37 protein-coding genes and 4 pseudogenes (2 of these 41 running past the window's edge) are annotated in these 57,671 nt (G+C 57.8%); 22 read left to right on the top strand and 19 right to left on the bottom strand.

From position 1 onward, the window contains the following. From BM074_RS16915 to BM074_RS16900, 4 genes and pseudogenes are all read right to left on the bottom strand, one after another. Positions 1–606, bottom strand: partial view of an epoxide hydrolase family protein gene (locus BM074_RS16915; RefSeq protein WP_091923539.1) — the 5' end (the start) only. The gene continues 708 nt to the left of window position 1, outside the view; 606 of the gene's 1,314 nt are visible here — the first part of the coding sequence; the start codon lies at positions 604–606; its stop codon lies beyond the left edge, outside the window. Then, positions 603–1,046, bottom strand: a pseudogene (locus BM074_RS16910) (isochorismatase family cysteine hydrolase); the annotation flags it as partial. The pseudogene BM074_RS16910 and the gene BM074_RS16915, both read right to left, overlap by 4 nt. A gap of 88 nt (positions 1,047–1,134) precedes the next feature. Then, positions 1,135–1,914 (bottom strand): sulfite exporter TauE/SafE family protein, encoded by a 780-nt coding sequence (locus BM074_RS16905; protein ID WP_091923538.1) that lies wholly within the window; start codon positions 1,912–1,914, stop codon positions 1,135–1,137. After that, complete coding sequence (locus BM074_RS16900; RefSeq protein ID WP_091923536.1) at positions 1,914–2,150, bottom strand: DUF1127 domain-containing protein; 237 nt, start codon at positions 2,148–2,150, stop codon at positions 1,914–1,916. The genes BM074_RS16905 and BM074_RS16900 overlap by 1 nt, the downstream gene beginning before the upstream one ends. A 179-nt stretch (positions 2,151–2,329) precedes the next feature. Between BM074_RS16900 and BM074_RS16895 the strand changes: the two genes are divergently transcribed. Further along, the gene (locus BM074_RS16895; RefSeq protein WP_091923534.1) at positions 2,330–3,667 is read left to right on the top strand and encodes an aminotransferase-like domain-containing protein; all 1,338 of its coding nucleotides are present in this window, start codon (positions 2,330–2,332) and stop codon (positions 3,665–3,667) included. Between the two features lie 272 nt (positions 3,668–3,939). Beyond that, complete coding sequence (locus tag BM074_RS16890; protein ID WP_207719716.1) at positions 3,940–4,137, top strand: SDR family NAD(P)-dependent oxidoreductase; 198 nt, start codon at positions 3,940–3,942, stop codon at positions 4,135–4,137. A 230-nt stretch (positions 4,138–4,367) separates the two neighbouring features. On the opposite strand, the gene BM074_RS16885 is transcribed toward BM074_RS16890, so the two are convergent. Next, the gene (locus tag BM074_RS16885; RefSeq protein ID WP_091923532.1) at positions 4,368–5,345 is read right to left on the bottom strand and encodes a L,D-transpeptidase family protein; all 978 of its coding nucleotides are present in this window, start codon (positions 5,343–5,345) and stop codon (positions 4,368–4,370) included. Between the two features lie 351 nt (positions 5,346–5,696). Beyond that, positions 5,697–5,861 (bottom strand): annotated as a pseudogene (locus BM074_RS23360) (3-keto-5-aminohexanoate cleavage protein); the annotation flags it as partial. 322 nt (positions 5,862–6,183) lie between these two features. Between BM074_RS23360 and BM074_RS16875 the strand changes: the two are divergent. Beyond that, a pseudogene (locus BM074_RS16875) lies at positions 6,184–6,333 on the top strand (integrase); the annotation flags it as partial. 315 nt (positions 6,334–6,648) lie between these two features. Here the strand turns inward: BM074_RS16875 and BM074_RS16870 are convergent. The 6 genes from BM074_RS16870 to BM074_RS16845 are packed head-to-tail and all read right to left on the bottom strand — an operon-like array spanning position 6,649 to position 14,046. After that, positions 6,649–8,313, bottom strand: a complete 1,665-nt coding sequence (locus BM074_RS16870; RefSeq protein WP_091923529.1) for a Na/Pi cotransporter family protein — start codon at positions 8,311–8,313, stop codon at positions 6,649–6,651. Between the two features lie 55 nt (positions 8,314–8,368). Next, complete coding sequence (locus tag BM074_RS16865; RefSeq protein ID WP_027232323.1) at positions 8,369–9,112, bottom strand: 5'/3'-nucleotidase SurE; 744 nt, start codon at positions 9,110–9,112, stop codon at positions 8,369–8,371. 26 nt (positions 9,113–9,138) lie between these two features. Then, positions 9,139–10,293, bottom strand: coding sequence for an MBL fold metallo-hydrolase (locus BM074_RS16860; RefSeq protein ID WP_348271668.1), 1,155 nt, complete (start codon positions 10,291–10,293; stop codon positions 9,139–9,141). After that, positions 10,290–11,360 (bottom strand): ABC transporter ATP-binding protein, encoded by a 1,071-nt coding sequence (locus BM074_RS16855; RefSeq protein WP_027232321.1) that lies wholly within the window; start codon positions 11,358–11,360, stop codon positions 10,290–10,292. The genes BM074_RS16860 and BM074_RS16855 overlap by 4 nt, the downstream gene beginning before the upstream one ends. Further along, positions 11,348–13,051: an ABC transporter permease gene (locus BM074_RS16850; RefSeq protein WP_027232320.1), complete on the bottom strand. Its 1,704-nt coding sequence runs from the start codon at positions 13,049–13,051 to the stop codon at positions 11,348–11,350. The genes BM074_RS16855 and BM074_RS16850 overlap by 13 nt, the downstream gene beginning before the upstream one ends. Positions 13,052–13,059: 8 nt before the next feature. Continuing rightward, entirely contained in the window at positions 13,060–14,046 is a 987-nt protein-coding gene (locus BM074_RS16845) for an ABC transporter substrate-binding protein (RefSeq protein ID WP_051615081.1), read from the bottom strand. Positions 14,047–14,232: 186 nt separating this feature from the next. On the opposite strand from BM074_RS16845, the gene BM074_RS16840 reads away from it, so the two are divergent. Continuing rightward, positions 14,233–15,180 (top strand): sugar-binding transcriptional regulator, encoded by a 948-nt coding sequence (locus tag BM074_RS16840; protein ID WP_091923527.1) that lies wholly within the window; start codon positions 14,233–14,235, stop codon positions 15,178–15,180. Here the strand turns inward: BM074_RS16840 and BM074_RS16835 are convergent. Both BM074_RS16835 and BM074_RS16825 read right to left on the bottom strand, forming a co-directional pair. Beyond that, the gene (locus tag BM074_RS16835; RefSeq protein WP_091923525.1) at positions 15,177–15,542 is read right to left on the bottom strand and encodes a hypothetical protein; all 366 of its coding nucleotides are present in this window, start codon (positions 15,540–15,542) and stop codon (positions 15,177–15,179) included. The two genes, BM074_RS16840 and BM074_RS16835, sit on opposite strands and share 4 nt — an antisense overlap. A 537-nt stretch (positions 15,543–16,079) precedes the next feature. Further along, on the bottom strand, positions 16,080–17,015 hold the full coding sequence (locus tag BM074_RS16825) for a LysR family transcriptional regulator (protein WP_091923523.1): 936 nt from the start codon (positions 17,013–17,015) through the stop codon (positions 16,080–16,082). A gap of 135 nt (positions 17,016–17,150) precedes the next feature. On the opposite strand from BM074_RS16825, the gene ugpC reads away from it, so the two are divergent. The 10 genes and pseudogenes from ugpC to BM074_RS16775 form a co-directional block, all read left to right on the top strand. Beyond that, positions 17,151–18,218: an ABC transporter ATP-binding protein gene (ugpC, locus tag BM074_RS16820; RefSeq protein WP_027232315.1), complete on the top strand. Its 1,068-nt coding sequence runs from the start codon at positions 17,151–17,153 to the stop codon at positions 18,216–18,218. A 57-nt stretch (positions 18,219–18,275) separates the two neighbouring features. Then, positions 18,276–19,688 carry an ABC transporter substrate-binding protein gene (locus tag BM074_RS16815; protein WP_091923522.1) on the top strand — a complete coding sequence of 471 codons (1,413 nt, stop codon included), beginning with the start codon at positions 18,276–18,278 and terminating at the stop codon, positions 19,686–19,688. Between the two features lie 85 nt (positions 19,689–19,773). Further along, positions 19,774–21,507, top strand: a complete 1,734-nt coding sequence (locus BM074_RS16810) for a hypothetical protein (protein ID WP_091923520.1) — start codon at positions 19,774–19,776, stop codon at positions 21,505–21,507. 60 nt (positions 21,508–21,567) lie between these two features. Further along, positions 21,568–23,304, top strand: coding sequence for a hypothetical protein (locus BM074_RS16805; protein ID WP_091923519.1), 1,737 nt, complete (start codon positions 21,568–21,570; stop codon positions 23,302–23,304). After that, positions 23,301–24,170 carry a carbohydrate ABC transporter permease gene (locus tag BM074_RS16800; protein WP_091923517.1) on the top strand — a complete coding sequence of 290 codons (870 nt, stop codon included), beginning with the start codon at positions 23,301–23,303 and terminating at the stop codon, positions 24,168–24,170. The genes BM074_RS16805 and BM074_RS16800 overlap by 4 nt, the downstream gene beginning before the upstream one ends. A 10-nt stretch (positions 24,171–24,180) precedes the next feature. After that, positions 24,181–25,017 carry a carbohydrate ABC transporter permease gene (locus BM074_RS16795; RefSeq protein ID WP_091923516.1) on the top strand — a complete coding sequence of 279 codons (837 nt, stop codon included), beginning with the start codon at positions 24,181–24,183 and terminating at the stop codon, positions 25,015–25,017. 12 nt (positions 25,018–25,029) lie between these two features. Beyond that, entirely contained in the window at positions 25,030–26,649 is a 1,620-nt protein-coding gene (locus tag BM074_RS16790) for a hypothetical protein (RefSeq protein WP_091923514.1), read from the top strand. A 58-nt stretch (positions 26,650–26,707) separates the two neighbouring features. After that, positions 26,708–27,736, top strand: a complete 1,029-nt coding sequence (locus BM074_RS16785; RefSeq protein ID WP_091923512.1) for a phosphoglycerate dehydrogenase — start codon at positions 26,708–26,710, stop codon at positions 27,734–27,736. Then, complete coding sequence (locus BM074_RS16780; RefSeq protein ID WP_244532909.1) at positions 27,736–28,923, top strand: pyridoxal-phosphate-dependent aminotransferase family protein; 1,188 nt, start codon at positions 27,736–27,738, stop codon at positions 28,921–28,923. The genes BM074_RS16785 and BM074_RS16780 overlap by 1 nt, the downstream gene beginning before the upstream one ends. Before the next feature lie 250 nt (positions 28,924–29,173). After that, positions 29,174–29,502 (top strand): annotated as a pseudogene (locus tag BM074_RS16775) (efflux RND transporter permease subunit); the annotation flags it as partial. Positions 29,503–30,042: 540 nt separating this feature from the next. Here BM074_RS16775 and BM074_RS16765 read toward each other — a convergent pair. The 5 genes from BM074_RS16765 to BM074_RS23350 form a co-directional block, all read right to left on the bottom strand. Then, positions 30,043–30,771, bottom strand: coding sequence for a response regulator (locus BM074_RS16765; RefSeq protein WP_091923508.1), 729 nt, complete (start codon positions 30,769–30,771; stop codon positions 30,043–30,045). A gap of 342 nt (positions 30,772–31,113) precedes the next feature. Next, positions 31,114–32,451: an HlyD family type I secretion periplasmic adaptor subunit gene (locus BM074_RS16760; RefSeq protein WP_027232307.1), complete on the bottom strand. Its 1,338-nt coding sequence runs from the start codon at positions 32,449–32,451 to the stop codon at positions 31,114–31,116. Positions 32,452–32,488: 37 nt separating this feature from the next. Further along, positions 32,489–35,119 (bottom strand): cadherin-like domain-containing protein, encoded by a 2,631-nt coding sequence (locus BM074_RS16755; RefSeq protein ID WP_091923506.1) that lies wholly within the window; start codon positions 35,117–35,119, stop codon positions 32,489–32,491. Then, positions 35,116–36,882: a type I secretion system permease/ATPase gene (locus BM074_RS16750; protein ID WP_027232306.1), complete on the bottom strand. Its 1,767-nt coding sequence runs from the start codon at positions 36,880–36,882 to the stop codon at positions 35,116–35,118. Before BM074_RS16750 ends, BM074_RS16755 begins: the two co-directional genes overlap by 4 nt. 455 nt (positions 36,883–37,337) lie before the next feature. Continuing rightward, positions 37,338–46,265, bottom strand: a complete 8,928-nt coding sequence (locus BM074_RS23350; protein ID WP_091923504.1) for a peroxidase family protein — start codon at positions 46,263–46,265, stop codon at positions 37,338–37,340. 2,408 nt (positions 46,266–48,673) lie between these two features. Here BM074_RS23350 and BM074_RS16735 point away from each other — a divergent pair. From BM074_RS16735 to metH, 8 genes are all read left to right on the top strand, one after another. After that, entirely contained in the window at positions 48,674–49,690 is a 1,017-nt protein-coding gene (locus tag BM074_RS16735; RefSeq protein WP_091923501.1) for a LacI family DNA-binding transcriptional regulator, read from the top strand. A 26-nt stretch (positions 49,691–49,716) separates the two neighbouring features. After that, positions 49,717–50,772 carry a sugar phosphate isomerase/epimerase family protein gene (locus BM074_RS16730; RefSeq protein WP_091923499.1) on the top strand — a complete coding sequence of 352 codons (1,056 nt, stop codon included), beginning with the start codon at positions 49,717–49,719 and terminating at the stop codon, positions 50,770–50,772. Between the two features lie 10 nt (positions 50,773–50,782). Next, positions 50,783–51,955: a Gfo/Idh/MocA family protein gene (locus BM074_RS16725; RefSeq protein ID WP_027232302.1), complete on the top strand. Its 1,173-nt coding sequence runs from the start codon at positions 50,783–50,785 to the stop codon at positions 51,953–51,955. A gap of 34 nt (positions 51,956–51,989) precedes the next feature. Further along, complete coding sequence (locus BM074_RS16720; protein ID WP_027232301.1) at positions 51,990–53,543, top strand: sugar ABC transporter ATP-binding protein; 1,554 nt, start codon at positions 51,990–51,992, stop codon at positions 53,541–53,543. Beyond that, complete coding sequence (locus BM074_RS16715) at positions 53,540–54,553, top strand: ABC transporter permease (RefSeq protein ID WP_027232300.1); 1,014 nt, start codon at positions 53,540–53,542, stop codon at positions 54,551–54,553. The genes BM074_RS16720 and BM074_RS16715 overlap by 4 nt, the downstream gene beginning before the upstream one ends. Positions 54,554–54,664: 111 nt before the next feature. Further along, complete coding sequence (locus tag BM074_RS16710) at positions 54,665–55,609, top strand: substrate-binding domain-containing protein (protein ID WP_027232299.1); 945 nt, start codon at positions 54,665–54,667, stop codon at positions 55,607–55,609. A 194-nt stretch (positions 55,610–55,803) separates the two neighbouring features. After that, entirely contained in the window at positions 55,804–56,013 is a 210-nt protein-coding gene (locus BM074_RS16705; protein ID WP_027232298.1) for a hemin uptake protein HemP, read from the top strand. Positions 56,014–56,183: 170 nt separating this feature from the next. After that, positions 56,184–57,671: the start of a methionine synthase gene (gene metH / locus BM074_RS16700; RefSeq protein WP_091923497.1), read on the top strand. It continues 2,301 nt past the right edge of the window; 1,488 of the gene's 3,789 nt are visible here — the first part of the coding sequence; its start codon is at positions 56,184–56,186; its stop codon lies off the right edge, out of view.

The raw sequence follows: 57,671 nt of genomic DNA, 5'->3' as shown, positions 1-57,671 counted from the left end.
AGCCCAGATTCGCGCGGTGTGGTCAGGACCCCAGCCCGTGCCGGTCGGCTTGCCGGAAAAGCCAAAGCCCGGCATCGACGGAATGATCAAATCGAATGCGTCGTCGGCGGTGCCGCCGTGAGCGGTCGGGTTGGTAAGCGGATCGATGATCTTCAGTTCCTCGAACACCGATCCCGGCCAGCCATGAGTGATGATCACTGGCAGCGCGTTGGGGTGCTTGGAGCGGACATGGATGAAGTGGATGTCGACGCCATCGATTGTGGTGACGAATTGCGGCAGGGCATTCAGTTTCGCCTCCGCCTTGCGCCAGTCGTAGCCGGTGCCCCAATACTCGACGAGCGGCTTGAGTTTCGCAAGCTGGATGCCCTGGGACTGGTCTTCTACCGTCTCTTTATCGGGCCAGCGCGTTTCCTGGATCCGGCGCCGCAGCTGATTAAGGGCCTCGTCCGGAACGTGAACGCTGAATGGCCGGATCGATGCGTCTTCCGTGGCCTTGGATGCGGGGGCAGTTGTTGCCTTTGGCGCAATCGCAGTCTGGGGGAATGCACCCGAGACGACGACGGTGACGGCCGTGATAGCAGCAGCGGCCGTGATGAGCCTGGTCATGGCCTCGTCTCCTTCGGATGTGATGCTGACAAAGCTACGATCAGTTCCGCGGGCCCCATGATTGCGTGGGCGCAGGTAGGACCACTCAGTTCGTGCGCGGTGTGCATCATATCATGCCAGAGCGCTGCCGTCGCGTCGCGGACCAAGGTCAGATGATAGCCAAGCTCTGGGGCATAATGCGCAGTGGTTTCGATACGAGTATTGGCCAGCAACCCGACCACGATAACATGGGTGGTCCCCTTCTGCCAGCCACAAGTCGAGGTCGGTATTGGCAAAGCCGCTAGCTCTCCAATGTTCCTTGGCGACTATGTATCCTGCTTTCGGGGCGAAATCTGGGTGCCACTCGCCACCCCACTCGCCGCGCGCGAAATGAGGGCCTCTCACGATGTTTCGTTGGGAGGGGCTGGGATGGTCCACTGCCCGTAGTCTCCGGGCTCCCAGCTAGACGCCGTTTGCTCTTACTGACGACTCGGCAGTTTCGCGTGCGCTCTCAAAGTTCCGGAGGTAGCGCTACGCCGGCCTTTCAGCTCACGGGAGATATCCGGAAATGCCATCCCACATCAGTTTCAACGCCGTTAGAACCAACAATCCGTAGCAGGCGCGATAAATCTGGCGTTGGTCCAGCCTTCCGTTCAGCCGCCACCCAAGCCAGACGCCGCTGGGGATGGCCAACAGTCCAATCGCCATTATTGCCCAGACACCCGCGGTCGGCCTCACCAGCAGCAGCCACGGCACCGCCTTGGTCGCGTTGCCCACTGTGAAAAATATACTCGTTGTTCCCGCGTAGATTTCCTTGCTGAGGCCGAGGGGCAACAGATACATCGCAAGCGGCGGTCCGCCCGAATGTGCAACCATCGTGGTCACTCCTGAGGCAAGACCCGCAGTGATCGCCTTTGTTGTCGAACGCGGACGTCTCGTCACCTGTCCGCCCCTGACAAACCAGAGACCGACAAAGATCAGGGTGATCTCCGCCATCACGATCGCGATGGCCCGGTGGTCGAGGAAGCGGAAAAGCCCATAGCCGAACCCGATGCCGATCACCAGCCCCGGCAGAAGCAGCACAAGGTCCGGCCTCGACCATGTCGAGGACTTCCAGTAGCGCAGCGCGAACAGATCCATCGCGATGAACAGGGGCGCAAGCAGACCGCCGGCGGTGACCGGATCCATCACCAACGACAGCAGCGGAATACCCACGATGGCAAACCCGCCTCCGAAAGCTCCTCTCATGAAGCTGATCAGGAATACACCGGCAAACACGACCAGGATCGTGGCAGCGGTCAGCTCCGGTGCAACCGGGGTGGCCATCATCACCTCCTCGCCCCGTTGGGGTTGGTCACGAAGCCGTAGGCCGCCCCTTTGATCTGGGAGCGGGCGATGCCAATATCCCGAAGTGCTTCGTCGTCGAGCTCGCAAAGGCTCGCAATGGCGGCGCGATGGACGAAATAGCGAGCGATCCGCTGCCAACAGGCGTTGAATGCCCGAAGAAATGAGCCGTGCGTCTTTGTTCCCGCCCGCCTACCGATGGTGGAAAGGGCTGTAGACATTTTGACCTCCAGCTATTGCTGTGCGGCAATCCTGCTTCGCCGCCATCAGCGCTTGTTAAGCGCCGTCGCGTTCTCATTACCGCAGACCTTGGCAATTCCCGGTGCAATCCGGTTTGACTTAGCCATTATGTTCCGATAGGTTGCTCGGAGCAATTAAAACATTGTGCTCGGAGCAATAGATGTCGGAATATCTGAAGCTCGCTGACATCATCGCCGGAGAAATAGCTGATGGCACTCTCAAGCCCGGGGAGCGCCTGCCTCCGCAGCGCCGTTTTGCCTATGATCGCAAGATCGCCGTCTCGACCGCGAGCCGCGTCTATACCGAGTTATTGCGCAGGGGCCTTGTCGTCGGCGAAGTTGGGAGGGGCACCTTCATCTCCGGCGATGCCCGGCGCGGGGCGGCAGCATTAACTGAGCCGCGCGGGATCCGAATTGACCTTGAGTTCAACTACCCGATGCTCTCCAATCAGACCGCGATCATCGGAAGAAGCCTGGCTGGCCTGGAGAAACCTGCGGCGCTCGACCCCGCCTTGAGACAGGCGACCAGCGTCGGAACTCCAGCGGTCCGAACCATTGGAGCCGCATACCTGTCGCAGGGCAGGTGGTCCCCGACTCCCGAACAACTCGTATTCACCGGCAACGGACGACAGAGTATCGCCGCAGCGCTCGCCGCAATTGTTCCTACGGGCGGCCGTTGCGGTGTGGAGGCCCTGACATACCCGTTTATCAAGGGCATTGCCGCCCGGCTGGGAATTACACTGGTGCCACTGGCGATGGACGAAGGCGGTGTCCGGCCTGACGCTGTGCAAAAGGCGCACCGTGACGCCCATCTCTCGGCAATCTACGTTCAGCCGGCGATCCAGAATCCATTAGGCATGACGATGACCGCGGCGCGCCGGGCCGACCTCCTGCGCGTTGTCGAAAGCTTTGGCCTCCCGATCATCGAGGACAATGTCTACGGTTTCCTTGACGATGAGCCGCCGCTTGCCGCACTCGCGCCGGACACCTGCATTGTCATCGACAGTCTCTCCAAGAAGGTCGCCCCGGGCCTGACGCTGGGCTTTATCGTGTCGCCGCCACGATTGCGTGAAAGCGTCACGGCATCCGTGCGTTCGGGCGGATGGACTGCATCAGGATTTGCGTTTGCGGCCGCTGAGCGGATGATGGGCGACGGTACCATTGCCGAGCTTGCAAGATTGAAGCGACTCGACGCGTGCGCCCGCCAAAAACTGGCAGTCGATCGTCTTTCGGGTTTCGAAATCCAGACCAACGGAAAATGCTATCATCTATGGCTGGTGCTGCCCCCGCACTGGCGTTCGCAGGCTTTCGTCGCTGCGGCAGCCAGGCGCGACATTGCGTTGACGCCTTCCACAACCTTCGCCGTCACCCCCGGCCATGCGCCGAACGCTGTCAGACTGGCACTAGGTGCGCCGACAATGGATCAGCTGGATGTCGGCCTGCACACACTGGTTTCCATCCTGAATGCCCGGGAGGATGATTTCGATTCAACGGAATGAACGAGAAGTGGGGGCCGGAAATCGCGATGCTTGCTCTGCGTCCAAAGGCCGTTGGACAGGGCCGCGCCCGAAGCGGACTGGCGGGCGATGCGACAAGAGCTGGCCGAACTGGTATGCGGCTTACATGACGGCGGAGCAGGCGAGGAAGGCCGTCGCAGTAGAATAGCGTGAACGCGCGGCAGCATGCCGGCGCTTGTTCGTCAGGTCCCTGCGTCGATCGATATGGAGTACATGCACGTACTGGCGAATTGAAAGCTGTTATCGGAGGAGGCATGAGCACTACAACCATCCCCGCGCAACGCGAACCCGAACTGCTTGGCCAGACTGTCGTCGTCATCGGCGGCAGCGCCGGTATCGGGCTGGAAACTGCCCGGCGAGCGCGCGCCGAAGGTGCCAGCATCATCATAACCGGACGCAATCGCGAACGAACGCAGTTGCGGCAAAAGACGTGTAACGGTATGAAATTATGAAAATTGAAACGTTCTGTTCGAAGCTAGGGGAGCCCTTCTACCGTTTCGGTTCCATGGACAGCCGAAGGGAGGCACCTCTACGGCAAGCGAATCTTCAGCCGAACGCGTTGTTCGATAGATTTCATCAAGTTTGTTCTGGAGGGTAGCGTGCGTCACAGACCTAAAGCGCGTACCAACAACGTCATACAGAAAACGCTAACTCGCTAAAGGGCCGATCTGAATATCAACACTTAGTTGACGAACCGTACAACAACGCCAGGCTTCACCATTCCAGCGAGCTCCTCGGCGTCCCAGTTGGTCAGACGAATGCAGCCATGCGACCCGACTTTGTCGATAAGTTCGGGATCAGGCGTTCCATGAATGCCGTATGTTGGCTCGGTTAGATCGATCCAGATAGTTCCGACCGGTCCATTGGGGCCTTTGGGGATCGTGAGTATCTTATTGTTCTTCCCTTGCTTAAAGTTGACCTTTGGATTGTATCTGAACACCGGCATCCGCGCGACGCCCTTCACCTTGTGCGTACCCTTTGGAGAAGGATTATCCTCGCTGCCAACTGTCGCGGGATATGCCGCTAGTATGACGTCGCGCCTGTCGTAAGCCGTGACCTGCCCAGCGGTCTTGTCGGCTTCGATGCGGACCACCTTTCCATGGCGCGGGGGACCGGGCATCGCCACCTGGACCGTATCCCCGGAAGCGAAATCAGAACCTGGATTGAGCGTAGTCAACAGGTCGATATGCATGTGAAAACGCTCTGCCAGTTTTTCGGCGACGCTGGTGTATCCCAAGCTGGGCATCTTCGCCTTTTCGCCGTAGTCCACGGGAATATGGTCCACGAGACCTTTCAAGTCATCGTCCGTCACCGTGTAGGTGCTAATTATCGGGCCCCCTGTCTCCAGCCTGCTGACGACATCGGGGTCGATCGCACCGTCCGGAGGTATCCCCATCATATTTTCGAAACTTATCACCGCCTTGGTGACGTTTGTTCCATCAAGGCCGTCGATCACCCCCGGCGACACACCTGCGCGGTCTAGGAGAACCTGCAGACGGACGATCGCTGGATCGGGATCAGCTATTGATTTGGAAGCGGGCCCCGCAGTGATTGTGGAAAGTGAAGCAGAATTGATCGCGTCGGGTGTTACCTCTGCAGCTTCACCGACGATGACGGAAACGATCAGAAAGAATGTGGACATTCCAACAATTGTTTTCATGTCGTTCAAATGGCATTTGTAATGAAGATGTTCCAAAAATAAGTTTCTTGTGAAGTTACAACATCTTCATAAAGTTTCGTGGTTCGAAAGTCGCGTCATCGCTCAGCAGGAACCGTACGTTCCGCAGACAGGTCCGATTCTGCTCCTGGAAAGGGCCGCTCGTACGCCGACGTCACGCCGACCAACTGGCCGGGCCCGAACACCTGCACCATTTTGAATGTTCGATAATCTTCATACACGGCCGCAATGTAGGGGCGGCGTTTCCGGATTCCGAATCATTAAATCGCACTTTATTTTTTTGCGGTCCGGCGTGGCCCGATCCGCCATTACGCATTTACATGGGCGGGTCGGGCGCACGTGGCAATGGACGATCGTCGCACCTGCCTCAAAGGATCCGTGGGTCGACTCGACCTGCTCTGCGATCGTTATCGGCACCGCAGGATTGTTAGATTTTTGCGGCAGCGAGCCGGTGATCGCGACGCAGATTATGCAGGGTTCGAAAGGCCCACTGAGCATCGAGACAGTGCAACACGTCAAGGAGATCGATGAGGCGATAAGCCAACTCATCGGTTACCTCCGACTCGAGTAGTCCAGATAGGACAAAACGGCGCTAACCCTGGGCCTCTCAATAATCTGGTGGAAATTCCGGCAGCGATCGATGCCTTATGGCGCGCCAAGGAACATGAGATGTCGTTGTAGAAGCCGTCACGCCTCCAACGTACAGCCCACCGAGCGGCATTATCAGCTAAGTAGCCCATTGGAAACGCATACATCTTTCACCATATTCTAACCATGGCAGCGCAGGGCTCCATTGGTTGATAGGCCAACATCAGCCGGCCGCACCAAGGCGGCAATGATCTACAAGGCGCCAGGCAATCTTCGCGCTATTCAAATCCTGTTGGGGCACACCAAGATCGAAAACACGGTCAGGTACCTTGGTGTGGACATCGAGGATGCACTGGAGCTAGCGGAGCATACTGAGATCTGAGCGCGTGCGGCCCCGCTCACTGTGGGGCTGCACGTATCAATGGAATGTTTCCAATTTGAACGTTTGCAATTGAGCGGCTAGGCGCCTCCATAATGGTCATCGAGCCACCGGTCGCTATCGCTGCAAAGCGGACAACACACAGTGACAACGCGGGTCGAAGTTGCGCCAACAGCGGTCGTTGTTCACGATTGGTCATCAGCAACCTTTACACGGCAGACGTCGTGGAAATCGAGCGCAATACTTCGCAGATGTCAAAGTATTTTCTGGGGCTAAGTTCAGGTCGCAACTTAGGTTTAGATACGGTGTGTTTCGACCTTACAGCGCTCGCAGACGTGTCGTATTCAACAGCCCCTGCTCCTCGAGCACGGGGTAAGCCATCGAAGCGAGCAGCGAGTTGATCTGCTTTAAGTCGCGGATCGTGTCGAGGTGAATGGAGCTCGTCTCCAGGCTGCGCGGCGTGCCTTCGCGCAGGCGGCTGAAATGCCGGTCACTGGTTTGCTTTTCCACATCCCGCAGATGATCTTTTTCAAGCACGAGCTGATGTGCTGTTTCGCGATCGCGCGAAATAAGGACGTTGAACGCCATCCGCGCATTGGTCAGTACCCTTGCATGGAAATCGCTGAGTTCGCGCCAGCCCTCATCGGTAAACTGCAGCTTGCGGTCCATCTTCTTTTGCACGAGCGCCAGCATGTTGCGCACGATGATGTCGCCGACCTGTTCGAGTTTGACGCAGGCGCCGAGTAGTTCGCGCGCCCGGCCCACCTCATAATCCGACAGTTTCCGCGTCGTCAGTTTGGCGAGATAGAGCTTGATGGCGGCGTGCTTGCGGTCGACCTTGTCATCGAGCGCCGAGAGTTCGTCGATGCGTGCCTGGTCGGGATTTTCATAAAGGTCGATAATGCCGCGCAGCATGATCTCGACCGTTTCGCAGACGGCAACCGCCTCGCGTGTCGCATTCGCAAGGGCAAGGCTCGGCGTGTCGAGCACGCTCTCGTCGAGGGCACTGAGCTCGGCATGATCGAGCGACCGAGGCGATTCGGTTGGAACGTTAATGGCGACGACAGCCTTCGTGGCCTTGAGAACGAGATGGGAGAGGGGAAGTCCGGCAATGAGGATGATGATGTTGAAGAGAATATGGCCATTGATCACCTGATCGGCCGGCGCGGCGCCCAGGAACGCAATCGATGGCTTAAAGCTCAGATAGAGGATCAGGATCACGACCGAACCGAGCCCGCGCATCAAAAGGTTGCCCATAGGAACGATGCGAACTTGCGGCGCCGCATTTCGGGTTAGAATGGGGGCGATGAATGACGAGCCAAGGTTGACGCCGCAGATCATGATGATGCCGAGTTCCGGCTGGATCAGGCCGCGGGAAGCGAATGTGACGACGAGCAATACCGCGGCGATGCTCGAGTGGAACAGCCAGGTCATGACCGCCGCCAGAAGGAAAGCGGTTACGGGATCGGTGTCGAGGTAACCGACGATCACTGGCAAGAGGTCGCTGTTGCGCAAGGGCTCGGTTGCCTGCCCGGTCATCTGGAGCGACAGCACCAGCAAACCGATACCGACAAGTATACGGCCCATCTGCCGCCAGTTGCTGCGCTCGGTCGACATGAAGATGGCTGTGCCGGCCACAAGGCAAAGCGGAACCAGCAGGGTCAGATCGAACGAGAGGATTTTGACCACGAGGGCCGAGCCGACCTCGGCGCCGCGTACCGCCATCAACCCGGCAATGCCGCTGACGATGCCGGAGCCGACGAAGGAGCCGACGAGCAGGCTCACCGCCGTCGAACTTTGCAGGGCGATGGAGAGCATCAGGCCCCAAAGGGCGGCAAGCATAGGGTTGTGCAGGACACCGCGCAGGCTTTGTCGCATGCGTTCACCATACGCCCGCTCCACACCGGTGCGGACCATGCGCGTTGCCCAAAGTAGCAGCGCCACCGCTCCCGCAAGGTGCAACAAAACCGAAGAGCCGTTCACCTCATGTTTTCCTTCAGTGCATAGACCGCAGAGCAACGGCGCGTGCACGTACAAATCAATTTGCCAGGCTCCCAACGAAGCCTTGATCCAGCTTACTCTCGCCGAACCAGTTAAGGCGGTTTACGCATACATGACCCAAATCAATGAGATCGTTCTCATCCCCCTTGGAGGAGCTGTGATCGCGGCCACGTGGCACGATCAGCGTGGTGACGCCATTTTCTTCATTGAGGACGTCAGCGCTCCGCCCAATCTTGTCACGTCCGATACGGGGTTGTCTGATCGACGCCGGCAAGTCTGCCGGCAAATTGACGCTGAGCCAATGTCCAGCCTCGGCCCACTTGCTTCGCTCTTCCCATGCCCGCCTGATAAAGCCGGTTAGCCAGTGGATATCGGCGGGCGTTTGACGTGGCTCCTTGACTCTTGAAAAGCCAATCGCAGGAATCCCCCAGAAAGTCGCCTCGCGGGCGATGCCCAGTGTACCGGAGTAGGCAAGATCTTCAGCGACATTGCGACCGTCATTAACGCCTGCAAGAACCAGATCAGGCTTGGGCTGGTCATTGAACAACCAACTCATTGCGGTAACGACGCAGTCGGCTGGCGTGCCTGAGCAGGAATAGCGCCTTTCGCCAGCTTGCCGCATCGTCAATGGGCGAGCAATGGTGATCGACGAGCTTGCGGCTGTACGTTTTCCATCCGGAGCGACGATCCATACGTCATCGGTCACCAGTCGCGCAGCTTCCCACAACTTTCCGAGCCCCGGCGCGTCGATACCATCGTCGTTACAAACAAGAATTCTCATAAAGTGCTCCAGGTCAACATCGGGCTTCACACAATACGCCGCTGTCCCGACTTGGCGGTGACATCCAGTTTCGGCAAATAAGTTTTCAGTTCCTTAAGCGTCTCCACGACGCAAGAATGCCCCAGAACCGGCGGACGGCCGGCACTTTCCCAAATCGCCACGCTTCCGTCTCTGGTCGGATGCGTAGGCAGTCGTATCCATTCGGCACGTTTCTCCGAGAAGAGCCTACTCGCCGGCGTATTGGGAGGTATGTGACCGGTCAGCAGAATGGGCAAATTCTGCTCCGCCGCCCGACAGATCGCTCCCACCGAGGGACCAGCACTTCCCATGCCGTCATATGTGAGGAGAGGACAATCCGGAAATGGGGCTTCTTCGCGCCAATCGAGCGCCCTATTGAGGCACGCTTGCAGCACCGGAGCGATACCGGGCAAGAATGCGTCACTTGCGGCGATCTGAGCAGCGATTGGCTCGCGCATCGAAGCATGTATGGCGAACCGTCCCTGCAATATTGCCATTAGCTCGAGGGGTTTGCCCGACAGAGGGATCGGGAGTAAGCAACCCGCTTGCCGGTTGCCGATCCAGTCGCGAATAGCCTGGCTGCGTTCATTTCCGGAAATCGGATCCGCACCGTAGGATGCATCGAGAACCAGGAGATCACATCTGGAGATCGCATCCATCGCAAGGACGTTGCTCTCGGGGACAACATCGGCAGTATAGACGACGTTCGACCCACCTGCTTCGGCACCAAACCAGACGCCGCCCGGAACGTGGCCCGAACGGCCGGTCGCGATGCGAATATCGCCGACATCTATTTCATCGCCCGCGAAAAACGTCCTGATTCCTTGCAGATTGACAGGAAATGAGCGACCACTCCCATTGCCGGCATACTGTTCCAGCATGGCCGGCGCCTCCGACAGCGTTTCGGCCGTCATATAAACTTGACCACGGAAGCCCCGGGATTGAAGCCAACTCAGGCCGCCAATGTGATCCTCATGCGCGTGCGATATGAAGAGTGCATCGACCCGGGAAATTTGATCATCGTCGATAGCCGGGTAATACTCCCTGCCCACAGCGCCAACCTTGATACCAACATCGCACACTATGCTCGTGGTTTGCGTTGCTATGCCAACGCTGGTACGGCCTTTTTCGCCAAATCCGCCAAACAGATCGACGCGGATCACGATACGTACTCCTGCGGAATGACCCAACCTGATATGACGCGAATTTGTATTCGATCACCAGCTTTGAGTCGTTTCGGTTCAGGAAGATCGAAATGGAGTTCCAGATCAGACCCGTCCAACGGTCTCGCCTCGATACGGGCACCGCCGCCGCGATAGATGCATCGTTGGATTTCAATGGGAATGCCACCGGTTTCGACCAATTCAATGTCTGCCGACCGTATGCAGGCATTGGCCGGAGCAATGACCTTTTGATCCGAACTGCATCGAAGCTGGACGTCGTGTCCGAGCATCCGCGCTCTGCACTTGCCATTTTGCGCAGATAGAATCTCAATCGGGAAGACCATGCCCTGCGCGATGAACGATGCCACCATCTCGGTAGCGGGTTGTTCGTAAAGTTCGCGCGGGGTTGCAAATTGGACGAGAACTCCCTTGTCCATCACGGCAATCCGATCTGCGAGCGCCATAGCCTCGGCCTGATCATGGGTAATATAAACGATCGTAGTGCCAGTCCGTTTATGGAATGATGCGAATTCGTCCTCCATCGAGGCGCGAAGATGAACGTCCAAATTGGCGAGTGGCTCATCGAACAGGACAAGGGATGGCGCAGAAACAAGGCAGCGCGCCAACGCCACACGTTGTCTTTGACCTCCGGAAAGGTTGGAAGGGCGGCGATCGCCAAAACCCTTTAGATCGACGAGAGCAAGCGCTTCCTCAATACGCCGGTGTCTTTCGGTCTTGTGGACCTTGGCGACCTTGAGGCTGTAGCCCACATTTTCCGAAACGGTCATATGAGGCCACAAAGCGTAGTTCTGGAAGACAATTCCAACTCTGCGCGATTCCGGCGGTATGTTGATAGACGGGCTCGACATCAGATTGCCGTCGACGGTAACAGTGCCTTCTGTGACCTTCTCGAAGCCAGCGATCAAGCGCAATAACGTCGTCTTGCCGCAACCTGAAGGGCCAAGGATCGCGACAAATTCACCGTCGCGCACGTCCAACGATACGTTCGTTAGCGCGTTGAACCCGGCGAAACTTTTCGACACATTGTTGATTTTTAATCCCGCCATGGGAGCACTCCAGCTGGAAGATGCCGCGCAAAAAGACTGGTGAACAGCATGAGAATGAAGGTTAAAGCGACGGTGAGGACTGATATGGCCGCCGCGTAATTCGAATCACCGCCCTGTTCGAACGAAAATATCACGACGCCGATCGTCTCGGAGCCTGACGCCCAGAGCAATGCCGACACGGTCAACTCGCTGAACGCGGTCATGAAGATCAATATTCCGCCCGCAAGTGTCGCTGGGGCGACGAGCGGAAAGATGATCGAGCGCATGCGATAGAGCAGCTTTGCACCCGCAACCTGCGCTGCTTCCTCAAGTGAACGGTCAATTTGGTGCAAGCCGCTGATCGTCGGACGGACCGCCAGCACTAGAAATCGCGCCAGATATGCATAGAAGATGATCCAGATCGTATTGTAAATCTGCACCCCAAGAATCGGCAATGGCTTCAAAAACAGAAGAAGTGAGGCGATGGCAAGCACCACTCCAGGCAAGGCATAGGGCAATTCCACGGAAAGATTCAGGAAATTTGTCCACCACCGTACACGCCAGGTGACGAGGTAAGCGAGTGGAACGGCAAGCACCACCGCGAAGAGAGCCGCAGCTATCGAGAGACCAAAGCTGTTAAGAAAGGCACGGCTTGCTGCAGTGTGGTCGAACATGACGAAGGCATAGTTAGCCAACGTTACCGTCTTCGCATTCAGCGGTATGCCGTAAGCCGAAACAAGCGACGTGAGGAACAGGCCGAGAATAGGCAAAATAAGAACGACCACGATCAGTGACCACATCAAAATTTCGAAACAGATGCGCCAACCCCCAAGCTCGAACGGAGCAGCGGGCAATGAAGTTGACGCTATCCGATAATCTCGGCGGCGTGACGTGTAGTCCTGTGCCAGGATACCGGCGATGGCGATCAGTCCTATCAGGAACGAAAGCACAGCAACTTCCGACAAGACGGCGGGACCGCCGCCGGCCAACCGCTGATAGATAAGTGTTGGCAGGACCAGATAGTTTGCAGGAATTCCCAGGAAAGCAGGAATACCGAAATTTCCGACACACGATACAAAAGCAAGCGCCGTCGCGCCGATTATCGATGGCGTCATGAGCGGTAGGATAATCGTGCGTAAGACCGTAAGGCGGCCTGCACCCGAACTAAGTGCGGCCTCTACCAACTCGCGGGGAAGCTTTCGCAATCCCGCACGCACCATCAGAAACACCAGCGGACCATATTGGACACCAAGCAAGACGATAATGCCGGTTGTCGAATAAAGGGGATTCCGGCTACCCAGTGCTGGTGCTAAGCCAACGAGCTTGAGGAAGGGGCTGGCCGGTCCAAACAATTGCAGCCAGGCCAGTGCCGTTACCTGCGGTGCAATAAGCAGCGGAACAACGTAGAATAAGACGAACGGGCTCTTGGCGCGTACGTCTGTCAGGCTGACCAGCAAAGCGACGCTGGTCCCCAGCACGACTGAGAGTAACGTGCCTCCGACACCAACTTGCAGGGAATGCCACGTTGCCGTCCAGGTAGTCGAACTGCCCATCGCCGTCTGGATCGGGCGAAGCGAGAAGCTACCCTGAGGCATTACCAGCTCGAACACCAACCGTCCCATGGGGAGGATGGATAGTGTCGCGACGACAAGCGTCACCCCTGCGATCAGGGCCATGTCAATGCCCTGACGCTGTTTGGTCTGCGTTAACATGCTGTTCCTTAGCCGCCGAACATTTGCGAGAATTTTTGCTTGTCGACGTCCGTCGTTTCGAGAACCTTTTGAGTTTCGATAGGCATGACCGTGACTTTGATTCCTTCCGGCAGCCAGGCAGGGCGACCAACCGAGGGCTTGGCCGGCAGATACCCTTGGCTTAGAGCGAGTTTCTGGCCGTCATCAGAAAGGATGAAATCGACGAACTTTTCTGCTGCAGGGACGTTTTTTGCCGTGGACATGATTGCCACTGGCTCAGTCACAGCCGGCACGCCTTCAGACGGGAATACAAACTCGATGGGTGAACCTTTTGCCTTTGCGTTGAGTGCCATAAAATCCACGAGAATGCCGTATGGCTTTTCGCCGCTTGCCACCGATTTCAATACAGCGCCGTTACCACGTACGCTCACGACTTCGTTTGCCTTGAGCTTTTCGAAGTAGTCCCAGCCGAGTTCGGGTTTTGCGGCAAAACCACTGAGCATGTAGGCGGCTGCTCCCGAATAAAGGGGGCTGGGCATGACAATCATGCCTTTGTATTCCGGCTTGGCGAGATCTGCCCAATGTTCTGGTTTGGCGGTGGCCGCAGAGTTATAGGCGATGCCGGTGGTGATGAGCTTGCTGCCGAAATAGGTCTTCTCCGGATCATAAGAATCCGTAGAAAATCCATCAACGTTAGCTTTCTCGTAGGCCTTCAGCTTACCTTGCTTCTTCAAGCCTTCCATGCTCACCGCATCGGCAATGAGGAGTACATCGGCTTGGGGCGCGCCGGCCGAGAACTCCGCTGCAAGCTTGCTCATGATGTCGCTCGTACCCGAACGATAGACCTGCACGTCGATATCAGGATTGACTTTTTTGAAAGCTTCCACCGTCTTGGCCGCATCGGTATCCGGTTGCGAGGTATATAGCATCAGCGATTCAGCCTGCGCCGAGGCCCAAAACATCGAGGCGGCCAACAAGGCCGGCACGCCTATGGCAATGCGCATCAACTTGTTCATGTTAATTTCCTCCCGGGTTCTCTTGCGACAAGCGCAAACGCATTGTCAGTTAATCCTCCATGCAAAGGCGCCGTAACCCATGAACACCCTTGCTTGAACATATAATCAATGTTCATTTGTTTCATGTCAATGACAATTGAACAGTTTTGATGTAAAACGAAACGGCGAACACAAAGAAAGCGGCCCATGGAAGCTGAAGCCCTCCCGATCGTTTCCTCCGACATAAAGGTGAAGACAGCCTGGCTGTACTATGTTGAAGGCATGACCCAAGAGCAGATTGCCGACAAGCTCAAGGTCAGCCGTGTCAAGGTCATGCGAACGCTTGCTGCCTGCACTGCCGAGGGGTTGGTCATAACAACGATCAATACTGCCACGGCAGAGCAGATCGCTCTGGAACGAAGACTCGAGGCTCAATGGAGCCTCGCCTCGGCAATTGTTATTCCGACCCCGAGTTCGGATGAGCACCTGGAAACCGCATTGGGGCATGCCGTTGCACAATATCTGGGCGAACAAATGCAGGATGGCATGACACTCGCGATCGGCGGCGGCGCAACACTTTTTGCAAGTCTCCGATTTATTGAGCGTCGAAAGCTATCGAATGCGGCTGTGGTTGCGCTCGTTGGGAGCCTCGCCCATTCGCGTTGGATCAACCCGTCCATTGTTGCAGCAAAAGTGGCCGAGGCTTTCGACATCGACAGCTATCAGATCACAGCGCCGGTCATCGTAGACGATGAGCTATTGCGCGAGGCCCTCTGGCATCAGCCTACCCTCGAGGAGGTGCGCCAACGGGCCGCTCGAGCAGATATCGCGCTTCTGACCGTGGGTGACATTTCGCGGCAATCAACGATCTTCCGGCACGGCATCGTGCCGAACGAACTGGTTGATCCCCTGAAGGCCCAAGGCGCAGTTGCCAACATTCTTTGCTATTTCATCGACAGGGAAGGCAAGCTGGTAGACCATATGATAAATCGTCAGGTGATGGCCATTGACCTCGATATTGTCGCTCGGATACCAAATGTGGTCATTGCAGCGGGGGGGAGTTCCAAAGTCGAAGCCATTAAGGCGGCGCTGAAAGTCATGCCCGCACGGGTCCTCATAACCGATAGCCAAACGGCTACTGCCCTGATAGGTTAAACTATGCCCCGGCTGCGCAGAAAATCTTTAAGCCCGACATGGGTGATGGCTTCAAACTCCTCGACAGCCTCGGCAAAGCGCTTGCGCTGGCTCATAAGGTAGGCAAATACCTGTTTCATCTCGATGGACACGCCGAAACGCTCCCAGCGTTCGGCTACGTGCGCTGGCATGCCTAATTCAGCGCAGAATTCCACGACAGTGCGATAGCCGAGCAATTCCAACGCAGATCGTAACTCTTCTCCCGACATACGTTCTTCGAGCGCATGATCATGCAGTCGCTGGGCGACGAGCCGCAAATCAGCGGGCGACGAACCCATTACTCGGTTAAGAATGGAACGGACCTCGGCAGGAAACGGCGGCATCAGAAACTCCAGATTCGAAATGAGTAACTTAGCTTAGACCGAAGCATCCCTGTTCGCCAGCGCATTTGTTTATAAGGACAGCGTCGCGCTTGAACAAACTCGCCTCCGCGCTGTCGATCGAAATACTTCCATATAATCGCGAATTTCAATTGGTGCTGATTAATCACCATACCCGCCTAAACGCATCGCGGAATAAAGCCATTCTCAACTCGGCGCGAGTTTTTCACCCACGCGAGGACCCCACCGCCTCTTCGCCCACACCAATGCTTACCCTTTGATGCGCGCACCTGCGACGGCGGGAAAATGTCCGCTTTGGCCAATCCCAAACCCCGGCGGCAGAGCTCTGATGTCCGCTTTTCGTGTGGGGTGTCCTAGCAGCGGACGGTCGGCCGTCGGCCCCGACAGTGTTCTCATGAGTTGTTCTTGCGGCCAATGTTGGTCGAAGGAGAACGAAAATGGGTATTGCACAATATGATCCTAACACACTAGGACCTCCGGCATGGAACCCTGGCCAAAAGGTTGGCGTCAAGAAGCCGCTTAAACAGCGCCAGATTTGGGCGATCCGCTTCTTCCCCTGAGTCGCAGGTCATCGTGCTCCAATGCAATTCCTCCTCTCAATTCCTCGACGAACACCTGAGCGGTGCGGGACATCGGCCGGGCAGCCGACCATACGACGCGGGCGCTCGTCTCAATCCGCGGCACGAAATCTCTCTGGACGAGATCGGGAAAGACATCGACAGGCATCCACGGATCGACCAGCGCGACCGTTGTCGTCGTATCGAGGAGAAGGCAGGTAGTAACATGATGGTTCACAGCAATGGCAACGTTAAGGTCGACCTTGCAACTGCGAAATGTCGCCTGTACCGCATCGTATATCGAATGATGTGTGTTGGTTATCAGCGAATACCGTTTGAGGTCCTGCGGGCGGATCACTGACTGGCGCGCCAGCGGATGATCCTTGTGTACCAGGATGCGCAACTCGGAAACCGTTAGGTCTTCCGCGGTTAATTCCGGCGCATTGAAGGGACTGGCAATGACACCAATATCGATCTGCGAAGTATTGGCGAGTTCGACGACACGGCGGGAATTGGTGATATTCATGACGACACGAACGTTCGGGTGCTGCTCGCGAAACCGTTTCACCGCGGGCGCGAGATAGGAGTAACTCAGGGACGGCGTCGACGCCATGCTCAAAAGCCCAGACTGGGCTTCGCGCAGATCCTCGGCGTACCTGCGGATGGATTCGAACTTCTGGAAAAGCGTTTCCACTTCCGGCAGCAGGCTCAACGCCTCCGGCGTAGGCTCGATGCGGCCATGCGCGCGCCGAAAGAGTGGCATTCCGAGTTGATCCTCGGCATAGCGCAGGGCTGTGCTCACCGCGGGCTGAGAAATGCCAAGAAGGCGCGCCGCCTCGGTGATCGAGCCGCCGCGCATAATAGCATAGAAAATCTCAAGTTCGCGCAACTTCAACATCGCTCATAACCTGTATTTATGGGCAGTGCACAAAATACTATTGGAATAAATGCGCGCCAGCGTGCAGCCTGTCAACGGGTCGGTGCTATTGAGGAGCAGCACCCGACCCCACAAGGACATGGGAGGAGTGATTGCATGGCGCCGGTCGGCATCAGTAGCGTTCGCAAGTCTTTTGGTGCGCTCGAGGTGGTGCACGGCGTCTCGATTGACATCAAGGATGGTGAGTTCGTAGTGCTCGTCGGCCCCTCTGGTTGCGGGAAGTCCACCCTTTTGCGAATGGTCGCGGGCCTCGAGGACGTCACGTCAGGCGAAATCAAGATAGGCGAGAAGGTCATCAACAACCTTCTGCCGCGCGACCGGGACGTGGCGATGGTGTTCCAGAGCTATGCGCTTTATCCACTCAAGAACGTCCGCGAAAATATGGCGTTTGGATTGCGCATGCGACGCACGGCGAAAGAGGTCGTGGAAGAACGTGTGGCGTCGGCCTCCAAAACCCTTGGTCTAAAGGAATATCTCGAACGTTTCCCGAAGGAGCTGTCGGGCGGCCAGCGGCAGCGTGTCGCCATGGGCCGGGCGATCGTGCGTGCACCTCAAGTTTTCCTTTTTGACGAGCCCCTTTCGAACCTCGATGCACGGCTGCGTGCACAGATGCGCGTCGAGATCAGCCTGCGCCACGAACGACTGCGGACCACCAGCATCTATGTGACACACGACCAGGTCGAAGCCATGACCATGGCCGACAGAATAGCTGTCATGCGCGATGGCATTGTTGAGCAGTTCGGTACGCCAACAGAGCTCTATGACCAGCCTGCCAACGCCTTCGTCGCCTCTTTCATTGGTTCTCCCCCCATCAACATGATGAAAGGGTCGCTACAGCGAACGGCAGAGGAGGCCTGGGTGGACCTCGGTGCAGGCGTCCGCCTGCCAGTGCCGCAGGGGGGGAATGGCGAGACCGGAATGCCGGTGACGTACGGTGTCCGCCCGGAGAACATCGTAATAGGCGGCCCACACGCTCTCGAAGCCAGGGTTACGCTCGTCGAAATGATGGGGCCGAACTATCAGGTCCTCGCAACGTCAGGCGAGCACCAGCTCTGCCTGACGGTTGACAGGTCAAATCGCGTTGCCGCCGGCGACCTCATTTCGCTCGGCTTCGATCTTAAGTCGGTTCATCTGTTCGATCAGAAAACCGGGGTTCGCATCTAGGAGAAACAAAATCGGGAGAACACCCGAACGAAGAAATCTTCAACTGGGAGGAGTTGCATGATGTTCGAAATGACCCGCCGCGGCATATTGGCCGCCGTAATTTGTGGAATGGCCTTTTCCGGCACCAACTGGGCCGAGGCTGCCGACAGCCCGTACAAGGGCGTCACCGTTCGATTCCTGACGTCGAGCAATGCGTCGCAGGATGCTTTTTCGGAGAAGATAAAGGAGATCGGCGCCGCCTGGGGCATGAATGTCGAGATCCGCAAGCTCACCACAGACGAGCTTCAGAAGAAAGTGGTCCTGGATTATGTCGCCGGGGCCGATACCTGGGACCTCGTCTATTCCGGTGGCGTACAGCGCACATTCCAGTGGTACAATCAGGGCATTTTCGATGACCTTGCCCCTCTGATCGCAAAGTATGGCGACAAGAAGCTGCTCGACTGGGATGGCATAAGCGAATCCGGCCGCGGGGCGGTAATGCTCGACGATCACATCATGGGGCTCACGATAGCGGCCAGTGACCAGGCGCTGGCCTATCGCAAGGACCTCTTCGAAAATCCGGAGGAGCAGGCGGCGTTCAAGGCGAAGTACGGCTACGACCTGAAACCGCCGGTGACCTATGAACAGTATCACGACATGGCAGCCTTCTTCACGCGCAAGAAGGGGGAGAAGCTTGCCGGCAAGGTATTGGACAATGATTCCTATGGTCTCATCAATTCCAACAAGAAGGGGACGTTCCTCTGGCACGACTATGAGAACCAGTTGATGGCCTTCGGCGCCCAGGTCTGCGATCCCAAGACCATGAAGGCCGGGCTGACCTCACCTGAAAGCATAAAGGCGGCGGAATACTACAAGTCGCTCATCCCCTACTGGCCACCGGACCACATCAACATGGCGAGCGGAGAAACCATGGCCTTGTTCGCCGCCGGTCGCGTCGCCATGAATATCGAGTATTTCGACCGCGTCGTGTATACGATGGGCAAGGGCGAGGGAGCGATCACGTCCGAACAGGTCGGCTACACCTATCCCCCCACGGAAGACAACAATGCCCGCAGCCTGAAACATCCCTATCGTGCCGGGCCGGCGGTGATCTCCATCTTCAGCCGGTCGAAGAACAAGGAGGCTGCGTACAAGCTCCTCGAGGCGGCATCATCCCTCGAGAGCCAGGTGGACATGGCACGCAAGACCCTGGGCTTCATGCCCTCCCGCACCGCTGCGCTCGAAACGCTAAAGGGCGAAATGCCCTATCTTCAATATCTGATCGACGTCGCCAATGGCGGAGCCGATGCGCTCTCGGACGCGCAGGAGATGCCCTATCCCTGCATCCTTGCTTCATCGGAAATCGGTGATGCAGTGAGCGACGCGATATCGCAGATCCTGATAGGAGGCGAGATTCCCGACGAGCTCGAGAAAGCGCAGGCAAAGGCGCAGAAGGCTCTCGACAAGGTGAGGGGCTCGCTCGCCAAATAGATCATACCCCCAAGCTGAACTGCACGCGGCTCGGCCGCCGCGTGACTGAACAACGGACGACCGCATTCCGTTCACAGGAGATGTCATGCCTGCTTTCCGCACCAGAGCACTGGAAATACATAGCGACTATGTCTGGGATTTCGACTGGGTCAACAAAGCGCTGCGTTTCGTCCGCGAACACGGTTTGACCAGCCTCGTTTTCCATCAAAACGATATCGTGGACAAGCTCACCTATCCTGCGGGAATCTTCGCCAAGGGAAAGAATTTCGCCAACATCCACGATCGCTATCGGGGCATCTACCGTGAACTCTACAAATACGCAGCACGCGATCGCAGCGTCCCGAACATGCGCCGGGACTACCTAAAACGCATTCTGGAACTCGCCGACCGGCAGGGCACGGAAGTCTGGCTCGAAAATAAGGAACTGTGGTTCCACGATGTCTTCGCCGAACTCAATCCCCAGATTTTCAAGAATGGAGCACTTTGCCCGAACGAGCCGGTCTGGTGGGACTACATCAACACGAAATACGAGGATCTCTTCTCCGACATAGACGGCATTGCCGGTATCATAACCGCGCCCGCCACCCGTGAAAGCCGGCTCTCGATCTCGGGTCACCGCTGCACATGCGATCTCTGCAAGTCGAGCCGTCCGGAAGACTGGTATCGACGCCTGCTCAAGACGATGTACAAACCCATCAAGGCAGCGGGTAAGACACTGGTGGTTCGCGATTTCGTATTCGATTTAAAGACCCAGACTGAAATCGCGACGGTGATGGAGGAACAGCCCGATGACGTCATCATAAGCCTCAAGAATACACCCCACGATTATTACCCGACGTTTCCGCACAATGTACGCATTGGCAATGTCGGAAACCATCGCCAATGGATCGAATATGATGTCATGGCGCAGTACTATGGCTGGGGCATCGGGCCGAGCCATATGGTCGATGACATTCGCTATCGCCTGGACTATGCCCTTAAGCACGATGTAGAGGGCGTACTGATCAGGACCGACTGGGAGGCTTTGCAGGGTCACACGACTTTCCACACCCCGAACGTGCTCAATCTTTATGCGGCTGCCGCTCTATCCAACGACAATGCAACATCGAAGCGGGAGATCTACCGCGACTGGCTGAAAGGCGAGAACTATCTCAACTCCAATGCCGGCGAAGCGGACATCGATGAGGCGGTCGCCTGGTCAATAGAGCTCCTCGGCGATTCCTGGGAGATCGTTCGGCGCGCGCTCTACACCAACAGTTGCGTATTTTCGGATTCCAGCACGTTTCCGGTCAGCCTTGCCCATGCCTGGTGGCTGGCGGAGGAAAAAAACAGTCTGCGCGACTGGGACCCCACCAAGGAGCACGCGATGGATGCGGACGAGCCCAACGTGCACCGCATCCTTGCGGAGAAGGACGAGGCGCTGCGGCGTGTCGAGGCCCTCAAGGATGTGATCAAGCACAAGCCAAGCGCACTGACCGATGCGGCCTACGAGAATTTCGTTGGACGGATAGAAGTGTTTCGACGCTACGTGCGCGGGTTCCGTGAAATCGGCCAGGCATGTATCCTCACCAAATACATGACGGAAAATAACGAAAAATCGGCCTTTCGAGAGGATGCGCGCCGCATGCTCGGCGAGCGGCTCCAGGGACTGCTCGATCTCGCGGCAGAACTTCGCGACTATCGCAAGCGGACTGATCATGGGTTCACGACCTATATCGGTCTTGGCAGTGAACGACTGGAAGTTCTCCACACCGATTTGACCAGACTGCTTTGCGCCAGCGCGTCGACCAACCCGGTCGATCAGCTGACTCCATCATGAACGCAACGCGGCTTATCCCCATTATTTCAAGCCAAATCCACTGCATCGAAGGAGCCAATGATGAGTTTCGACTTCCGCGGACTGGAGCTTAACAGCCACTATGTCTGGAACTTCGATTGGGTGAGGAAATCGCTCGCCTTCATCAAGGACAACAACATGACGGCGCTGGTGCTCCACCGAAACGAAATCATCGATCAGCTGGTCTATCCGGCCGGTGTCTTCGCCAAGGGGCAGCGTTTCGAGAACATCTTTGATCGTTACAGAGTCATCCACCGCGACCTCTACAAATACGTCGCCCGCGGGCGCAGTACGCCGATGCAACTCAGCGACTACTTGCGCCGCGTCATCGAGCTCGCCGACAGGCAGGGAACGCAGGTCTGGCTCGAAAACAAGGAGTTGTGGTTCCACGACTCCATCGTCGAACTCAACCCCCAAGTCTTCAAGAACGGCAGGCTCTGTCCGAACGAACCGGTGTGGATGGAGTTCATCGAACAGAAATATAAGGATCTCTTCAACAATTTCGACAATATAGCGGGGATCATAACGGCCCCTGCCACCCGGGAAAGCCGGCTTTCCATCTCGGGTCATCGCTGCACATGCGACCTGTGCGCCTCGACGCCGCCCGAAGATTGGTATCGGCGCCTGCTGAATGCCATGTACCGTCCCATCAAGGCAGCCGGCAAGACACTCGTCGTGCGGGATTTCGTCTTCGACCGACAGACACAGACCGAAATAGCAACGGTGATGGAGGAACTGCCGGAAGATGTCATCATCTGCCTGAAGAACACGCCGCACGACTATTATCCGACGTTTCCCGACAATGCCCGCATCGGCAATGTCGGACCGCACCGGCAATGGGTGGAGTTCGAGGTCATGGCCCAATATTACGGCTGGGGCATCGGCCCGAGCCATATGGTCGACGATACACGCTACCGGCTTGGCTATGCGCGATCGCACTGCGTTGAAGGGGTGCTCGTGCGTACCGACTGGGAGGCACTGGAGGCCCATTCTGTGTTTCATACGCCCAATCTGCTGAACCTCTACGCGGTCGCCGAACTTGCGGTGGCCGAGGACACTGCCAAGGAAACGATCTATCGGGACTGGCTCGTGGGCGAACAGTATCTGAAGCCCGATGCCACCGGGTCCGAGATCGACGCGGCGGTGGCCTGGTCAATCGAACTTTTGGGCGATTCCTGGGAGATTATCCGGCGCGCGCTCTATACCAACGATTGCGTCTTCTCAGACTCCAGCACCTACCCGGTGAGCCTGGCCCATGCCTGGTGGCTGGCCGAGGAGAAAAACAGCCTGCGCGATTGGGACCCGGCGAAGGAACATGCGATGGATGCGGATGAACCTAATGTGCGCCGCATCCTCGAGGAGAAGGAGGAGGCCTTGCGGCGTGTCGATGCACTAGAGGATGTCGTCAAGCGCAGGCCCACGGCAATGACGGATGCTGCCTATCAGGACCTCGTCGAGCGCATCGATGTATTTCGCCGCTATATCCGCGGGTTCCGCGAGATTGGCCAGGCCTGCATTTTGACCAAGTATCTCACTGAAAACGAAGAACCCTCCGGATTTCGCGCCGAGGCACGCCGCCTCCTGCAGGAGAGGCTCGATGGCCTCCTCGAGCTTGCGGCGGATTTCCGTCAATACCGCCATACCACCGATTTCCGCCATACCACCTATACAGCTCTCGGCAGCGAGCGCCTGGAAGTCCTGCATGCCGACCTTTCGCGCATCCTTGCCCTGAATGCCTCCAGGCTGGAAAATCAGGCAGGGACAGGGAGCACCGCATGACAATCACGCGGCAGCAGCGGATTTTTCTCCTGCTTTTTCTGCTCCCCGGCATGTTGTATCTCGTGTCGCTGCGGATCCTGCCGGCACTCTTTACAGTGTTCCTGAGCTTCACAGACTGGGATCTCACCCAGCCCTATGGGCCCGAATTCATTGGCCTGCAGAACTATATCGACATCTGGAACGATCAGCCTTTCATCGATTCAATCTGGCGCTCGCTGACATTTACCGTCGTCGCCACCACCGTCGAACTCTTTTTCGGGTTCGTCATCGCTCTCTTCGTCCATCGCGAGCTGATCCTGAAGAATACGCTGCGTGCCGCCATCCTGACGCCGATGGTGATCACGCCATCGATCGTGGGCGTGATCTGGTCGATCATGTTCCATTCTTCCGTCGGTCCACTCAACTGGCTTCTCGGGCTTGTCGGCCTGCCCGCGGTCGGCTGGCTGACGACACCCAACATGGCGATGCTCTCCGTCGTCATTACGGATGTGTGGCACTGGACACCCTTCATGTTTCTCCTGTGCCTCTCGGCAATGCAGATGATTCCCGACGATCTCTACGAGAGTGCGGAGGTCGACGGTGCGTCGCCCGCCCAGCAGCTGTTTCACATCACGATACCCATGGTCCGCGAAACGCTGATCGTCGCGATAATTCTGCGTTCCATGGATGCGTTCGAATTGTTTGCCGAACCGTTCGTAATGACGGGCGGAGGGCCGGGAACGGCAACCGAAACGGTCAGTCTACACATCTATAAATCAGCCTTTCTGTTCTTCCAGATGGGCTATGCCGGGGCGATGGTCGTCGTCTGCATCTTCATCCTCGTCGCCGCCTATTCGCTGTACTGGCGGTTCATAAAGTTCGATTGAGGAGGTTGGGATGGCCAGACGCAAAAAAGAAACCCCGACCGGTACAATGGGCATCGCCATCGGCGTGATCCTCTTGTTCGTCCTTTCGCTGTTCCCGGTGTACTACATGCTTATCACGTCGCTGAAGCCCGCGAACATACTGCTGGCGCAGCCGCCACGGTTCCTGTTTACGCCGACGCTCGACAATTACGTGCGCCTGCTCGCCGACGGCAAATTCGGCCGCTACTACATGAACTCGATCAACGTAGCATTCTGGTCGTCGCTGATCGCGGTCTTCATCGGCACGATGATGGCGTTTGCCTTCACCCGGGTCCGGTTTCGCCTGCGTAAGCTGCTGTTCTTTCTCATCCTGATACCCCGCAGCTTTCCGCCGGTGACGACGATAATTCCGATCTTCTTTGCTGCCCGCGCGCTGGGAATGACGGATCAGGTCATCACGCTGATCGTCTTTGAGGCGGCAGTTAGGCTTCCGCTGGTGGTCTGGGTCATGCGCGGCTTCTTGCGCAATGTTCCCAACGAGCTGGTGGAAGCCGCACTCCTCGACGGATGCGGTCTCCCGGGTGCTTTCTTCCGGATTGTGCTGCCACTCGTCGCGCCAGGACTGGTTGCCGTAGGCATCATCTGTTTCATCGACACCTGGAATGCTTTCCTGGTGCCGCTGGTCCTCACCAACTTCAACGCCGTTACGGCCCCAGTGGCCATCCTCGGCTATATGCAAAGCGAGGAGACTCTCGTCTGGGGCATGATCGCCGCGGGTGGCTTCCTCACCATCCTGCCAATACTCGTGTTTTCGCTCGCCCTGCACAAGTTCCTCTTGCGCGGGCTGACCTCCGGCGCCGTCAAATAGATGGAGATATCAATGAACTTCGATTTTCGCGGACTTGAACTGTGCGGCATGCGGATGTGGGAGAGAGGATCGATCCTCAAGTCCCTCGACTTTATCGAAAAGCATGGCATGACAGCGCTGGTGCTGCACGAGACCGATGGTCTGCAGAAGATTCTATACCCCAGGGTCTACTTCGATCCCTATGCGAAATGGAAGAGTGCCCCCGCGCGCCGTGGAGAGAATGCCATCCTCAACAACCGGGTCTATTTCGAGCACATCCTCAATCTGGCCTCCCATCGCAGGATCGATGTCTGGCTGGAGATCAAGCAGCTTGGCTTTCCTGACGAGGTGCTCGAAATGCGCCCCGATCTCATCAAGGACGGCAATGTCTGTCCGTCGGAGCCGTTCTGGTATGAATTTCTCGAAAACTCGGTCGATGAACTCTATCGCGATTATCCGAAGCTCTCGGGCCTGATCATCAGTGCCGGCTCACCGGAGGGACGGGCTTCGCGAGCTCAGAACAAATGCCAGTGCGAATTGTGCAAACGGACGCCGCTCGCAGACTGGTACGAGAACATCATCCTTTCGATGTGGAAGCCGTCCGAAAAGCACGGCAAGCGCATGGCTGTCCGCGATTTCGCCTACAAGCCCCAGGACCATGAGCCGCTGATCGCTGCCATGGATCGCACGCCCAAGGACATTGCGTTCTGCATCAAGGTGACCCCGCATGATTTCTACCCGACGTTCCCGCACAATTCCGCGATTGGGCGGCTTAGGGATCGGGTGCAGTGGCTCGAATACGATACGATGGGGCAGTTTTACGGCCTGGCAGTGGTACCCGGCTACGTCGGTTCGGATCTTCGCGATCGCATGGAATATGGCGAGGCGAGGGGTGTGACCGGCGGCGTGTTCAGGGTGGAATGGGAACGCGTGAACGACTGGTGGTCAATCGATACGATCAACGAAACAAATCTCATCGCCGCCGCCATGCTGACGCGTGGGGACGATGTGGCGACGGCGCGTGTCTGCGAGCTCTGGTTGCAATCACAAGGCTGGCCCACCGAAGCTGCGTCTTGGCTCGCATCCGCTCTCGATGAAACCTGGGATATATTGAAGCGCGCGCTTTATATCGACGACTTCATGTTTGCCGATAGCAGCTTCTTTCCGCGTGGTGTCGAGAAAGCATGGTGGACGATGGAAACCAAGCACAGTCTCATCGCGTGGGACCCCTCGCGGGCAGGCGATCTGAAGCTCGATCCCCAGCGCATCAAATCTCTGCTTGAGGAGAAGGCCGAAGCGGTAAGGCGTGTCAACGCATACGCGCAAAAGGTTCGGCAGGGCGATCCCTCGCTGCCTGCGGAATTGCACGAACTGCTGATTGACCAGGCCGGTCTGTTCGTGACCTATGTCGAAGGGTTCGAGGCTTGCGCGCGTGTCTGCCTGTGGGCTCGAGCAAAACAGGAAGGAGTGTCGGCAAGTGACGCGGCACTTGCCGAAGCCATCGATCTTCTCCAGTCCTATAGCGAGCGCATCAGGCCGATCACCGATGACGCGAAATATCCCCATCAGGTCGCTGAATTGATCGATGTGCGCCGCGTAGAGGATGTACTTCGGGAAGGACGCGCGATCGCGGCGGGGTCGATGGCCGCGTGACCCCGGCCAGTCTCTGTAGCGAGTAAACCGAGGCAGTCTGGCGTCAAATGGGGATAGCATGGAACACACGAACCGGCGGGTTATTGTCACGCCGCCATTCTTTGACGATGAAGCGCTGGCATTCCTCAACGCGTGCCGGTGCGATGTCGAAATCGTAAAGTGGCAGGACGGCCGGCACGAGGGGGCGCTGACGCGTGAACAACTTGCAGCCCTGCTGCAGGGTGCCGACGGGTGGATCGTCGGACATGGCGTTGTCACGCGGGAATTGCTGGCCGCTCTTCCTGACCTCAAGGTCCTTTCGCGCCGCGGCGTCGGATACGAACGCATCGATGTCGCCGCCGTCAGGGATCTCGGCCGTGTCCTTACCATCGGTGCCGGAGGAAACGACGCGTCCGTGGCCGATCATACGATCGGTCTGATGCTCGCCGTAGCCCGGCGGCTACGCGAATCGCAGGAACGCATGCTTGCCGGCAACTTGTCGATCCTGACCAGCTCTGACCTTTATCGCAAGACCGTCGGTATAGTCGGGCTGGGGCGCATCGGCAAAAGCGTCGTGCAGCGTCTCAAGGGCTTCGAGGTCACAATTCTGGCACACCATCCGCGGCCCGATCGGGGATACGGTGAGGCTAATGGGATCACCTATGTCGATATGCCGACGCTTTTACGGCTGAGCGACTATGTCACTGTCCATACTCCACTGACGCCCGAAACACGGTTCCTGATTGACGCAGCCGCGCTGCAGCTGATGAAATCCGGAGCAATTCTTGTCAACACCGCACGCGGCGGTCTCGTCGACGATAGAGCACTGCTCCATGCACTGAAGGAGGGGCAAATTGCCGGGGCGGGGCTCGACGTCTTCGTCAGTGAAGGCGTCCCCGATTTCAAGGCCGTCACGCTCGAGCTTGTTTCCTTGGCGAACGTGGTTGCGACGCCGCACGCCGCCGCCTCATCTCTTGAAGGTCTTGCCCGGACCAACATGGTCGCGGCCAAATGTGTCGTTGCCGTGCTTGACGGCGTGGCCCCTCCGGACGGCTGCGTCATCGCGGACGGGCGTCCTCGGACAACCACGAAAATGGGAGCTTCATGATGAGCGGAATGGCCAATACCGAGACTTACTATCCGGGATGGCAGCTCCTGCAGATCCCTGGACCGAGCAATGTACCGCCCGCCGTTCTGCATGCCATTGCCAAGCCTACGATTGATCACCGCGGACTGGCGTTTGCCGCGTTTGCCAGAAATCTCCTCGAGGATCTGCGACCGGTCTTTGGCACGCGCGAGGACATTATCGTCTTTCCAAGTTCAGGCACTGGAGCCTGGGAGGCCGCACTGGTCAATACAATGTCTCCGGGTGAGCGGGTGCTGATGGCGGAAACCGGGCATTTTTCCACTCTGTGGTTCGAGATGGCCGAAAGACTTGGCCTCGGCGCCGAGCTCCTTCACGGTGACTGGAGACATGCGGCTGATCCCGAAGCAATCAGTAAAAGGCTGGTCCGCGACACAACACAGGAGATCAAGGCTGTCTGCGTCGTCCACAATGAGACTTCGACGGGCGCGACAAGCGACATCGTCGCGGTCCGACGGGCGATCGATGCGACCGGACATCCAGCGCTGCTCATGGTCGATACGATCAGTTCTCTGGGTTCCGTTCCATACGAGCACGACCGGTGGGGCGTGGATGTCACCGTCTCGGGATCACAGAAAGGATTGATGCTGCCGCCGGGTCTGGGTTTCAACGTTGCTGGTCCGAAGGCGTGGCAGGCGGCAGCCACGGCCAAGATGCCGCGAGCCTATTTTGACTGGGCCGCGATGGCAACGGCAACTGCATCGGGCCAGTTTCCCTATACGCCAGCTACCAACCTTTTGTTTGGTTTGCGCACCGCATTGGACCTTCTGTCCCTAGAAGGCATGGACAAGGTGTTTCGAAGGCACGCTCGTCACGGACGAGCAACCCGCGCCGCTGTTACCGGCTGGGGTCTCGAGGTCCTGTGTGTCGAAGAGGATCACCAGTCGAATGTGCTTACGGCGGTTGTCATGCCTGACGGCGCAAGCGCCGATGCATTCCGGTCCTATATGGTCGAACGTTTCAACCTGCCACTCGGCAATGGACTTGCGAAGCTGAGGGACCGGGTGTTCCGGATCGGTCATCTTGGTGATTTCAATGATCTCATGCTGATCGCCACCCTCGGCGCCCTGCAGCTGGGGCTGGAGGGGTTCGGTATCCCTGTTAAAGCCAGCGGGCTTGAGGCCGCCATGGCAATATTGCGCGAACCATGATTTCGCCTTGACGGAGACTTTGAGGACGGGCCTGGCGCGAGGGTGGATTGATACGGAACCCAATGTCGACCTCATCGAGGGCGCTGGTTGCGGGCACGAGGCGAGCGAAACATGCGGTGGAACGGCGCAGGGGTGTCGCGGCTGCCTCTAGGAGACCCATGTTTCTCTACTAGGGGAAAGCGATTTCCTGGTAAACGGCAGCTAACCCATTACCGCCCGCCAAAACCAGTCAGTCCGCAATCCTACCCGATTCGCAAAGGAACGGCGGGAAGAGGGAATGGGCACGATGGAAGCGGCCATTGCCGGAACTTCCGAACGGTTTCGTCCGGTGCTAATGACGGCTGCGGCTTCAATATTAGGGGTTATACCGCTGGTGATCGCGACGGGCGCAGGGGCAGGAAGCCGGCGCTCGATTGGAGCGACCGTGTTTGGCGGCTCATTGCTGGCACCGTTGTCGGGCTATTCATGATCCCCGTTCTCGACTTCATTGTCCAGACAATCAGGGAAACCTTGAAGCACCACTTGTTCGGGATTGTAGAGAACTCACGCGTTGGGGCGGGCAGCGGCTCGCCCGATTGACTGGGCATAGTTGGGCGAAGTCGGCAAACACTGATGTAATTTGACGTTGGGCGCCGCTTGGGACTCTGCCAAAACCCTATTGCGTGGAGCCAGGGCTGGGTCGCCGCCCGGCGTTTTTGGCGTCTCCGAAATATCGGATATGGCCGTTGTCGACGTCGAACAGGTCACGCCAAGGAGTGAATTCAGATCCTTCACGGTGAGGGCTGCTGTTGACATCGAGGATGCACTGGAGCTAGCGGAGCACACTGAGATCTGAGCGCGTGCGGCCCCGCTCACTGTGTGGCTGCACGTATCAATGGAATGTTTCCAATTTGAAAGTTTGCAATTGAGCGGCTACGCGCCTTCGATGCAGACATTCTAGCAAAATCGCGGAATGCCAAAAGCGGACGAGAAAACGATTGCTTCGTAGCTTCCGTAGCTTCCTTAGGACGACCGCGCGTTCGGCCTGACAACCGTTCTCACATTATCAGCTTTCGGATTAATTGCCTCCGCCGCCTATGAAGGCGTTCGCGATTTGCCGTCATCGAGCAGGGATAACTTCTAATCAACGACTCTTTTGTCAAGGTTGCTCGGCCGAACTACTCGTTTTGTTCCCACATGATCAGAGTTGACTTCCACCTCGTTGTTAACCATCGATTCGCCCCAGCCTTGTCGGGCAACAATGGTTGCAGCCACGCGGTTTTGGACTCCGAGCTTTGCCATTGCATTCGTCATGTGCGATTTGACAGACTTTTCCACGATCCCGAGGATGTCGCCAATCTGCCGATTGCTTAATCCGTTCGCGACTAGGCGAAGCGTACGCTCCTCTTGGGGGGACAGGGAGGAAAGCACGTCTGCTACCGAAGGTCGTCTTAGGTGAGCGACGACACGGAATCCAATGATTGGCGACATGAAGGATCCGCCGGCAGCTACTATTTTAATCGCCGATACAAGGTCGGTAGCACTGGTATCCTTCAGAAGATACCCAACGGCGCCAGCGTCGATGGCCGCCAATACTTTGTCTTCTGCTTCCAACTCAGTAAGAAATATCACCTTAGTCAGGCTAGTCGACGTCAATAGCTTTTTGGCGGCCTCGATGCCACCACCTGGCATGGAAATGTCCAGTAGTGCAATATTAGGAGCATAGCGAGAACTGAGTTGGATAGCGTCCTCGGCCGTTGATCCTTCGCCCACAACCGTAATATTCTCGTCAGTACTGATAGTTTGAATTATACCGGTCCGGAATAACGGATAATCGTCTACTACGATGACCTTAATTTGACCCGACATAACCCTTGCCTCACTTCCGAACCTGCTCTTGCCTTGAGTGACAATAAACCGCAACAAACTGGATGAAGATGATGGTCGCAGTGGCGTTGCACGTCTTCAATAACTCGAGAGGCCACAATAGCCATTTGCACGGATAGTTTACAGCTGACGTTTCACAAACTAAACTTTGTGAGAAGCATTGGTCCTAGCAAATGATGCGGCCACTCGTTCTGGCATACTGCATAGCGTCCAGCGAGATTGCTGCTTTGGTTTCAAAATGTGGTACGGTCAAACCCAATTTGTTGAGGTTCGTTTAACGTTGGAGACTGACCGCACGCAGATGTTTTTCCTAATGCCTCTTCCTTACTGTTCGCGAAAAGCGCGATTAAATTGATCCGCGAGGGGTTTGGACAGGAAGGACATGGCCGTGCGCTGTTCCGTCGAAACAAATACTTCGACTGGCATGCCAGGCATGAGCTTGCTGTCGCCGAGCTTTTCAAGCTCCTCCGAGGGAACGATCACATCGCACAGATAGTAGACCTGGCCTGTTGTTGGGTCGCTACTGGTCGCGGCGGAAACATAGGCAATCTTGCCATGCAGTTCTGGCGTCGTACGCGTGTTGAATGCCGAGAAGCGCAATTTTGCCGGTTGGCCGACGTATAACTGGTCGATATCCGTCGGAGATAATTTTGCCTCGATCTTGAGTGCCGCGTCGGCCGGCACGAGTGTCACCAGCTTCTCAGCTGGCGTTATGACACCGCCGATGGTGTGGACCGCGAGTTCGTTGACGGTACCTGACAGCGGCGCACGAATATCGGCTCGCGCCAGCCGATCCTCAATGGCTACTCGCCGTTCCCGAAGTTCGGAGAGCTTGGGTTCGATGGAGGAGAGTTCCCGCTGTGCTTCGGTACGGGCAGTCTCGTCTATGGCAATGATTTGCAGGCGAATTTCACCCATGCGGGCCTTGGCCCGTGCGATATTGGCTTCGACCTCTCCGCGTTCTCCCAACAGCTTGGCCATTTCCCGGTCGATGACATACTTGCGCGAAGTCTCGATCAGCCGCTTGTCGGTCAGCCCCTTGATCTTGTCGTGTTCAGTCTTCACCAGTGCGATCTCGTCGATCTTTGCATCGCGCTGCGCTTCGAGCCCCTTGATCTCCTCACCCAATTGATCAATGCCAAGGATTAGCTGTTCTTTCTGGCTCTCGCGGTTTTGACGGTTGCCATCAAACATACGCTTCTCACCAAAGAACACGTAGGGGTAATCATTGGTTCGTGCGGTTAGTTCTGCTGACATCATGATCGCATCGAGATTATCGCGCTCAGCCATGAGCCTTGCCTGTTTCGCCATGAATTCGACGAGCTGCGTGCGGACGATCGAAAGCTCTGCTTTGGTTTCGGCATCGTCAAGCCGCAGCATAATCTGACCCTTGCTTACAAAATCACCTTCTTTGACCGCAATCTCACTGATGATGCCACCATCGCGGTGCTGAATTGACTTCAAATTTTGGTCGACCTTAACCATGCCTGGCGCGATGATCGCCCCGGTCAGTTGCGCGGTTGCAGCCCATCCTCCTGCGCCCACGAACAGAAGCATGCCAAGGGTGATACCTGCAAAAACCCGTGGGCCCACCGGGAAGGTGTTTTCCGGCTCGATCTGCGTTCCAAGGCCCAGGTCTTTTTGTTTTTTGCGGCCGAACATTTCTTCACTCCCGTTCGCGTCAAGACGACGTGTTCATTCAAGGATTTTCAACGATCATCAGCATGTGATGACCGGTCAGGTTAATTGTCATTTCATAGTGTTCGTCGCGGTCCATATCGACCTCGATTAACGTCTGCTGCAGTTCGTCAGTCCCTTCGTGGCGCACCCGAATTGGCAGCGGTTGTTCGTCGGCGTCGTCGCCGTATGTATCTTCAAAGCGGTCCTCTAGGCTATCGATGACATCTTCGAAGATCTCATACCTCGACATCTCGATGCGATCGCCAACCATGAAGTCGAGGATCTGGTGGATAACCTCGGCGCTGGAACTGCCTTCAGGGATCTGGAACTGAAAAGTATCGGCACCCCCATTGCCTTCTAGAATCATTGCAGTTGTGCCAATGTTAATCTGATCATTGGCAGCACTTCCGATTACCTGCTCGAAGCCTGAGATCACATCATTCCCGATCGCAAATCCTGTCGCAGTACCGGTGTTCAGATCGACAAGCACGCCCTGTGCCGACTGCGAATAATCAAGGGTGTCAGACCCTTCCTCGCCACGATAGATATCATCGTCTCCGTCGGCAGCGGCCTGCACGATATCGTCGCCCGTGCCTGCCAGCACGCAGTCTTCGCCGGCCCCGTCCGAAATCACATCGTTTCCGTCGTTGCCGATCAGGGTTTCGTTGGCGCCACTCCCCGTGATTTCGTCATCCCCTTCGCCGGACTTGATGACCTCGAAATTGGTGACGCTATCGCTGCCGATTTCCGCGCCGCTGGCATTGGCAGCAACGAGGTCGATAACCACGTCCATCAACGCGGCGGAATAGTCGAGCGTGTCGATTCCTGCGCCGCCATCATAGGTGTCCGCCGCCCCATCCATGGCGGCCGTGACAGTATCCCGGCCAGCATCGCCGCTGACCCTATCCGCTCCTGCTCCACCAGACAGCTGATCATCGCCCACGCCGCCTGACACGATGTCAGCGCCACCACCGCCATCGATCAGGTCATCGCCGCCATTGCCATGGATCTCCTCGGCCGCATCGCTGCCTTGTATGTCATCCTGTCCCGCCCCGGCTAGGAGCACTTCAAAGTTCGAGATTGTGTCGTGACCGATCTCGTCACTGAATGCAGCACCTTTGTCGAGATCGATCGTGCTGCCGTGCAGGACTGCGGAATAGTCGAGTGTGTCGATGCCGGCGCCACCATCATACCGGTCGGCTGCCTGATCGACATCACCTGCGACGGTATCATTGCCGTCGCCGCCGCGCACGATGTCTTCGTCATCCCCGCCACTGAGAAAATCATCGTCTGCGCCGCCGTCGAGAACGTCTGCTCCGGCTTGGCCAAAGAGGCTATCGTTCCCGCCGCCGCCATCCAGCCTGTCATTCCCGACGTCGCCATGTATGGTATCACGGCCAAGATCACCGGCAATGCTGTCATTGCCCTCGCCGCCGAACAGCAGGTCGTCGTCCGCTCCGCCGCTGATGCTATCATCGCCGCCTTCACCGAAGATGGTGTCGCGACCTTCTTCCCCGAACAGACGGTCGTTGCCGCTGCCGCCAAACACCTGATCGTCGCCGAGACCGGCCAGAACGATGTCGTCGCCGGCTCCCGCGAAGATGAGATCATCACCACTGCCGGTGATGATATGGTCATTGCCGTTGCCGCCGTTGACCGTGTCGTTGCCGCCCCGGGTGTCGATATTGTCATTTCCGTCACGACCGTCTACGTCGTCAGCGCAGTTTGTTCCGACGAGGATATCGTCGCCTTGGGTGCCGATGATCGGCGGTGCCTTCAGCACGGAAAACTGGGCCGTTTGCAGGATCGACACCTTGCCGTCACTGATCTGATAGGTGACAGTCACCGGACCGAGCATCGCCGCATCAAAATACCAGCCACTTGGCGTCTGCGTCAGTGTCCCCGACGACACGGTAACGTTCTCGATGCGGAGAGCATCGCCGTCCGGATCAGATGCACCACGCAGAAGGTCGGAAAGCCCGATCAGGGCGACCGCACACCCAAAGACGTCCGCCAGATAGACCGGCCCGTTGACCCTGGGCGCACGATTGACGGCTTTCTCCTCGTCCGCATCGTCCTCGTCATCCACCTCAGATTCGGGATCGTCGCGCGGGTCGAGGTCATACACAGGCGCAGCCTGGGAATTTGAACTACCGCCACCGCCACCGCCGTAGCCAATATTGGATACCCTGCCACCACGCCAGGCATTGTCATTTGCCGCATGGAACGAGAACGATACCCCACCGAACTTTTTCAGAAGGACAGTGTGTGGCAGGTTAAGCTTTTGGAACTCGATCATCGGGGAATCGGAAAGCTCATAGCGCCAGTCTCCGCTTCCAAACAATCGGCCACCGGAACCGGACCTCTCTTTTGCTGTTTCTTCGAGTTCCGTCGTAACTTTGGGAGCGCCAGCTGCCACAACCGCAGGCGACCCAGACTGCTCCGGCGCTTGAGACTTGGCTTCTTCTTGCTGCTCGTCACTGCCCAGCCGTGGGAATGCGCTTTTCAGGTAAAGCGCAAGCCCGGTGAGAAACACCGTAAAGAACAGTGGTGCATTGGAGCGTTTGTCCTGGTTCTTCAGGACATAATGTTCATGTGACTCGTCCGTTTCCGGCTTGGTGGTTTTGGTCCCTTTGACATCGATCATCATGCTGAAACCCTCGATGTGACGCGCGGCGCATTTTGTGCGGCAGGCGCGGGTCGGTTGACTGTTTCTGCGGGCGTGGACGATTTGAGAATCTCGTCCTTTGGTCCAAAAGCCACCATCTTGCCGTTCTGGATGACGGCGACCATGTCGACTGCGGCCAAAGCGCTTGGCCGGTGGGCTATGACGATGGCGATACCGCCGCGTTCGCGGATAGCCTTGATCGTCTGGGTTAGTGCCATCTCGCCTTCACCATCGAGATTGGAATTCGGCTCGTCCATGACAACGATGAAGGGGTTGCGGTAAAGGGCACGTGCCAAGCCGATGCGCTGGCGCTGGCCAGCGGAAAGTGAGGCACCCTGCGGACCAAGCGCCGTGCGATAACCATCCGGCATACGCACGATCATCTCATGAATCCCGGTGATCTGGGCCGCCTCGACGATCGCCCGTGCGTCTACCTTGGGCTCAAGCCGCGAGATATTCTCTTCGACCGTTGCATCCAGCAGTGCCACATCCTGCGGAAGATAACCCAGATATTGGCCAAGCTTGCTGTCCGACCACTGCGTCAGTTCGGCATCATCCAGTCGCACGCTACCGCGTAGCGTTGGCCAGATACCGGTCAGGGCACGCGCAAGTGTCGTCTTGCCGCCGCCGCTCGGTCCGATAATGCCGAGCGCCTGACCCGCATTGATCTCAAAGGTGACATCACTAAGAAGCACCCGTCCGGACCCTGGCGCAGCTACCGTGATCTTTTCAACCTTCAACGATCCAACAGGAGCCGGCAGATCCATCGGTGCCTCAATAGAAGACAATGCTACGACGGTTTCCTTGAGCCTCCCAAATGCCGTGCGCGCAGCGACGACGCTCTTCCAGTTACCAATTGCGAGATCGACGGGCGCGAGAGCACGGGCTGAAGAAACCGACGCGGCGATAATTGCGCCAGCGGACAACTCACCCTGGATCGTGAGCCACGCACCCAGACCAAGCACAGCAGATTGCAGGATCATGCGAAGTACGCGAGAGATCGCTCCAAATGTTCCACTGATGTCGTTCGTGCGTGTTTGGAGTTCGAGGTGATCCTGATTGGCTTGATTGAAGCGATCGACCGCTCTTCCGGCAAAACCCATCGCCTTCAAAATATCGGCGTTTCGGGCGTTTGAATCGGCGATCCCGTTGCGAGCAATGGCGGCCTGATGGGTTGCACTTGCCAGGCGGCGGGTCATCAGCTCGGTTGCAATCGTCAGCATCGACAGGATGAATGCGCCGGCAAAGGTGAGGGCGCCGAGATAGGGATGAAGCATATAGACGAAGATGAGATAGAGCGGCATCCATGGCAGGTCGAACAGCGCGACTGGGCCTTGGCTGCCCAAGAAGCCGCGTACCGTATCGACATCACGGCCACGCTCCAGCGCCTCGGCCGTTGAAAAACCAAAGCGTGGCATGTCGATAGCCACTTGATGCGCCATCGGAGCGATCCTGCTGTCGAGACGCGCGCCGATACGCACCAGTACCTGAGAGCGGATAATATCAAACATACCTTGGAACAAATAGAGACCAATGGCCAGAGCCGACAAGGCGAGGAGCGTCGGAACACTGCCGCTGGTCAGGGCGCGATCGTAAATCTGCAGCATGTAAAAGGAGCCGGTCAGTGCGAGAATGTTGATGACGCCGGAGGTGGTGAAGAGAAATACGAATATCCCGCGAAAGCCTTGCGTTAGCTTCTCGGCATTTTTCCGCTTAGTGCCAGTCAATGGGGTTTTCGAGCGCATTTTGTCTTACCGTTTCTTGTTGAAGCTTTAGGCGGAGCGCCACGGGCGGACCGCGCTTTCCAATTCAAATCAATGTGTCGGGCTCCACCATCGTTCGCCACGTAGCCGCCTCTGGGACGACCGCTTAGCGACAAGGCGCTTCGTCAGTATTTCCGAAGTAGCCGTCATGACTGCCAGGACCACGGCGGCAGTGACTGCGGCTTGGCCCAAAGCTGGCTGACAAACACAAATCGCGAAGAGATAGAGAGGGAGCAAGGGCAGATGCAGCGTCCTTGTCGGGCTGCGCGCGTCCGAAGCGCCGGCGGCGCCAGCAGTGCGGCGCTTGAAGGGATCAAAGCGAGCTGTGCTGCCCGCAGGGTTGGTAAAATAAAGTCTAGTACGCATTTCAAGCCCCCCTTTTTTATATTTGTATAGGGCGGCGAGCCGGTTGTTGCGGCTCGCCGTCGGTGCTCGGACTACAGATGGAAGTCCGAGTTGGTCAGGTCGTGGTTGCCCTTGATGCTCAAGCGCAACTCTGCCCCACTATCGCCATCGACGCTGCCCTGGACGATCGTATATTCGCCGTCCTCGCGGGTTTCATGCGTGACAACCAGTTGTGCGGCACCGCTCAGTGTCGAGCCTGCAACCAGCGTGAAGGACTGGTTCCCGGCCGCGCCGCCATTGGCATCGATACCACCAAGATCGATCTTGTCTCCGGGCTGGAAGCCGGCGATCGTATCTCCGTCTGCATCCCCTGCAGAGAGGAAGCGGAAGGTGTCATTGCCCGCGCCACCGTCGATGACATTGACGGCGCTGCTTGCAGTGATCGTATCGTTGCCGGAACCAGTCACGACATTCTCGACGTTCCACAGTGTGTCGTTGCCTGATTGACTGCTCGATGCACTTCCCCGGCCCGCAAAGCCCGTTCCAAGGTCGACTGTGAGGTTCGCTGTGATCGCAGCCATGTCGAGCGTATCGCTGCCGGCGTCACCGTAGTAGGTGTCGTCGCCGTCGCCGGATGCGGCAACGAACATGTCGTTACCTTCTCCGCCATGCGCAGTATCGTTGCCGGACCCGGCATCGATCAGATCATTGCCGGCATCGCCGAAGATGCGGTCTGATCCAGCATCGCCGTAGAGCATGTCGTTACCCGCTCCGCCGAGGATGTCGTCGCTTCCCGCACCGCCGAAAGCGATATCATCGCCGCCTTCCGCACTGATGAAGTCATCGCCCTCATCGCCGCGAATGACATCGGCGCCACCCCCGCCAACGACCGTATCATTGCCGCCAAGCGCTATGATGTTCTCGCCGTTGATCGTTCCAAGCAGAACATCTGCATTGGCTGTCCCTATGACCGGCGCGCCAGTTCCGCTCGAGTCTGATCCCGGTGCCGGAGCATCGTCATCATCATCATCACAGGAGCCGCCACCGCCATTGTGATGATCGTCGCTGTCGTCGTCTTCGTCCTCATCCTCCTCGTCGTCATTTCCGCCGGGGAGTTCGGTTTCTTCTTCGTCGTCTTCGTCTTCATCGTCGATCGGGTCGTTGCCAATCTGCGGCATCCCATCGGGGGCGGTGAATTTGATCGTATGTTCACCGCTGGTCATTGTTGTGACACCGTCTTCGATAGTCACCTCATAATCAGCAATGGTGGCCCCACTTGGCAGCTCGACCACATCCTGCGGACGCAGGGTTCCGATGATAGTGTCATTACCGCCATTGGACTTGAAGACAATGCGGTGAGCCGAGCTGAGTGACGTGATATCGATGTTGTCGTCTCCTGCATCACCATCGATGGTGATGGTGTTGAGCCGCAGGCTAGTACCCGAGAAGTCACCGATGATCTCGAAGTTGTCCCCGCCGGCCGCTCCTGTGGCACCCGAAGGATCAGCGCCGTTGACGCGGATTTCCTCGATCTCCGCCAATTCAGCGATGACTACCGCAGGCCCGGCGCCAACCGCACGTGTGATGACGATCTCGGCCGTCGCCGCCGATGCTATGCCGGCGGCTGTCGCTGCCAGCCGTGTGTAGATGCGGTATGTTTCGGCGCTAGCGTTGCCGTTGATCGTGAACGTATCGCCAAGTGCGTTTTCGGTACCACCGTTGACGATGTCACGGCCGTCGGACGGAGCCGCCGCATTGGCGTTCCAGATGATGGTATCGTCACCGGCATCGCCGTTGATGGTGTCGACACCGCTGTTGGCACCCAAAGTTACGGTTACATTGTCGATATTGAATGTCTCGGCGGCATCAAAACCGCTTGTCGTACGGAACCGAATAGCCGAGTGGGCCGGATCAAGTGCGGCGACGAATGCGCCGCTGGTTGCTCCTCCCAGCGTCCCGAGAGACTGCCAAGTACCGCCATTCAATGCTTCAACAGCGATGGTCTCGCCAGTGGCGCTACCCTGATAATTGAAGGACAGGGTCGGTGCAGTGGCTCCAGTAAGATTGATCGAGCGCTGGATGAAATCATTGGTGTCGATCGTTCCAGCAAACCTCAGTTGATTGTTGGTGACAAAAATATCGCCATTCGTCGCTGAGTTGTTGTCACCAGTCTCTGTCCAGTTACCAGCGAAGTTGAGCGTCCCGTTATTGTTGTTGTAAGCCACGGCACTGAAAGTATCTGCATAGGTGCCGTCGGCAATATTTGTTCCTCCACTGAGCGTGTCGTTGCCATCGCCGCCGTTGAGGACGTCTGCACCCTCGCCGCCGTTGATGACATCGTCGCCGCCGGCACCACTCAAAGTGTCGTTGCCCCCGAGGCCATTAATGGTATTTGCAGCAGCGTTGCCGGTAATCGTGTTGGCGGCAGCAGTGCCGACGCCGAACACGGGAGGTGCAGCTGCCGCCAGGGTGAAGTCCGTGATATCGATATTGGCGTTGGTGACGCCGTTGATCTGGATCGTGCCCTGGATCGCCGATGCCGCTCCATTCTCACGCACTGTAATGATCGTGTTACCGCCAGAAGTGGATTCGAACACACGTTGGGCAAAATTCGCCGCCGTGACCCCGAGCCCGCTGAGATCGATCCGGTCCTGAGTTGCGGGAGTTCCGCCAGCTGCATCGAAGCTTGCAATCGTATCCGCACCGAAACCGGCAGCGTTATAGACGATGGTGTTGAAACCGTTGCCCACGTCAATGGTGTCGTTGCCGGCACCACCGATAATGGTGTCGTTGTCGTCGCCGCCATTGAGGATGTCATTACCCTCGCCGCCGTCGAGCAGGTCATTGCCGTCATTGCCGGCAAGGGTATCGTTACCGCCACCGCCGAACAACTGGTTAATGCCGTCATTGCCGTTGATGATGTTGTTGAGAGCGTTACCCGTACCGTTGATGTCGGCATTGGCGCCGTTGAGGTCGAGGTTTTCGATATTGGCCCCGAGCACGAAGGTCACGTCGGATTCCACCCGATCGATGTCCGTCACCAGCGCGGAGGTCTCCGTCACCACATCGCCAACTTCGTCCACGAAGTAGACGTCGCTGCCGTCGCCGCCGGTCATCGTGTCGGCTCCGAGCCCGCCTTGCAGCGTGTCGTTGCCGGCCAGACCGCTCAGCGTATCGGCAAGATCGCCGCCGCTGATTACGTTATTGCCCGCATTGCCGGTACCGACGAACTGGTCGGCATCGACGCCGGTATAGGTCAGGTTTTCGACATTGGCCATCAGTTCGATAGAGAGTGCAGCCAGCAGGGTTTCCACCGTGTCGGTGCCCGCATTGAGGGCTTCGACCACCACATCGCCGACATCATCGACGATATAGGTGTCGTTGCCGCCCAGGCCGACCATGGTGTCGAGGTCAGCGCCGCCATCCAGCGTATCGGTGCCAGTGCCGCCAACCAGAAGGTCGTCGCCAAGTCCGCCGTTCAGCGTATTGTTGCCGGTGCCGCCGAAGATCAGGTCATTGCCGCTGCCGCCGGTGATGGTGTCATTGGTGCCATTCTCGCCAGCCACGAAATTGTTGACGAGCGAGCCGGTCAGGTCGACGCGGGTAGTGTTGTTGGGGTCCGCCCGGTTGATCAGGTAATCCTCGGCACCCAGCGCGTAGCCCTCGTATGTGGCCCCGTTGAAGTTGATGCGTTCGACACCCGTCTCAGCATTGGCACCGTTGAAATGGCCGGCCACCGTGATCGTTTGCGAATTACCCGCAGCCAGTCCGTAGTTGATGACCAGGTCGCCGGTGGTCGTCGCGGTGTTGCTGTCATTGGCGTTGAGCGCCGTCATCGTCATGATCGGCAACAGAGTCACTGGATCGATGCCGGTGGTCGGCGCCAGGATCGAAATCCGATCCGCTGTACCACCACTGGATGCGTTAACCGCTTCGTTAATGGTGTCGTTGCCATCACCGAGGCTGAACGAGTAGGTGTCGTCCCCGAGTCCGCCGTTGAGGGTATCCACGCCGGCTACTTGAGCAACTGTCGAGTAGCTGATGGCAAGGCCGTCGATGCTGACTCCTTCGCCGTTCGCGTTGATCGCCGTGGTCACGAAGCGGATTGCCGCGTTTGCCGCAAATGGACCGGTGACGGTATGGGTATAGTTGGTTGCGTTGCCGTCACCACTGATCGTCTGAAGGTTTACGAAGTTCGTGCCATTGGCCGCGAACTGGACCGTTACGGTTTCGCCGGCGTCGAGACCGTCCGGATTAGCCGAGTACGTGATGGTGGCAGTTGAGGCGGTAGAGAGGTTCATGGTCCGCGTGATCTGCGCACCATTGTAATCGTTAGCCGGCGTGCCGCCGTAGAAGCGAAGAACATTGTTGCCGTCGTCAATCCGGATCTGGCCACTGGTCGTGCCACCAGAGTCATTGGCCTCAACCCAGTTCGACGCGAAGTTCGCGTTGCCGTTGTTGTTGTTGTTGTTGCCCTGCTCGAAGTTGTCGGCAAACGTCGTCGTCGTCGTCGTCGCCGCCGTACCGTTGGCACCACCAACAAGGATGTCGTTGCCAGCGTTGCCGTTGAGGACGTCGGCACCGGCGAGGCCAATGATCAAGTCGTCCTGTGCCGTGCCGTCGAGCGCGGGCTGGTTCAATGGCCCGGTACCCTGCGGAGGAAGGCCGTTGTCGCTGAACGGCGTGCCCACGATGACGTTGATTGCAGTGCCATCGCTGAACTGCAACCGTTCGATATTGCGCAGCATGTCGGTGCCGTCAAGCGCAGTGCCACCGGTATGGGAAACCACCAGCGTGCCGTCGGCATTGGCCGAGAACGAATAACTGGCACGCAGGTCCGAATAGACGGCAGTGTCGACGTCAGGCGTGGCATCTCCGGTCGAGACTATATCGCGGACGATCTTGAGCTGGCCGGGATTGATAGTTCCGGACATAACCTGCGAAACCAGCGTCTTCATTGAGTCATGGTAACTAAGCACCGTGTTGCCGGTCGGACCATTGGCGTCGAAGGTGGACATCACAGCGATGCGCACCCGCAGCCATTTGTCGCCATCGATGATGTCATCGCCGCCGCGGCCTTCGATGAGGTCGCTGCCGTCGCCGCCGAGCAAGATATTACCGCCGACGAAGCTGCCCTCGGCATCGAACGAGGTCGCGCCCGCGCCGACCAGCAGTTGCTGGAGCCCGTCGATCAGGGCGAGGCCTTCGGCGTCGAGTGCACTGCCACGGAAGCCTTCGGTCGGCACATCTGCGGCGGTCACGTCGGTGCCGCGGATCACGTCGGCGAATTTGGAGCCCGAGGCACCTTCCACTTGGGTAAAGGTATCCAGCGCCACATTGGCTGGAAGCACCGGTACGCCGGGGAGGATCTGCCGCGCGAGATCGACGTCGACAGGGAAGTTCATGTCGGCATAAGTAGTCCAGTCATAGCCGGACATGCCGTCGAACTTGCCACGGCCGAGACTGCCGAACCAGATATCGTCGCCGCCTTCGCCGATGAACTCGTCAAAGCCGCCGTCGCCATGGAACACGTCATGCCCCTTGACCGCGTCGGCTTGGAACTGGTCGTCGAAATCGTCGCCGACCGCGCCGGTCCACGCTCCCACCTCGATCCAGTCGTCGCCTTCTCCGCCCAGCGTTTGCTCGGTGGTCTTGCTGCCGAGCACGAAGTCATTGCCGACGCCGCCAAAGGCTTCGTCGAGCAAGTCGGCGCCCAGGATGATGAAGTCCTGCCCCGCGTCACCGACGATCAGATCGACGCCAGCCCCGGCATTGATCGCATCGTGCCCCGCGCCGGAGCGGATGATGTCGTCGCCGAACAGATCGCTGATGATGTCGTCGCCGTCGCCCCCGAAGTAAGAGTCGTTACCGGAGCCCCCTTCGAGCCGGTCATTGCCACCGTCGGCATACAGCGTGTCGTCCCCTTCGCTGCCGATGAGGATATCTTCCCCATCGGTGCCGCCAAGCAGAACGTGTTCGGTGCCGGTATATTTCAGGTAATTGGTGTCAGCACCCGGGGTGGCGGGATTGTTGCGGATCACCAGCGGGGTCAGAATGCTGCCCCCAGTCGGATCGTTACCGAGATTGTCTGCAGATTCATCGACATTCGTCGTGGTCGGGTCATCAAGCAGTATGCCGTCCGCGCCGGCGGTTTCGCCGAGGCCGGGGTTCCATTGCTTGGTCCGGTCTACTTCCAGGATCAGGCCGGGGGTTGAGAACACGTCCGAAGGAAGGTGGCCCGCGTCGGCATTGAGGCTGATGATCTTGGCGAAAGTGTTATTTTCCATTTCAGACAACAGATGCAGGCCGTCAAGGCGCTGTAGGTAGTAGAACCGGTCGCCGTCCTGAAGTTGTTCGAGCTGAACTTCGAACACGAAGTTGAAGGTCGAACCGAGCATGCCGCCAAACGGCAGGATCTTTTCCGCGAGACCGCCGATCCACAGGTCGATATTGTCCAAACCGGTTGTGGTGATGCCGTTGACATTGGCCCAGGCGCCGGTGCCGTTGAGGAAATCCAGGCGGTCAGCGGGCGCAAGGTCGACAATGCCATCGCCGTCGATATCCATGTCGCCGAAGATCAGCAGCATGGCGGCATCGCGTTTGCCTTCGATCGTCGTTTCGCCGGTGATGGAAGAATGGAGGCCATAAGCCGCCATGAAGTTAATGACGGAGGCTTCATTCTTGAGATTACCGGCAAACTCCACCCAACTATCGTAGGGCTTGAGTTCAGGCGCATGCGAGCTTGCCTCGTAGAAATCGCGGCGAGCGGCGTTCAGCGAGGGCACGCCGGTATCCCGGCCACGCGCCAGATTGATGGTTGCCAAGTCGAGGGGCAGGCCGAGCAGGTTGTTGCGCAGCGCACTGGTGACGAACTCGTCGATCTCATTGCCGACCTGGCGCGTCATGCCGCGGATGATGTCGCCCGCAGCAATGCCGTCGGCGATGGTGTGGCCTGAGTCGAACTCGATCGGATTGAGGAAACCCTGAATAAGGCTGATCTGATCATTGGTGAACGAGGCATCGAGCCTGTCGATCTGCTCGGTCAGCATGGAATGGCCGAAGCGGTAAACCACGTGAGCGAACTCGGCGACGATGGCAGGGTTGATGTCGGCGTGATAGCCGTCAGGCACCACGAAGAAATCGATATTGGGTTGAATCTTGCGGGCAAAATCCTCGAACACGGTATGCTGGTACTGCATTTCCGTGCCGAACTTGGCGGCCTGAAACAAGCGTTCGCCATCCCAGGTCAGGGTGTCGGCATAAGCTGCAAGAGCAATCGGGTCCGTCGGGATGGCATCGACCTGCGTCTGCGTCAGGTCGACGTCGAGCCACTCATTGATAAATGCCATATCCTTGCTGGCGAGCACCACTTCCTTGGTATGCTGGGCAAGCCGGTTATGTTCGGAGTGGAAAATGTGATGCACGGCGGTGAGACCGATGTTTTCGTTCACGCGGCCGTCGCCAGCAATGAAGTGCGCATCAAGCAATTCGTTATCATAGACGGCCGGGTTGTTGCCGGGGTTCTGAAGGCCGATTTCGATGTCGCCGTCCGCAATGCCGTTTGGAACCGCGTCATGGGCGATATCGGCCAGAAATGCCGCATTGATGCGAATTGCACCCGTCAGCGGCACCGGCGCGTCGAGCGTGCCTGAGATAACGATGTCGTCTGCAGTATTGGGAATGCCATCGGTCCCGACGCCTGTAATGATTTGGGCAAAGCCCGCGGCATTTGGGATGAAGTTGCCATAGGCGTCGGTGCGCAGCAGAGGCACAGCGCCAACATCCTGGTCGGTCAGGAGAATGCCAAGCATCTTGGCTTGTTCCTTGACATCAGCCCAGGTCGCCATACCACCCGGCTGCGCACCACCACCTTCAATGAGGTTGCCGGTAGCGTGCGGCTTGCCATCCGCGCCCATTGCGTATTGACGCAAGAAAACCTGATGGGAGGCGTGCGAAGTATAGGTCTGGTTTTGATCGACGAAAGGCGTCGTGGTGTTGACTGGACGCGTGTCGTCGGCCGTTCCCATAACGCCATCGGCACCAGGGCCCACCGTAGCGCGCGTCAGCACCATGAAGTTGGTGTGACTGCCCTCAACGTATAGTGGGTCATCGGGCTGTAGCGGAATGAACACCGTGCCACTGCCGCCTTTGTTTACAAGGTCAAGGCCGTGATCGAAGAACTGGCCGAATAGGGTGAACCAGGAATTGAACGGAGCCGACAGGCCGACGTCGGGCGAGACGTTGGTGATCTGGACGTTCTCGCCATCCATGGCGATGCCGAACGGCTCAAGTGCGGTATCGCGAACGACGCTCGCCGCTTCAAGATCGGTTACGGTGACATCGTGCGCAGCCGTCGCCGTTGCCAGCGCATCGAGAGCCGCCTGTTCGGCGGCACTCGGCGGCGTGAGCGGATCGCCGTCGCTGAGGGCGTTGGCAGCTGATTTTGCGTTCTCCATGACAACGCGCGCCTGGTATTCTGCATCAGCAAAAGGCTTGTAGGCGGCATAAATATTCTGCACGAGAGCCACATTAGCAAGGTCCGCGGCGACTAAGCCGCCCACCTGCAAACCCTTGATGATAGCCGCGGGGTTGCCGAGCGTCTGATCAACGATCAGGTTGGAGATCGTGCGCAGGCTTGAGTCGAATACCAGCGAATTGGGGTTGTTCGACGGATTATAGTTGGGGGACGTCGGCATCGCCGGAGCCGGCCCGGGACCATCGGGATCGAACAGGGTGCCATCAGCATTGCGATATGCAGGATCAAGCAATTCCGGGAACGGCAGGTCTGCAGAGCCCCACGTTTCTTGTCCTGGCAACAGGTTGTTGTAAGAACCGTCGACGGTCCGCAGCCCCAGGCTAAGTGTATAGGCTGGAACGGACCCAACTTGGCCGGCAATGCCCACACCGAAGAGCGGCGCAGCGTTCGGATCATTGGGATTGGCAACGTATGCGGCGTGCTTTTCGGCGATCTTAATCTGCTCGAGAATGAAGTCCAGATCGGAACGGATATAGTTTACCATTTTGTTAGTCTCCCTTTAACCCCTGCAGAAATCGCCATGATGGCGTATTCTGACCGCACCGCTTATGCGGACGCTTGTTGCGTTGTCCCGTGATCTGGTTCTTCTTGACCGCCCCTGCTATTCGCTCGGGATTGTCAACATGATTGGCACGAGTTTCGATGGTCGGATGATGGCGAGGCGCAGGACAGCTTGATAGTTCTGAAGGTCCTGCGACTTTAAAAACACTTAGGTCCCAAGAGAATTAGGACTAAAGGCACGAGCTAGTGATCCAATGCGGCGCTCCAAGCGGCGGAAGCCTAGACCAACGTAAGGTGGGAGATGTAATTCGGACCGGCTTGTTTATCCTGGAAGTCCGTCCTGTCGATTCCGAGCTGGTCATCACCCAGTGGCAAGAGGGCGAACCGAATCCGGTCTATCCGCAGCTCTCACAGTAAACCAGCCGAATGGGGATGATAGATTAGTTGTGTATATGAGTATGCACGGAAATGATTAGAAATATGCTTGACCGATGGCACTATGATTACTTGGAACGAACTTCGTGAGATTTTGAAACCGATACATCAAGCCCTGTCCGGCAGGGGCATAGATATTTTTCACTGTGTGGCGGAGCGTCATGTAAAGGCCCGACGCCCATTGATCCGGCGAACAGCGGAAAGGTGCTTTTACTCGCGATTCCTCCCCATTTTGTTCTTTCGCAACGCTTCTTCGAGCTTCTCTTGATATACTCCTCACAGCGGTGTGGGAACTGCGTGTGAATGTCCTCCACTTCTTTCGACACATGGCGGATATTGAGATCAGCAGCCTTCGGGCGTTATGCCCGTCTGTCGATCTCCGCCAATAATTCGGCATTTTGGCTCATCGTTCGTTTCTCCTTTGGATGCAAAAATAGCAGACTTCGCGTGGACTACCGACCGGTTTTCGGATAACGATGCCCATTATGGAGCATCCAATCCTCATTGCCATTGCTCTGATGGTGATATGCGTCGGAATTGTATTAGCGGTCTTCGCCCTCCGGGCAGACTGAAGCCAATGCGAGCCATCAATTGTACTAATTAAGCTTGCTACCCCGCTCGGCGCCGATGTCAGAAACATGTGTCTCTTGCTGGACCGCTGTCACGGCGATCTCCTTCGCGTCGCGCATGCCGTGGCCAAAGAGTTTCATCACCAAATGTCCGCTTTCGCGTCGAGTATTCTAGCAGCGGACTGTCTGCGATCGGCCCCGTTCCAGACGGGCAACAATGCGCCTTCATCGAGCAAGCTTGAGCGCTGAGACCTCGGGCAGATAGGGCAGAGACCGGTCCGTCTCGCGAAGGAGTTCGTAACGCTGCCTGTACGCCTATAGTACTCCCGATACAGTTCCAACGCGCGAACATAGCGCTTGTGTTCGGCAGCCCGAGCTTTAGCGTCGGCAGTTGGATTGTCAGGAATGCAGAAATGCACCATTCTTAGTTTCAGCGTGGCGCGTTTCACATGAGTGAAGTGTATTTTGCCGCTCTGTGCCTCGAACAAGACGGTCCCAGAATAATAGCGGGCGGTCGGCATCCAATTTGAGTTGAGGCTATATGCTTCTGTTACGTAGATGATGTAGTCGCCCGTTGGTTCGCTGGTTTCTCGCGAAGAGGGTTTTGCCATTGTAGTCTCTCGGTCATCAGTTGGGCAACCTAACGATTGTCCGACATCGCCGCCGGCGCAACGATATTTCATGCCGCATCTGTTGGATGTATGCATCCGCTCGTGTGTGGGTCCGTTGGCACCCCATGCGGCCGCTGCGATTACTTCCCATGATCAAAGCACCAGTGCGCGGCATTGATTCTTCGGATTGCAGGCGATTTGGCGCCTTGCCGTGAAGTCGGTCCACTGGATCTACCTGGCTGTGAATGCCATCGCTGACGTAGAAAAGCCCCATCTTCCAGCGAGTTGAACGAAGCGCCCTTAAGCCGTGAGTCATCGCTGAAGTGCAAACCTTTCGGCTAAGGAATTTCTCGGTCGTGCGCTGGCTTCGATGATCTTTACGATGTCACCGGTGGAATTCTAATTCCCTATCATATTTTGCTAGTTTCTGCGTGATTAATCGCAGATGCATGTTGGACGGCATGCCTGACGGCTTCCGATTCTAGTATCACGGATAAGAACCGATCCGGGCTGCGGCGCTCCGTACGGCAAAGTGGCTCACCTTTGCGCTAACTTCTGAGTGGCAACCCCGAGACGATTTTAACAGCTCATTTGGAGATGCGGCTGGCTGTCTTGTCGTTTGAGGTACGCATTGGGGAGGTTACTATATTATGTGTCGTTTGATATTTGCAACGCTGTGGACACATCAAACAGTCCATCAAAACAAGTCAAAAAGAGTTGCACACCTCAATGGGTTGATCTAAGACTTTAGCCGGAGGAGAATTCTCGTGGGGAAAATGACGCTTGAAGACGTCGCCCGAGAAGCCGGTGTAAGTCTCGCAACGGTTGATCGCGTCGTGAACGGGAGGATGGGCGTGCATGCACGCACCATCGAGCGCGTCAATGCGGCCATAAAACAGCTTGGTTTCCTGTCGGACCCACATGCCTCGCGCCTTGCACGCGTGCGTGACTACGACTTCCGCATCATTCTGCCGACCGGCGAAAACGAATTCATGCAAAGCCTCGCCGCCGAGTTTCGCGCAACACGCGAGCGCCAGCTGCAGGAGCGCGTGCGACTTTCGATCGAGCATGTCGATACCTTTGACGGCGTCGCCGTTGCAGCGGCGCTGGAAAGCCTTCCTTCCGGAATAGATGGCGTCGCCGTCGTCGCGCTCGATCATCCGGCCGTGACCGAGGCTATCAACGCGCTCGCCGATTCCGGGGTCGTTGTACTGACACTCGTATCGGACGTTCCGAATTCCCGCCGCGCCCACTATGTCGGGATCGACAATTTTGCTGCCGGTCGCACGGCAGCCTCGCTCATTGGCCGCTTTGTCGGGCCGCGCAATGGCAAGGTCGGTATGATCGCGGGGTCGCTCGCCCTGCGCGATCACATCGAACGCCAGTTTGGCTTTGAGCAGATCATTTCACGCGAGTACCCGAACCTCGAAGTATTGCCGGTGCGCGAAGCCCGCGACGAGAACGCCCGCGTCGAAGCGGCGGCAGGCGCGCTTTTGAAGGACCATTCGGATCTTGTCGCAATCTATAATGCCGGCGGCGGACAGGCGGGCGTGATCAAGGCGCTTGAGGCAAGCGGCCACGTCTCCGACGTGATTTTCGTTGCCCACGAACTGACGCCCTCGACGCGGCGGCATCTGGTGCGCGGCACCGTCGATGCGCTTATCAACCAGGATGCAGGCCATATGGCGCGCAGCACCGCACGCATCCTGACGGCGCTGCGCGAGGGACGCCCCATCGTTCCGGGGCAAGAGCACATTCGCATCGATATTTTTCTCAGGGACAACATGCCCTGACGGCAGGAGACTTAAGGGAGGAATTCATGAAGACGATCAAGGGACCAGCCATTTTTCTCGCACAGTTCGCGGGCGATGCGGCGCCATTCAATTCCTTCGATGCCATCTGCGGATGGGCCGCATCCCTCGGTTATAAAGGGGTACAGATTCCGGCTTGGGATGCGCGCTTGATCGACCTGAAGAAAGCGTCGGATTCCAAGGATTATTGCGACGAACTCGCCGGTACGGCGTCGGCGCATGGCCTGACCATCACCGAGCTTGCCACCCATCTTCAGGGGCAGCTCGTCGCCGTTCATCCCGCCTATGACGAAATGATGGATGGATTTGCAGCACCGGAAGTGCATGGCAATCCCAAGGCGCGTCAGGAATGGGCGGTTGATCAATTGAAGCGCGCTGCGCGGGCGTCAAAACATCTCGGCCTGAAATCCATGCCGACCTTCTCCGGCGCCCTTGCATGGCCGTATATTTATCCGTTTCCGCAGCGTCCGGCCGGTCTGGTCGAAACAGCGTTCGATGAACTTGCCAAACGCTGGACCCCCATCCTCAACTATCTCGACGAGCAGGGTATCGACGCCGCCTATGAAATTCATCCTTCGGAGGATCTCCATGACGGCATAAGCTACGAAATGTTTCTGGAGCGCGTGAACAATCATACGCGTGCCAATCTGCTCTACGATCCCTCGCATTTCGTACTGCAGCAGCTCGACTATCTCGACTACATCGACATATATCACGAGCGGATCAAGGCGTTCCACGTCAAGGATGCAGAGTTCAATCCGACGGGGCGCCAGGGCGTCTATGGCGGGTTCCAATCATGGGTCAACCGCGCCGGTCGCTTCCGTTCGCTGGGCGACGGTCAGGTGGATTTTGGCGCGGTGTTCTCGAAATTGACCGCCCATGATTTTGATGGCTGGGCTGTTCTGGAATGGGAATGCGCGCTGAAGCACCCCGAGGACGGTGCGCGCGAGGGCGCCGAGTTCATTAATGCGCATCTCATCCGTGTGACCGAACGCGCGTTCGACGACTTTGCCGGAGCCGGCACCGATGAGGCCGCAAATCGCCGCATACTTGGCTTGAAGTAAGGGGAACGAGATGGTCATCGGAGCATCGAAGGAAAAGCCGGCGTCACGCCGCATTCGCATCGGCATGGTCGGCGGCGGGCAAGGCGCCTTCATAGGGGCGGTGCACCGCATCGCCTTGCGTATCGACGATCAATATGAGCTGGTCGCCGGCGCCCTATCGTCCGATCCGGAACGAGCCAAGGCGTCGGCACGCGAGATCGGCATCGCCGAGGAGCGTGCCTACACCTCCTTCGAGGATATGGCCAAGCAGGAGGCCAAGCGGCCGGACGGCATCGAGGCGGTTTCCATCGTCACGCCCAACCACATGCACGCGCCAGCCGCCAAGGCATTCCTGAAGGCCGGCATTCATGTCATCTGCGACAAGCCGCTGACGACGACGGTGAAGGAAGCCAAGGAACTGGTCTCGCTTGCCGGCAAGAGCGGCAAGCTGTTCATCCTCACCCACAATTACACCGGATACCCGATGATCCGACAGGCGCGGGCCATGGTGGCAAAGGGTCTGCTCGGCGACCTGCGCGTGGTGCAGGCCGAGTATCCGCAGGACTGGATGACTGAAAAGACCGAGGCCACGGGTTCCAAGCAGGCCGAATGGCGCGTCGATCCGAAACGCTCGGGGGCTGGCGGAGCCATCGGCGATATCGGCACGCACGCGTATAACCTTGCCTGTTTCGTTTCGGGGCTGAAGCTCAAGCAGCTGTGTGCCGAATTGACCAGTTTCGGCGAGGGCAGGGTGCTCGACGATGACGTGCAAATCCTGCTCCGCTTTGACGGTGGAGCAAAGGGCATGATCTGGGCAAGCCAGGTGGCGCCCGGCAACGAAAACGGGCTCAAGCTGCGCGTCTACGGCACCAAGGGCGGTCTCGAATGGACCCAGGCCGACCCGAACTATCTCTGGTACACGCCATTCGGCAAGCCCAAGCAGTTGCTGACCCGGGGCGGGGCGGGGGCTTCGCCCGAGGCGGCGCGCCTGACGCGCGTGCCAAGCGGCCATCCTGAAGGCTATCTGGAAGGTTTCGCCAATATTTACAGCGAGGCGGCGCAGGCCATCATCGCTGCGCGCACCGGCAAGAAGGCGCCAAAGGATGTAGTATTCCCAACCGTGGAAGATGGTCTCATAGGCATGGAATTCATCGAAGCCGCGGTGAAATCGTCGAAAGCCGGCGGCGTCTGGACGAAGGTGTGATGGGCAATCGGCAGGACAGAGGGAGGTGCCAATCATGAGCGTGGCACCCACAGGAGAGACCAGCACTTCGCTCCCCGTCCTCGAGGCGCGTGGCATAGCCAAGGCATTCGGCCCGGTCGAGGTCCTGACCGATATAACCCTGTCGGTCATGCCGGGCGAGGTGCATGCCATCATCGGCGAGAATGGTGCTGGCAAGTCGACCCTGATGAAGCTCCTGAGCGGCCACCTTTCGCCGACGCGTGGAGCGGTGGCGATTGACGGAGAGCCCGTCATATTCAACGGTCCCGTAGATGCAGAACACCGCGGCCTCGTGCTCGTCCACCAGGAGATTTTGCTCGCGCCGGATTTGACGGTTGCCCAGAACATCTTCATGGGCCGGGAACTGAAGCGCGGTCTGATGGTCAACGACCGCGAAATGAACCGTCAGTCCGCAGAAGCGGTGCGCAGCCTCGGTGCAGAAATTGAGCCGACGACGCAGATTGCGCGGCTATCGATTGCCCGCCGCCAGTTGGTCCAGATCGCGCGCGCCCTGCAGGTGCCGCATCGTGTCGTCATCTTCGACGAACCCACTGCCTCGCTGACGCCCTTCGAGACCGAAGCCCTGCTCAAGGTCATCCGCGATCTGCGCGACAAGGGCGTCGCCGTGCTCTATATCTCGCATCGCCTGCCGGAAGTCGCGGCAATCGCCGACCGGATCACCGTGTTGCGCGACGGCAAGCTGATTGCAACCCGCCATGCGGCGGAACTGCAGCCAGTCGACATGGCGCGCCTCATGGTCGGGCGCGACATGTCGAAGCTCTATCCCGAACGCGAGGATACTGCGACGCGGCAAAACGTTCTCGAGGTAAAGAATTTTGACGTGCCGGGCTATGCCAGCGATGCGAGCTTTGTCTTGCGCAAGGGTGAAATCCTCGGCTTCGCAGGCCTGATCGGCGCCGGGCGCACGGAATTGTTCGAGGGTCTTGTCGGCCTGCGCACTGCCCATGGCGAGGTCAAACTCAATGGCAAGCCGGTCAAGTTTCACAGCGTGCGCGACAGCATGTCAGCGGGCATCGTTTATCTGAGTGAGGATCGCAAGGGCAAAGGCCTTTTGCTGGCGCAAGACCTGCGCACCAACCTGACGCTGGCGACGCTCGGCAAATTTACCAACGGGCCGCTCATCGAGCGCAAGCGCGAGGACAAGAGCCTCGACAAGGCAATCGCTGATTTCGACATCAGGGCGCGCCGGCGCGACCTTCTTGCTGGACAGCTTTCAGGCGGCAACCAGCAGAAACTGCTCCTTGCCAAGATGATGCTGCTCGAGCCGAGCATCGTCATCATTGATGAGCCGACGCGCGGTATCGACATCGGCACCAAGGAACAGATCTACAGGTTCATTGCCGATCTCGCGAAGGCAGGCAAATCCGTCGTCGTCATATCCTCCGAAATGCAGGAACTCATCGGCATCTGCCACCGCATTCTCGTCATGCGTTCGTCGCGCATTGTCGGCGAGGTTACCGGCGACGCGATGACGGAAGACGAGATCGTCGTCTACGCCACCGGCGTCAAGATCAACGAAGCAGAGCTTTACAGTGCGGGGAACGCATGAGCGACACCAAGGTTATCACCGACACACGCGGTTTTGGCCGCAAACTGGCGGATCTCGACAAGACGGCGGTTGCGCCATTCCTGGCGTTGGCGGCGCTGTTCGTCCTCGGCGCGCTCGTCAATCCGAACTTCCTTTCGATCGACAATTTGCTCAATGTCTTAACGCGCTCGTCCTTCATCGCCATCATTGCCGTTGGCGCGACTTTCGTCATTTCCGCGGGCGGGCTCGATCTTTCGGTCGGCTCGATGGCGGCGCTCGTCGCCGGCATCATGATCCTGTTCCTGAATTCAGGTGCGGTCGATGGCGACATGGCGATGCTTGCGGCAGGCGTCGTTGTTGCCATCGGCGTCGGTGCGCTGGCGGGTCTGCTCAATGGTGCTGTGATCACCATCGGCAAGATCGAGCCCTTCATCGTAACGCTTGGCACCATGGCGATCTTTCGCTCCGTGACCGTGTGGCTGGCGGATGGCGGCTCGATCGCCATGAAATCGATCGCGATGCGCAACATGTTCCGCCCTGTCTACACCGGCGTGTTTCTTGGCCTGCCGATACCGGTCTGGATCATCATCATCGTCGGAGTTCTTGGCGCCTTCATTCTCTATAAGACGTCCTTTGGCCGCCACGTGATTGCTGTCGGCTCGAACGAAGACGTCGCGCGCTATTCGGGCATTCACGTCAACCGCGTACGCGCCATGACCTATATTCTTCAGGGCATTTGCGTCGCCATCGCGGTCGTCGTCTATGTGCCGCGTCTCGGCGCAGCCACGACGACAACGGGCATGCTGTGGGAATTGCAGGCGATCACTGCCGTCGTCATTGGCGGTACGGCGCTGCGCGGCGGCGTCGGCCGCATCTGGGGAACGATCTGCGGCGCCTTCATGCTGGAAGTCGTGGGCAATATCATGGTGCTTTCCAATATCGTCAGCGAATACCTGATCGGTGCAGTGCAGGGCACGATCATCATCATCGCCATGCTGGTGCAGCGCACCCTGCAGAAGAAGAAGGCGTGACGCCGGCAGAGGAAAACCGGTGGCAGGGCCATCGCAACGAGACCGGACGGGGGAACAGGGCCACCCACCGCGCCGCAATCAAGGCCCGAGCAGAAAATTGGGAGAAGACAAATGCGTAAACTATTGATCGGTCTTGTTGGAGCGGCGCTCGCTTCGACGATGACCTTCGCCTACGCGCAGGACAAGAAGGTCAATATCGCCGTCTCTATACCTGCGGCCGACCACGGCTGGACCGGCGGCGTCGTCTATCATGCAGAACGGGCCGCCAAGCTTCTAGAAGCCGCTCACCCAGGCCTGAAGATCACCATCAAGACTTCGCCGGACGGTGCTGCGCAGGCAAACGCGCTCGAAGACCTGACCACACAGGGCATCGACGCGCTGGTAACGCTGCCGCACAATTCGGACGAACTGACAGATCCGATCCGTGCGGTAAAGGAAAAGGGCGTCTTCGTGACGGTCGTTGACCGCGCTCTTTCCGATCCGACGATCCAGGATCTCTATGTTGCCGGCAACAATCCGGAGCTCGGCCGCGTCGCCGGCGAATACCTCAAGGATACGTTGAAGACCGGCGACGTCGTTGTCATCCGGGGCCTCCCGATCGTCATTGACGAAGAGCGCCAGAAGGGTTTCGACGATGCGATTGCCGGCAGCGGGATCAAGGTTCTCGACAAGCAGTTCGGCAACTGGTCGCGCGATGATGCCTTCAAGATCATGCAGGACTATCTGACCAAGTTCCCGAAGATCGACGCCGTATGGTGCCAGGACGATGACATGGCAGTTGGCGTGCTCGAAGCCATCGATCAGGCTAAGCGCACCGACATCAAGATGGTCATCGGCGGCGCCGGTATGAAGGACATGATCAAGCGCGTTGCCGACGGCGACAAGATGACCCCGATCAACGTTCTCTACCCGCCATCAATGGTTGCAACAGCGATGGAACTGACGGTTGCGAACTTCTACGATCAGGTTCCGGTGCGCGGCAAGTACATCCTCGACGCAACCCTTGTGACCAAGGACAACGCCAAGGAATTCTACTTCCCGGATTCACCGTTCTGATTAAGGCTGGTCTGTCCAGCTTGCGATCGAAAGGCCCGCAAGGGCCTTTCTTTTTGACTGAAATCCGGTTCCAGCGATGTTGTCTGACTTTCGATTGATTGACTTGATCCGAGTGTTCGGATTAAATATGAATATACTTATCAAGTTTATTGAACGGCGGCCGACGCGGGTTGCCGTTCAACGAAAGGCCCAAAATGTCCCGCCGCCAGATCATCGACCTTCAGGTCCGCCTTCCAAATCCTGTCTCGCGACCTGCCGCGCCTGTCCAGCCATCAGCGCCTGAATTCCGCGTTCTAGGTAGTGAAGTGCTTTTTAAAGGCAATAAGGAAGTTGGTATCGAACATGGCGGCTCCTTGTACCGGTTGAAGATCACGCGCCAGGGCAAACTCATTCTCAACAAGTAACCGAGCGATTCCTATGTCTCGGACGAGCCTCGGGAGGGCGCTGCGGGCATGGTGGTGCGCCTGCGGCGTTGCGACATTATTTGCCGCCATTAGAACTGACTTGTTGACATAAAGATATCTTTATGTGACCTTTGCGCCTCCCTAAAAATCATTATGAGACATTTCGAGTCATGGGTATTGCATCTGGAACGATTGGCGAAAAATTGCTCGGCCCGGAAGCGGCACCCCGCGACGGCTCCGAGGTTTTTGCAGCGCTGACGCAGGCAGCTAAAGAGCGAATCCTTATCCTTGACGGCGCCATGGGGACGCAGATCCAGGGCCTCGGCCTGAAGGAGGAAAATTTTCGCGGCGAGCGTTTCGCCGATTGCGCCTGCCACCTCCAGGGCAACAACGATCTTCTCATCTTGACCGAACCGCAGGCGATTGAGGACATCCACTACGCCTATGCAATGGCCGGCGCCGACATACTCGAGACCAATACCTTTTCCTCGACCACGATCGCCCAGGCCGACTACAGCATGGAGGACGTGGTCTATGAGCTCAATCGCGATGGCGCCCGGCTTGCGCGCCGCGCCGCGCTGAAGGCGGAGCAGAAGGACGGCAAGCGCCGCTTCGTTGCGGGCGCGCTCGGACCGACGAACCGCACGGCATCGATATCGCCTGACGTGAACAATCCGGGCTACCGCGCGGTGACGTTCGATACCCTGCGGGCGGCCTATGCCGAGCAGGTGAGGGGATTGATCGACGGTGGCGCCGACATCATCCTCATCGAGACGATCTTCGACACGCTGAATGCCAAGGCTGCCATCTTCGCGACGCAGGAAGTCTTCGAGGAAAAGGCAATCAACCTGCCGGTCATGATCTCCGGGACCATCACAGATCTTTCCGGACGCACCCTGTCGGGACAGACGCCGACCGCCTTCTGGTACTCCGTACGTCATGCCAGGCCCTTCACCATCGGTCTCAATTGTGCGCTCGGGGCCAGTGCCATGCGCGACCATCTGGCCGAGATCGCGGCAGTCGCCGATACGTTCGTGTGCGCCTATCCCAATGCAGGGCTCCCGAATGAATTCGGTCAATATGACGAGAGTCCTGAAGCGATGGCGGCGCAACTCGAAGAGTTCGCCAAGGACGGCCTGCTGAACATTGTCGGCGGCTGCTGTGGCTCGACTCCGGAACACATAAGAGCCATTGCCGAAGCGGTCGGCAAATACCGGCCGCGCCCCATTCCCGAGACCGAAACCCATATGCGGCTATCCGGCCTGGAGCCATTCACGCTGACCAAGGATATCGCCTTCGTCAATGTTGGCGAACGCACCAACATTACCGGCTCGGCGAAATTCCGGAAGCTGATTACCGCAGGCGATCTGCCGGCGGCGCTCGATGTTGCGCGTGACCAGGTCGCAAACGGCGCGCAGATCATCGACATCAACATGGACGAGGGACTGATCGACAGCGAGAAGGCCATGGTCGACTTTCTCAATCTGATCGCCGCCGAACCCGACATCGCACGCGTGCCGGTAATGATCGATTCGTCGAAATGGGACGTGATCGAAGCCGGGCTCAAATGTGTCCAGGGCAAGCCGCTCGTCAATTCGATCTCAATGAAGGAAGGTGAAGACGCCTTCATCGCTCATGCAAGGAAGGTTCGCGCCTAT

It is taken from the genome of Phyllobacterium sp. CL33Tsu (assembly GCF_900113985.1).
Classification (GTDB): domain Bacteria; phylum Pseudomonadota; class Alphaproteobacteria; order Rhizobiales; family Rhizobiaceae; genus Phyllobacterium; species Phyllobacterium pellucidum.
This window is presented reverse-complemented; position numbering and strand designations above follow the sequence as displayed.

Bases quoted from the DNA above. Each gene is read 5' to 3' on its own strand.
- BM074_RS16905 (WP_091923538.1), bottom strand. From the start codon at position 1,914: ATGATGGCCACCCCGGTTGCACCGGAGCTGACCGCTGCCACGATCCTG.
- BM074_RS16900 (WP_091923536.1), bottom strand. From the start codon at position 2,150: ATGTCTACAGCCCTTTCCACCATCGGTAGGCGGGCGGGAACAAAGACG.
- BM074_RS16895 (WP_091923534.1), top strand. From the start codon at position 2,330: ATGTCGGAATATCTGAAGCTCGCTGACATCATCGCCGGAGAAATAGCT.
- BM074_RS16890 (WP_207719716.1), top strand. From the start codon at position 3,940: ATGAGCACTACAACCATCCCCGCGCAACGCGAACCCGAACTGCTTGGC.
- BM074_RS16885 (WP_091923532.1), bottom strand. From the start codon at position 5,345: ATGAAAACAATTGTTGGAATGTCCACATTCTTTCTGATCGTTTCCGTC.
- BM074_RS16865 (WP_027232323.1), bottom strand. From the start codon at position 9,112: ATGAGAATTCTTGTTTGTAACGACGATGGTATCGACGCGCCGGGGCTC.
- BM074_RS16855 (WP_027232321.1), bottom strand. From the start codon at position 11,360: ATGGCGGGATTAAAAATCAACAATGTGTCGAAAAGTTTCGCCGGGTTC.
- BM074_RS16850 (WP_027232320.1), bottom strand. From the start codon at position 13,051: ATGTTAACGCAGACCAAACAGCGTCAGGGCATTGACATGGCCCTGATC.
- BM074_RS16845 (WP_051615081.1), bottom strand. From the start codon at position 14,046: ATGAACAAGTTGATGCGCATTGCCATAGGCGTGCCGGCCTTGTTGGCC.
- BM074_RS16840 (WP_091923527.1), top strand. From the start codon at position 14,233: ATGGAAGCTGAAGCCCTCCCGATCGTTTCCTCCGACATAAAGGTGAAG.
- BM074_RS16835 (WP_091923525.1), bottom strand. From the start codon at position 15,542: ATGCCGCCGTTTCCTGCCGAGGTCCGTTCCATTCTTAACCGAGTAATG.
- BM074_RS16825 (WP_091923523.1), bottom strand. From the start codon at position 17,015: ATGTTGAAGTTGCGCGAACTTGAGATTTTCTATGCTATTATGCGCGGC.
- ugpC (WP_027232315.1), top strand. From the start codon at position 17,151: ATGGCGCCGGTCGGCATCAGTAGCGTTCGCAAGTCTTTTGGTGCGCTC.
- BM074_RS16815 (WP_091923522.1), top strand. From the start codon at position 18,276: ATGATGTTCGAAATGACCCGCCGCGGCATATTGGCCGCCGTAATTTGT.
- BM074_RS16810 (WP_091923520.1), top strand. From the start codon at position 19,774: ATGCCTGCTTTCCGCACCAGAGCACTGGAAATACATAGCGACTATGTC.
- BM074_RS16805 (WP_091923519.1), top strand. From the start codon at position 21,568: ATGAGTTTCGACTTCCGCGGACTGGAGCTTAACAGCCACTATGTCTGG.
- BM074_RS16800 (WP_091923517.1), top strand. From the start codon at position 23,301: ATGACAATCACGCGGCAGCAGCGGATTTTTCTCCTGCTTTTTCTGCTC.
- BM074_RS16795 (WP_091923516.1), top strand. From the start codon at position 24,181: ATGGCCAGACGCAAAAAAGAAACCCCGACCGGTACAATGGGCATCGCC.
- BM074_RS16790 (WP_091923514.1), top strand. From the start codon at position 25,030: ATGAACTTCGATTTTCGCGGACTTGAACTGTGCGGCATGCGGATGTGG.
- BM074_RS16785 (WP_091923512.1), top strand. From the start codon at position 26,708: ATGGAACACACGAACCGGCGGGTTATTGTCACGCCGCCATTCTTTGAC.
- BM074_RS16780 (WP_244532909.1), top strand. From the start codon at position 27,736: ATGAGCGGAATGGCCAATACCGAGACTTACTATCCGGGATGGCAGCTC.
- BM074_RS16765 (WP_091923508.1), bottom strand. From the start codon at position 30,771: ATGTCGGGTCAAATTAAGGTCATCGTAGTAGACGATTATCCGTTATTC.
- BM074_RS16760 (WP_027232307.1), bottom strand. From the start codon at position 32,451: ATGTTCGGCCGCAAAAAACAAAAAGACCTGGGCCTTGGAACGCAGATC.
- BM074_RS16755 (WP_091923506.1), bottom strand. From the start codon at position 35,119: ATGATGATCGATGTCAAAGGGACCAAAACCACCAAGCCGGAAACGGAC.
- BM074_RS16750 (WP_027232306.1), bottom strand. From the start codon at position 36,882: ATGCGCTCGAAAACCCCATTGACTGGCACTAAGCGGAAAAATGCCGAG.
- BM074_RS23350 (WP_091923504.1), bottom strand. From the start codon at position 46,265: ATGGTAAACTATATCCGTTCCGATCTGGACTTCATTCTCGAGCAGATT.
- BM074_RS16735 (WP_091923501.1), top strand. From the start codon at position 48,674: ATGACGCTTGAAGACGTCGCCCGAGAAGCCGGTGTAAGTCTCGCAACG.
- BM074_RS16730 (WP_091923499.1), top strand. From the start codon at position 49,717: ATGAAGACGATCAAGGGACCAGCCATTTTTCTCGCACAGTTCGCGGGC.
- BM074_RS16725 (WP_027232302.1), top strand. From the start codon at position 50,783: ATGGTCATCGGAGCATCGAAGGAAAAGCCGGCGTCACGCCGCATTCGC.
- BM074_RS16720 (WP_027232301.1), top strand. From the start codon at position 51,990: ATGAGCGTGGCACCCACAGGAGAGACCAGCACTTCGCTCCCCGTCCTC.
- BM074_RS16715 (WP_027232300.1), top strand. From the start codon at position 53,540: ATGAGCGACACCAAGGTTATCACCGACACACGCGGTTTTGGCCGCAAA.
- BM074_RS16710 (WP_027232299.1), top strand. From the start codon at position 54,665: ATGCGTAAACTATTGATCGGTCTTGTTGGAGCGGCGCTCGCTTCGACG.
- BM074_RS16705 (WP_027232298.1), top strand. From the start codon at position 55,804: ATGTCCCGCCGCCAGATCATCGACCTTCAGGTCCGCCTTCCAAATCCT.